The 57671-nt window shown below is 45.0% G+C and carries 44 protein-coding genes (2 of these 44 cut by a window edge); 20 read left to right on the forward strand and 24 right to left on the reverse strand.

Going from position 1 to position 57671, the window contains the following annotated elements; genetic code table 11:
- From QZW82_RS02630 to QZW82_RS02650, 5 genes are all read left to right on the forward strand, one after another.
- A protein-coding gene (locus QZW82_RS02630) for a GNAT family N-acetyltransferase (protein WP_293144158.1) crosses the window boundary here: on the forward strand, window positions 1-141 show its 3' end. 1959 nt of this gene lie to the left of the window's left edge; the window shows 141 of its 2100 coding nt (coding positions 1960-2100); its start codon lies off the left edge, out of view; its stop codon occupies window positions 139-141.
- A gap of 16 nt (window positions 142-157) precedes the next feature.
- Window positions 158-595 carry an ASCH domain-containing protein gene (locus QZW82_RS02635; protein ID WP_293144160.1) on the forward strand — a complete coding sequence of 146 codons (438 nt, stop codon included), beginning with the start codon at window positions 158-160 and terminating at the stop codon, window positions 593-595.
- 45 nt (window positions 596-640) lie between these two features.
- A complete protein-coding gene (locus tag QZW82_RS02640; RefSeq protein WP_293144163.1) occupies window positions 641-2017 on the forward strand; it encodes an AAA family ATPase in 1377 nt (458 codons plus the stop codon).
- 161 nt (window positions 2018-2178) lie between these two features.
- Window positions 2179-3381 carry a restriction endonuclease gene (locus QZW82_RS02645; protein WP_293144166.1) on the forward strand — a complete coding sequence of 401 codons (1203 nt, stop codon included), beginning with the start codon at window positions 2179-2181 and terminating at the stop codon, window positions 3379-3381.
- 509 nt (window positions 3382-3890) lie between these two features.
- Window positions 3891-6578 (forward strand): non-ribosomal peptide synthetase, encoded by a 2688-nt coding sequence (locus tag QZW82_RS02650; protein WP_293144168.1) that lies wholly within the window; start codon window positions 3891-3893, stop codon window positions 6576-6578.
- A 564-nt stretch (window positions 6579-7142) separates the two neighbouring features.
- On the opposite strand, the gene QZW82_RS02655 is transcribed toward QZW82_RS02650, so the two are convergent.
- Both QZW82_RS02655 and QZW82_RS02660 read right to left on the reverse strand, forming a co-directional pair.
- Window positions 7143-8147: a phosphoribulokinase gene (locus QZW82_RS02655; protein ID WP_293144172.1), complete on the reverse strand. Its 1005-nt coding sequence runs from the start codon at window positions 8145-8147 to the stop codon at window positions 7143-7145.
- A 369-nt stretch (window positions 8148-8516) separates the two neighbouring features.
- Entirely contained in the window at window positions 8517-8669 is a 153-nt protein-coding gene (locus QZW82_RS02660; protein ID WP_293144175.1) for a hypothetical protein, read from the reverse strand.
- A 446-nt stretch (window positions 8670-9115) separates the two neighbouring features.
- Between QZW82_RS02660 and petH the strand changes: the two genes are divergently transcribed.
- Window positions 9116-10324, forward strand: coding sequence for a ferredoxin--NADP reductase (gene petH, locus QZW82_RS02665; RefSeq protein ID WP_293144178.1), 1209 nt, complete (start codon window positions 9116-9118; stop codon window positions 10322-10324).
- A gap of 657 nt (window positions 10325-10981) precedes the next feature.
- Here petH and QZW82_RS02670 read toward each other — a convergent pair.
- Both QZW82_RS02670 and QZW82_RS02675 read right to left on the reverse strand, forming a co-directional pair.
- The gene (locus QZW82_RS02670; RefSeq protein ID WP_293144181.1) at window positions 10982-14611 is read right to left on the reverse strand and encodes a CHAT domain-containing tetratricopeptide repeat protein; all 3630 of its coding nucleotides are present in this window, start codon (window positions 14609-14611) and stop codon (window positions 10982-10984) included.
- Window positions 14612-14697: 86 nt separating this feature from the next.
- Window positions 14698-16131 (reverse strand): transposase, encoded by a 1434-nt coding sequence (locus tag QZW82_RS02675; protein ID WP_293144184.1) that lies wholly within the window; start codon window positions 16129-16131, stop codon window positions 14698-14700.
- Between QZW82_RS02675 and QZW82_RS02680 the strand changes: the two genes are divergently transcribed.
- Both QZW82_RS02680 and QZW82_RS02685 read left to right on the forward strand, forming a co-directional pair.
- Complete coding sequence (locus QZW82_RS02680; protein WP_293144187.1) at window positions 16131-16337, forward strand: transposase; 207 nt, start codon at window positions 16131-16133, stop codon at window positions 16335-16337. The genes QZW82_RS02675 and QZW82_RS02680 overlap by 1 nt on opposite strands.
- A 162-nt stretch (window positions 16338-16499) precedes the next feature.
- On the forward strand, window positions 16500-16658 hold the full coding sequence (locus QZW82_RS02685; RefSeq protein ID WP_293144190.1) for a hypothetical protein: 159 nt from the start codon (window positions 16500-16502) through the stop codon (window positions 16656-16658).
- A gap of 61 nt (window positions 16659-16719) precedes the next feature.
- Here QZW82_RS02685 and QZW82_RS02690 read toward each other — a convergent pair whose 3' ends face one another.
- Window positions 16720-17991: an aspartate aminotransferase family protein gene (locus QZW82_RS02690; RefSeq protein ID WP_293144193.1), complete on the reverse strand. Its 1272-nt coding sequence runs from the start codon at window positions 17989-17991 to the stop codon at window positions 16720-16722.
- A gap of 127 nt (window positions 17992-18118) precedes the next feature.
- Here QZW82_RS02690 and QZW82_RS02695 point away from each other — a divergent pair, with 127 nt between their 5' ends.
- Entirely contained in the window at window positions 18119-19393 is a 1275-nt protein-coding gene (locus tag QZW82_RS02695) for a ribulose bisphosphate carboxylase small subunit (RefSeq protein WP_293144196.1), read from the forward strand.
- Between the two features lie 106 nt (window positions 19394-19499).
- Here QZW82_RS02695 and rbsK read toward each other — a convergent pair whose 3' ends face one another.
- A complete protein-coding gene (gene rbsK / locus QZW82_RS02700) occupies window positions 19500-20531 on the reverse strand; it encodes a ribokinase (protein WP_293144199.1) in 1032 nt (343 codons plus the stop codon).
- Window positions 20532-21063: 532 nt separating this feature from the next.
- Between rbsK and nblR the strand changes: the two genes are divergently transcribed.
- From nblR to QZW82_RS02715, 3 genes are all read left to right on the forward strand, one after another.
- On the forward strand, window positions 21064-21759 hold the full coding sequence (gene nblR, locus QZW82_RS02705; protein ID WP_293144204.1) for a response regulator transcription factor NblR: 696 nt from the start codon (window positions 21064-21066) through the stop codon (window positions 21757-21759).
- A gap of 114 nt (window positions 21760-21873) precedes the next feature.
- The gene (locus QZW82_RS02710; RefSeq protein ID WP_293144207.1) at window positions 21874-22380 is read left to right on the forward strand and encodes a DUF192 domain-containing protein; all 507 of its coding nucleotides are present in this window, start codon (window positions 21874-21876) and stop codon (window positions 22378-22380) included.
- A gap of 1018 nt (window positions 22381-23398) precedes the next feature.
- Entirely contained in the window at window positions 23399-23614 is a 216-nt protein-coding gene (locus tag QZW82_RS02715; protein ID WP_293144219.1) for a DUF2949 domain-containing protein, read from the forward strand.
- Window positions 23615-23669: 55 nt separating this feature from the next.
- Here the strand turns inward: QZW82_RS02715 and QZW82_RS02720 are convergent, their stop codons facing one another.
- Together QZW82_RS02720 and QZW82_RS02725 are read right to left on the reverse strand one after the other, a co-directional pair.
- Window positions 23670-24827 carry an alanine--glyoxylate aminotransferase family protein gene (locus tag QZW82_RS02720; protein WP_293144222.1) on the reverse strand — a complete coding sequence of 386 codons (1158 nt, stop codon included), beginning with the start codon at window positions 24825-24827 and terminating at the stop codon, window positions 23670-23672.
- Between the two features lie 73 nt (window positions 24828-24900).
- On the reverse strand, window positions 24901-25146 hold the full coding sequence (locus QZW82_RS02725) for a DUF5340 domain-containing protein (RefSeq protein ID WP_293144225.1): 246 nt from the start codon (window positions 25144-25146) through the stop codon (window positions 24901-24903).
- Between QZW82_RS02725 and QZW82_RS02730 the strand changes: the two genes are divergently transcribed.
- Window positions 25145-25411, forward strand: coding sequence for a hypothetical protein (locus tag QZW82_RS02730; protein ID WP_293144228.1), 267 nt, complete (start codon window positions 25145-25147; stop codon window positions 25409-25411). The genes QZW82_RS02725 and QZW82_RS02730 overlap by 2 nt on opposite strands.
- A gap of 70 nt (window positions 25412-25481) precedes the next feature.
- On the opposite strand, the gene trpC is transcribed toward QZW82_RS02730, so the two are convergent.
- From trpC to QZW82_RS02755, 5 genes are all read right to left on the reverse strand, one after another.
- Window positions 25482-26399: an indole-3-glycerol phosphate synthase TrpC gene (gene trpC, locus QZW82_RS02735; protein WP_293144231.1), complete on the reverse strand. Its 918-nt coding sequence runs from the start codon at window positions 26397-26399 to the stop codon at window positions 25482-25484.
- A 129-nt stretch (window positions 26400-26528) separates the two neighbouring features.
- Window positions 26529-26924: a transcriptional regulator gene (locus QZW82_RS02740; protein WP_293144233.1), complete on the reverse strand. Its 396-nt coding sequence runs from the start codon at window positions 26922-26924 to the stop codon at window positions 26529-26531.
- Window positions 26925-27022: 98 nt separating this feature from the next.
- The gene (locus QZW82_RS02745; RefSeq protein ID WP_293144235.1) at window positions 27023-27307 is read right to left on the reverse strand and encodes a hypothetical protein; all 285 of its coding nucleotides are present in this window, start codon (window positions 27305-27307) and stop codon (window positions 27023-27025) included.
- 225 nt (window positions 27308-27532) lie between these two features.
- Complete coding sequence (locus QZW82_RS02750; protein ID WP_293144237.1) at window positions 27533-28507, reverse strand: hypothetical protein; 975 nt, start codon at window positions 28505-28507, stop codon at window positions 27533-27535.
- Window positions 28507-30279: a DUF3696 domain-containing protein gene (locus tag QZW82_RS02755; RefSeq protein WP_293144239.1), complete on the reverse strand. Its 1773-nt coding sequence runs from the start codon at window positions 30277-30279 to the stop codon at window positions 28507-28509. The genes QZW82_RS02750 and QZW82_RS02755 overlap by 1 nt, the downstream gene beginning before the upstream one ends.
- Window positions 30280-30463: 184 nt before the next feature.
- Here QZW82_RS02755 and QZW82_RS02760 point away from each other — a divergent pair, with 184 nt between their 5' ends.
- Together QZW82_RS02760 and QZW82_RS02765 are read left to right on the forward strand one after the other, a co-directional pair.
- Entirely contained in the window at window positions 30464-30799 is a 336-nt protein-coding gene (locus QZW82_RS02760; RefSeq protein ID WP_293144241.1) for a nucleotidyltransferase domain-containing protein, read from the forward strand.
- On the forward strand, window positions 30796-31185 hold the full coding sequence (locus tag QZW82_RS02765) for a HEPN domain-containing protein (protein ID WP_293144243.1): 390 nt from the start codon (window positions 30796-30798) through the stop codon (window positions 31183-31185). The genes QZW82_RS02760 and QZW82_RS02765 overlap by 4 nt, the downstream gene beginning before the upstream one ends.
- Before the next feature lie 32 nt (window positions 31186-31217).
- On the opposite strand, the gene QZW82_RS02770 is transcribed toward QZW82_RS02765, so the two are convergent.
- From QZW82_RS02770 to lpdA, 3 genes are all read right to left on the reverse strand, one after another.
- The gene (locus QZW82_RS02770; RefSeq protein WP_293144245.1) at window positions 31218-31781 is read right to left on the reverse strand and encodes a hypothetical protein; all 564 of its coding nucleotides are present in this window, start codon (window positions 31779-31781) and stop codon (window positions 31218-31220) included.
- Window positions 31778-32269 carry a DUF4365 domain-containing protein gene (locus QZW82_RS02775; protein ID WP_293144247.1) on the reverse strand — a complete coding sequence of 164 codons (492 nt, stop codon included), beginning with the start codon at window positions 32267-32269 and terminating at the stop codon, window positions 31778-31780. Before QZW82_RS02775 ends, QZW82_RS02770 begins: the two co-directional genes overlap by 4 nt.
- Window positions 32270-32547: 278 nt before the next feature.
- Window positions 32548-33987, reverse strand: a complete 1440-nt coding sequence (gene lpdA, locus QZW82_RS02780) for a dihydrolipoyl dehydrogenase (RefSeq protein ID WP_293144249.1) — start codon at window positions 33985-33987, stop codon at window positions 32548-32550.
- 677 nt (window positions 33988-34664) lie between these two features.
- Between lpdA and QZW82_RS02785 the strand changes: the two genes are divergently transcribed.
- The gene (locus tag QZW82_RS02785) at window positions 34665-34955 is read left to right on the forward strand and encodes a hypothetical protein (protein ID WP_293144251.1); all 291 of its coding nucleotides are present in this window, start codon (window positions 34665-34667) and stop codon (window positions 34953-34955) included.
- A gap of 115 nt (window positions 34956-35070) precedes the next feature.
- Here the strand turns inward: QZW82_RS02785 and QZW82_RS02790 are convergent, their stop codons facing one another.
- Complete coding sequence (locus QZW82_RS02790; RefSeq protein WP_293144253.1) at window positions 35071-35379, reverse strand: hypothetical protein; 309 nt, start codon at window positions 35377-35379, stop codon at window positions 35071-35073.
- A gap of 56 nt (window positions 35380-35435) precedes the next feature.
- Between QZW82_RS02790 and QZW82_RS02795 the strand changes: the two genes are divergently transcribed.
- The 3 genes from QZW82_RS02795 (at window position 35436) to QZW82_RS02805 (ending at window position 44239) form a co-directional block, all read left to right on the forward strand.
- A complete protein-coding gene (locus QZW82_RS02795) occupies window positions 35436-36545 on the forward strand; it encodes an ATP-binding protein (RefSeq protein ID WP_293144255.1) in 1110 nt (369 codons plus the stop codon).
- A 767-nt stretch (window positions 36546-37312) separates the two neighbouring features.
- Window positions 37313-38839: an AAA family ATPase gene (locus tag QZW82_RS02800; protein WP_293144258.1), complete on the forward strand. Its 1527-nt coding sequence runs from the start codon at window positions 37313-37315 to the stop codon at window positions 38837-38839.
- 582 nt (window positions 38840-39421) lie between these two features.
- Entirely contained in the window at window positions 39422-44239 is a 4818-nt protein-coding gene (locus tag QZW82_RS02805) for a Calx-beta domain-containing protein (RefSeq protein ID WP_293144261.1), read from the forward strand.
- 537 nt (window positions 44240-44776) lie between these two features.
- Here the strand turns inward: QZW82_RS02805 and QZW82_RS02810 are convergent.
- The 6 genes from QZW82_RS02810 to QZW82_RS02835 form a co-directional block, all read right to left on the reverse strand.
- A complete protein-coding gene (locus QZW82_RS02810) occupies window positions 44777-47077 on the reverse strand; it encodes a tyrosine-protein kinase domain-containing protein (protein WP_293144264.1) in 2301 nt (766 codons plus the stop codon).
- A 105-nt stretch (window positions 47078-47182) separates the two neighbouring features.
- Entirely contained in the window at window positions 47183-48670 is a 1488-nt protein-coding gene (locus QZW82_RS02815; RefSeq protein WP_293144267.1) for a transposase, read from the reverse strand.
- Window positions 48671-49204: 534 nt separating this feature from the next.
- Complete coding sequence (locus QZW82_RS02820; RefSeq protein ID WP_293144270.1) at window positions 49205-50737, reverse strand: polysaccharide biosynthesis/export family protein; 1533 nt, start codon at window positions 50735-50737, stop codon at window positions 49205-49207.
- Window positions 50738-51035: 298 nt separating this feature from the next.
- The gene (locus tag QZW82_RS02825) at window positions 51036-51746 is read right to left on the reverse strand and encodes a cyanoexosortase B system-associated protein (RefSeq protein ID WP_293144273.1); all 711 of its coding nucleotides are present in this window, start codon (window positions 51744-51746) and stop codon (window positions 51036-51038) included.
- A complete protein-coding gene (gene crtB / locus QZW82_RS02830) occupies window positions 51746-52621 on the reverse strand; it encodes a cyanoexosortase B (RefSeq protein WP_293144276.1) in 876 nt (291 codons plus the stop codon). The genes QZW82_RS02825 and crtB overlap by 1 nt, the downstream gene beginning before the upstream one ends.
- A 328-nt stretch (window positions 52622-52949) precedes the next feature.
- Window positions 52950-54110: a DegT/DnrJ/EryC1/StrS aminotransferase family protein gene (locus QZW82_RS02835; protein ID WP_293144279.1), complete on the reverse strand. Its 1161-nt coding sequence runs from the start codon at window positions 54108-54110 to the stop codon at window positions 52950-52952.
- Between the two features lie 193 nt (window positions 54111-54303).
- Here QZW82_RS02835 and QZW82_RS02840 point away from each other — a divergent pair, with 193 nt between their 5' ends.
- Window positions 54304-55341, forward strand: a complete 1038-nt coding sequence (locus QZW82_RS02840) for an NADP(H)-dependent aldo-keto reductase (protein WP_293144584.1) — start codon at window positions 54304-54306, stop codon at window positions 55339-55341.
- A gap of 1207 nt (window positions 55342-56548) precedes the next feature.
- On the opposite strand, the gene QZW82_RS02845 is transcribed toward QZW82_RS02840, so the two are convergent.
- Window positions 56549-57671: the 3' portion of an ATP-binding protein gene (locus tag QZW82_RS02845; RefSeq protein WP_293144282.1), read on the reverse strand. The gene runs 809 nt beyond the window's last position; 1123 of the gene's 1932 nt are visible here — the last part of the coding sequence; the start codon falls outside the window, past its right edge; its stop codon occupies window positions 56549-56551.

Below are 57671 nucleotides of genomic sequence, written 5' to 3' on the forward strand. Positions count from 1 at the left end.
AGCTATACCAATATTTTCACTAAACGACTGACGTTAAATAGGCTTCGGGAAATACTTGGAAATAAAACAACTGTTCAAAGTTTATTTAAGATTTCAAAGGAACAATTCGCAATCATATATAATGAAGGAACTGTGACCTAAATAAAGGATTGTAACGATGTCAAGTATCTTACTATTATCTATTCGACCGGAATACGCAAACAAAATATTCGATAGTAATAAGACTGTTGAATTGCGGCGCGTCCGCCCTCGATTATTGAACGAAGGCGATTTAGTATTAATTTATGTTTCCTCACCGATCAAAGCTGTATTTGGTTCATTTAAAGTGGATTCTATTATGGAAAAACCACCTAGAGAACTTTGGGAGGAAGTTAAAGACAAAGCAGGCATCTCAAAGGGGCAATTTAATGATTATTATCAAGGTACATCAAAAGGAATAGGAATTTTTTTTAAAGATATTCATAGGTTTAGGGAACCAGTAGAATTACACCGTTTAAGAAAAAATTTACCTGAGCTTAAACCACCACAGAGTTATCGTTATATGACCGATAAACAGTTGAGAATAGTCAAGTCTTTAGGAGAATGTTCAAGATAAATATTTGGTAGAATAATGTAGTAATTAATAGTTGGCAAGAGCAGTATGCTTGCGAAAAAAAAAGCTGAATTCGTCAGGTTATTTCAAGAATTTGTTAGTTCATATCCATACACTCCTGATGGGTTGCATCATAAAGCTACTTACGAGGATCGGCGTCAGCAGGGACGTAGAAAATTTGAAGCGATAGCCACTGCCACTAACTCAGAAGAAGATGTGATAGAAGCCGTACTGCTTGAAATTTTTCCTTATGTCAATACAGGAATGCTGACTACTATCCTTCATTATTTACGACCTCATCAATTTTTATGTCTTAACAACAAGTCTATATCAGTTATCAACTATTTTACCGATACTTTATACTCCCAAGAACTGATAGACTATCCGAGCATTAACATTATAGGACACAACCTTATTCAAGAATTGGCTAAAGATATGCACCAGACTGGTGCTCCATCCCTTCGAGACGAAGATTTATTTGATATGTTTTGTCATTGGCTTGTAGCCGTTAAAAAGTATGATTTTGGTCTTAAAGAAACCTCATCATCTGAAGCGATAGAGTTTAATACCGCTTTTAAAACACTAGAACTCCAGCCGGAATATTCCATGACTCAATGTGTCGAAGAAACTGGCTTCACCGAAACCCAACTAACCCAATGGATACACAACATTAACCGCAAAGGCCAAGCCATCATCCAAGGCCCGCCCGGAACCGGAAAAACCTTCCTTGCCCAAAAACTAGCAAAACACTTAATCGGCGGCGGTGACGGCTTTTCAGACACGATCCAATTTCATCCAGCTTATACTTATGAAGACTTTATTCAAGGCATCCGCCCGCAAAGTCAAGATGGGGAATTAACTTATCCCATAGTTCCCGGTAGATTCCTACAATTCTGCGAAAAAGCCGAAGCCTGTGAAGACACTTGTGTTCTCATTATTGATGAAATTAATCGTGCAAATTTATCTCAGGTATTTGGAGAGTTAATGTATTTGCTTGACGATCGCGATCGCACTGTTAAACTAGCCAGCGGCCAACTATTCAGAATCCCGACAAATGTCCGCATTATCGGCACAATGAACACCGCAGACCGTTCTATTGCCTTAGTCGATAACGCACTCCGCCGCCGTTTCGCATTCATTCCCGTCTATCCCAACTATGAAGTGCTGCGACAATATCACCAGAGAGAGAAAACAGGTTTCCCAGTTGATAAATTAACTAGCATTCTCGAAAATGTCAATCGGGCAATTAACAACAAACACTATGAACTAGGCATCTCCTTCTTTTTGACAAAAACTTTAGCTGAAGATATCCAAGATATTTGGCAAATGGAAATTGAGCCATACCTCGAAGAATACTTCTTTGACAACCAGGAAAAAATGGATGAATTTTGCTGGTATAAAATCAAGGACAAATTTAGCAAGTGATAATCTAATGCTAAATACATGGACAAAAATAAACAATGTCATTGTTCACTGCGCTCCGCAATCTCAAGGCTTTGCGATTGCTTCGTGCCTCGCAATGACATGATGGTGTTTGCGATTGCTTCGTTCCTCGCAATGACAACCACTAACTAAACCGTATTTCTATGAAACGAGAATCACCCCAAATCATCGAACTTACAGAATATCAATTAGCAACTTTTCAACGAAATTTAATCCCCGAATTAGTAGGAGAAAAAATACTCCAGAATTATGACAAGGAAATCGACATAGAATTTCCCAACCCTAAAACAAAATATCAATGGCACTTAAAATCTAAAGGTAGAGTTGGCAATATTCCAATTACTCCCGAATTTCATATTGCCATCCGCCCAAAGGTTCCCATAAACAATATCTTTGGAATGCTTGACTATGCCTACGAACTTAATATAAATTTTCCTAAGGGACAGATTGAGTGCGAATCTTTGGAACAAGTATATGAACGATTAGCTAACATCCTTGCCCATAAAATCTTAGAACGCTGTCGGAAAGGATTGTATCGCGATTACTTACCCAAAACAGAAAAACTTTCCTATATTCGCGGCCGCATTGATGTGCGGGAAGCTGTGCAAAAACCTTGGGAAGTTAAACTAAAATGTCACTATAACGAACAAACAGGCGATATCGAAGACAATCAAATTCTGGCTTGGACACTTTTTATCATTGGGCGCAGCGGTTTGTGCAGCGAATCTGTCTCATCAAGGGTGCGAAAAGCCTTTCATGCACTTCAAGGATTTGTTACTCTAACATCTTTTAAACCTGAAGCTTGTCTCGATCGCACTTATCACCGTCTCAATCAAGATTATCAAATATTACACGCCCTCTGTCGCTTCTTTCTGGAGAATACTGGGCCGAGTCACGAAACTGGCGATCGCCAAATGCTACCTTTTCTCATAGACATGGCGAAGTTATACGAACAATTTGTCGCCCAATGGCTCACAGCAAATACACCAAAAGGCTTTTTTGTCAAGCAACAACACCTAGTTACACATGACCAAAACTATTTCGATCGCATTGACTTACTCCTGTGCGACATAGCAACAGGTACAGTCCAATACGTCCTCGATACCAAATACAAAGCTCCCGATCGGGTAGACAGTGGAGATCGCCATCAAATAGTTGCCTACGCCAATGCAGTAAAGTGTAACAATGCAATTCTCATCTACCCGCAAGACCTCAAACAGCCACTAGACATAAAAAATGGCTATCTGCGAGTTCGCAGTCTAAACTTTTCCCTAAATGACGATCTCAATGAAGCCGGAAAAATATTCTTAACCTCTCTACTTCCCAGCACCGTCTCCTATTGGTGACAACTTAAGTAAAGGTACAAATTTTTAAGGCATACAAAAAAATGTAAATAGCTGAAATACTTACAGGCAAAGCAGTTTAGCTCTACTGAAGGAGTAAGGTAGCTAAAGTGCTTTGCTTGTTTACTGCGATCGCCCCCGATCGCTCATGAGATGATTTCCAAAACAGTCTCGATATACACCAAATCAATTAATAAGCCGTATAATTAAAACAAGACAAAAAGTAATTATCCAGAAACAACTTCCGTTCCCCAAAACCGCATTGATTCGCGCCGTAATATACGTATTATTACTGCAATGTGACAGTTTCGAGACTGCTAAATAAGCAATCCACAAAAAGCTGTGATCTGGATCAATGGGCGACAAGGAATTTTCCCTAGGGTGCCTCTCTTAACCTCCCTCGCTCTACTTAAATCAAAAATATGATCAATTCTCAAGATGTTTTGACGAGTCGTGATGGGTACTTACCCAACAAGGAAACTGATTCACTAAAAACTACTGACGATGTTTGTATGGATCTTCCATTACACAGTCAGGATATTTCCTCTGTCGAGGACTCTCAACTCGATCTAACTCCATCTGACTATGTGACTATTCATCAATGGTTTGAAGCACAGGTTAAGCAGACTCCTGATGCGATCGCCCTGTCATTTCAAGGGCAAGAATTAACCTATGATGCCTTAAATCAACGCGCCAACCAGCTCGCCCATTACCTTCAAGCACTAGGAGTGCAACCGGATGAACTGATTGCTATCTGTATGAATCGGTGCATGGAAATGGTGATTTGCTTTTTAGGGGTGATGAAGGCTGGGGCGGCCTATGTGCCGATCGACCCAGCCTATCCCCACGAACGTCGAGCGTACAAGTTACGAGACGCCGCTGTGCGATTCATTTTGATTCAACAGGATCTGGTTGAATTTTTGCCCGAACACGATGCTCGCGTGATTTGTCCAGATACAGGCTGGCACGATATCGCGCCCTACAGCACTGAAAATTTGTCTCTGCTGAGAACGCCCGAGGATTTGGCTTACGTTATTTATACCTCTGGTTCGACCGGAAATCCCAAGGGTGTAATGATTGCTCACCGAGGCATGGTTCACCACAGCAAGGCGATCGCACAGGCATTTAATCTTGGATCGGGCGATCGGGTACTTCAATTCTCTAGCATGAGCTTTGACATCATCATTGAGGAAGTTTTTCCATCCTTGGTAAGTGGTGCAACAATCGTGCTGCGAACTGAAGAGTGTATTAGCTCTACCCGCAAATTTCTCGAATTTATTGAGCAAGAACGCATTACTATTCTGGACTTGCCAACTGCTTTTTGGCACGGCCTCGTCAGCGGACTCTCATTGCTAAATGTTCCCATGCCTCCAGATGTGAGATTGGTGATTGTGGGCGGAGAAAAAGCCTCTCGCGCTCTGTATGGTGAATGGCGACAATTGGTTGGGGAATATCCTCGTTGGCTCAATACCTATGGGCCGACTGAAACTACGGTGACTGCCACCATTTTTGACCCGATCGCTGAAGGTTACGATCTCAGTAGTGAAGCAGACATTCCGATCGGTCGCCCTCTTCCCAACAGCCAAATTTACATTCTGGATGAAAACCTAAATCCTGTACCAGATGGCGATGTTGGAGAACTGTATATTGGCGGCCCAGGGCTTGCAAGGGGATATCTCAATTTGGCAGAACGCACTGCAAGTAAGTTTATTCCTAATCCATTGAGCGATCGACCTGGAGCCAAACTTTACACAACAGGGGATACTGCCCGCTATTTACCCAATGGAACGTTGGAGTTTATTGGTCGCATCGATTTTCAAGTAAAAATTCGAGGTTTTCGGATTGAGTTACTAGAGATTGAAACCTATTTGGAACAGTACCCATCTGTGGAGCAAGGTATAGTTTTGGCACGGGAAGATGTACCCGGTGAAAAGCGCTTAGTGGCATATATCATTCCGAAGCACGGACAACCAACTCAGGTATCTGCATTGCGTAGTTTTCTACAAACAAAGCTACCGGCATACATGATTCCGGCAGCGGTTGTAGTGATGGAGAGCTTCCCCATGACCCCCAATGGTAAAGTCGATCGTCGTGCATTCCCAGAACCGCAGATTGCTGATATGCTTCAGCAGGGTGAAATTGTGTTGCCTATTGATGGGCTAGAATCTCAACTTGTCAAAATTTGGGAGCAGGTACTCAGTATTAAGCCGATCGGTACTACCGATAATTTCATGGATTTAGGCGGTACATCCCTGTTAGCAGCTCGCTTAGCTGACAAAATTGATGAAAAGTTCCAGCAGAGTTGGCCACTATCGATTATCTTCCAAGCCCCAACCATCAAACAATTAGCCAACATTCTACGTCAAGGCAATATCCCCAACCAAAGCCTTTCCTTAGTTGAGATTCAACCGAAGGGTTCTCAGACACCACTATTTCTGTTTGAAGGAGTGTCTATTTATCATCCGTTAATTCCATATTTGGGCCTAGATCGGCCGATATATGGCTTAATTGCCATTGCTAAAGATGGCGTGAATGGGCCAGTCAATCAAGTTGAGGCGATCGCAGACTATTACATCAATGAACTTGTGAAGGTACAACCAGAAGGCCCCTATTATTTGGGTGGTTTGTCATTTGGAGGTATTGTTGCTTTTGAGGTAGCTCAAAAATTGGCAGCTAAAGGACAGGAAACAGCGTTAGTTGTGATGTTTGATTCGATGTTGCCCTCTGCCTACAAGCCATTACCCATTCAGCAGCGGCTGCGCTTCCATGCCCAAAAAATTGCTAAGCAGGGTATAGGTTACATCCTCAGTAGTGTCGTCGATAAAATAACGACAGTTACAGACAAAATGACAATGCTGGCCCGCAAGACGATCGGGCAAAACATTAAGGTGAAAGAACCTACAGAGTCAATGTCTTACACCACAGACTATTTGATGACAGAGAAGATAATTGAGCAAGCAGAACGAGCTTACCTGCCAAAACCCTATGCTGGCAAAGTCGTTATGTTTAGAGCGCTCGATTCTCAAGATGGCCTAAGTGTCAGTCTCGATCCGGATCTAGGCTGGAAACCTTATCTCAAAGACGGTATGACCATTTACGATGTACCTGGAGACCATCTAAGTATTTTACAGGAACCCAATGTCGGGGCGATCGGCAACCAAATCAAGCTATTGCTGGAAGAGGGAATGGTGCACCACTAAAGTTTTTGGCATTCTTAATCTATATTCAGTCAGGGTGACATCGAACTTATTGCGGCGATCGGAAAGATGAGGTACAACTTAGATTTTAGATTTGAGATTAAGGGATTCGAGGATTCGGGGATTGTCGGATTGGGGAATAGTTAATAAATTCGTGAAGACCTCATCTTTGGGAAAACCGCTATAGATAAATCAAGAACGTAGAACTTCCCTCGATCGAGCCTGCAAAACATTTTTAAACTCTCTATTTCTAAACACTCTACCCTAACTCAATATGCTTCGGTTAACGCTTTTTTGCGAATCTCATCTAAAGATTTCATACGCAATACAAGCATTTTTTGAAATTCCGGTATTTCTGAAATGAATTGTACAGCAACCTCCACATCGGTTAGGACAGAAATAAACTCATGAATAGATTTCTGACCCCTCCAGCATAAGCGGTTTAATTTCGTTGCTACAACAGTCAACAGTCAACAGTCAACAGTCAACACAAGCGCGGTTTACCGTTCATTTCACTCACAAAAAAAGAGGCGCACTCGCGCCTCTCAAATCTTTCATGCCAGAGTTCTAAACACTAACAGCAACTTTTGATTCTTTTGCAGTCAACTTCTCGTAAGTCGCCCGCATCTTCAATCCGACCAATACTTGGAACAAACCTGTGCCATTGTTGGAACCAGGATATTCGCGGTGTTGGAGTAACAGGTGAGTCAACTCGCCTTCGTATTTCGCAGAAGTCTTGCTCAAGTGGCTTTCGATGTAAATCACTTCTTCGAGATTCTCGAACTGACCGTCTACTTCCAAAATCGAGACTTCGTGGCCGTAGAAAGCATCTGGGCCGTAGTACATCTTAATTCCGGGATAGGAACAAGTCAGTTTGCGACCGCAAGGAATCCAGTTAATTGTTGAACCTTCGTCAAACAAATACGCAGGTTCAAAGTTAGCGATACCTTCGCGCTGGATCATTTGGACGCGCAGAACCTTCCGTTCTTTGTCATCTTTGATCAAGTTGGTCGGCAATACTTGAATTACCACGTCAGCATATTGCTTTTGTGGGTCGATGTAGGCTGTGAAATCCGGTTTGCGAGCATTGATTGCAAACAACACGTCTTCGTAACGGTGGCCCCGTTCCGCCATGTCGCGCTGGATTTTCCAAGCAATTTTTACTTCGTCGCTGATGTCGAGGTAGACGCTGAAGTCGAGGAGATTTCTGACTCGCTCATCGTAAAGGGGGTGTAACCCCTCAATCACAATCACGTGATTCGGCTCTACCCGCTCAGGAGGATCGAGCAGACCGGTTTCGTGGTTGTAAATCGGCTTGTCTATTCCCCGACCTTCTTTGAGCGCTTTCATTTGCTCGGCCATCAGGTCAAAATTGTTCGCTCTGGGGTCAAGGGCGGTAATCCCTGTTTCCTTGCGTTGCTTGCGATCGAGACAATGATAGTCGTCAAGGCAGATTACAGTCACGAAATCTTCCCCGAACAAATCTGTCAATCGGCGCAAAAAAGTAGATTTTCCGCATCCGGAGTCTCCGGCAACGCCAATTAAAACCACGCGATCCGGCTTACTGGTCATAGTTTCCCTCTAACAAAATCACTGTTTACTAAGTAACTGAAGTCTAGATTCCAAAAAATTTCAGCCCGCAGGTAGCTACAAGCAGGCTTTCTGCGGGTTTGCTACCCCGAGAGGATCGAGCACTCACCAGCATACAGCAGTCAGTTGACTGCCTGCCCGGGAAGACCCAAGAAATCTTCAAGGCAAGAAATTAATAGTGACGCTCCCACACCAACCGCAAGCGGTATGTTGTAGGCATCTGAGTCCGGTCAAGGATATCAAGATCTTCCTTCGAGGTACTCCAATTGTTTCCCTCTACGGCATTTTATAGTGAGGAACACGTCCAGCCCCACTTGTCACATGAAATATTTTCTATCTAGACCTAGATTGTTATTCTGCGATCGAAGATGCCAGCATTTTACCAGAATTATTACTGCGGAGTGCTTGTCTCGTTGCCATCTTTAAGAATGCTAGTTGGCTGTGCCCAACATCGCGGTGAGAGGATCGCTCCTCACTATCCGCGCGGCTGCCATCCCAGCCCATAATCTTTGATTATGGGCTGGGGATTCCCGCCTGTACAGCTAAATCTTGCTTTCAGCAAGACAGCATTTAAGTTGTATATTTCTTGAGCCGTATTCCCCTCTCCCTCTCCTCATCTCCGCCTCTCTCCCTCTCTCCTCCTCTCCCCCTCTCCTCAAATCAGAACGAGTTATCGGGGCAGATCCCCCGATCGGGTAAAATATTGGCAGTACGCAGACAACAATAGCTATAGGTCATCACCTGAATGCAGCCGGGCGAGGCCAAGGGCGGCGATCGGCTAATCGGGAATTAGAGGCAGAGCGATCTCAACTTGACACTCCCGCCTGCGCGGCGAGGCCCAAAGATTCGCGCGGGCAAATTAGTCCAGGTGGCCTTAAGAAAAAAGTAAATTGAGTCTAACGTCACATTCTCTTTCTTTATAACTCTGTATCGTGAAGGACAAGCAACAAATGTACAGCCCAAGCATATCTGGTGTAGCGGCCAACTCAGAATCAGGCAGCCGCATCTTTGTTTACGAAGTGGAGGGTATGCGTCAGAGTACAGCAACTGACGAAACAAATCACCCGATTCGCCGTAGTGGCAGCGTCTTTATCTCCGTGCCTTACGATCGCATGAATCAGGAAATGCGGAGAATTGCTCGCATGGGTGGCAAAATCGTCAGCATCCGCCCCTCAAACGGCGCTCCCGAAACTACTAATGGCAAAGTCGCACCAGAAGCAGGGCTACAGAGTCAGAAATCTGGAGAAAAAACTAAGCCCATGACTCAAGCAAAGGAAAAAGTTCAGGTTCCTGTTAACCTCTACAAGCCGGCCAATCCCTATATTGGCAAGTGTATTTCTACAGAAGAATTGGTCAGAGAAGGCGGCGATGGTACAGTCCGTCACGTCAAATTTGACATTTCTGGAGGCAAGTTGCACTATCTAGAAGGTCAAAGTATCGGGATTATTCCCGATGGGACTGATAAAAACGGTAAACCTCACAAAATTCGGCTTTACTCGATCGCCTCCACCCGTCACGGCGACGATGTAGATGACAAAACTATATCTCTGTGCGTCCGCCGACTAGAGTACAACGATCCGAACAGTGGCGAAAAAGTGTTCGGCGTTTGTTCGACTTTTCTCACCGGTTTGGAACCAGGGGCTGATGTCAAAATCACCGGGCCGGTAGGCAAGGAAATGCTCTTGCCCGATGACGAAGATGCCACCGTGATTATGATGGCTACTGGTACGGGTATTGCTCCTTTCCGCGCTTATTTGTGGCGGATGTTTAAAGAAAACAATCCCGATTACAAATTCAAAGGTTTAGCTTGGCTGTTCTTTGGAGTTGCTTATACTCCCAACATTCTTTATAAAGAAGAGTTGGAGCAATTGCAGCGCGAATTCCCCGATAATTTCCGATTGACTTATGCCATCAGCCGCGAGCAAAAGAGTGCAGAAGGCGGCAAGATGTATATTCAAAACCGGATTCAAGAGAACGCAGACCAACTGTGGGAATTGGTTCAAAAGCCGAAAACTCACACTTACATCTGCGGTTTGAAGGGCATGGAAGGCGGCATCGATCAGGGAATGTCTGCTGCATCTAGCAAGCACGGCATTGACTGGGCTGGCTATCAAAAACAGTTGAAGAAAGAGCATCGCTGGCACGTTGAAACTTATTAATGTGTAGCTTGATTTAATCTGATTTGTAGGGCGAGCTTAGGCTTGCCCTATTTTTTTATGAAACAGTTTTTAGCCCGCATTCCGCAGTTATGGCTTTGATGAGTAAGGTTTTTCATGTATTCACTTTATAAAAAACATCTGCGCCTGTCTTTTCTAATTTTGGTATTATTATTGTCTGATTTTTGCGACGACATAAAAAAAAATGAATTCACAGATATTTCCTAATATATTCCCTTGTGGAATCCTTGAGCTAATACCATTTTTTTAAAGTTATGACAGACTTTAGCAAACAGGGAAAGTGGATACATTACAATGTCTTGTCGTCCTCGATCTCTATCGGATATTTAGAAAAATGGTATAACTCAAAAAAGCCTAAAGTGCTTGCTGGGCAAACACTTCAGGTTTGAATTTTTTAATTTCATAACCATCAATTCTATTTAAATATCTGCGGAATCTGGGCTATAATTCAATACGGTTTACTTAAGATAGTCCGAAGAGAGGAACGAAGCAATCTCCGTATCTATTTCTCATCGGATTTTACCCCCAGGGCGCTATACCAGTAAAGGGTATTGGGCTATAATTAATGACAACAGTCAACAGTCAACAGTCAGCAGTCAACAGTCAGCAGTCAACAGTCAACAGTCAACAGTCAACTCACTAAATTCCAGCAGCAGTAAAAGCTGCCCAGTGATAAGGATTGGCAAAAGGACAGGGTTTGCGGTTGCGAATTTGCTGTAAAGATGCTTCAGCAATCAGGCGAGAACTTTGTGAAAGCCGATCGAACATTTGCGAAATTTGAGGCTGAAAATCCGCCAGCAACACCTCCAATTCCTCGCCTGTCAAATCCCGCAGCCACCTTTGAGCCTCCGCAAGCGATCGCGCCACATCTCCCACTTGCAATCGAGGAAAACGCCCGAGATTTTCATAAAACTTGCTCGTCAGCAGCAGCGTTGAAACATCATTCACTTTCCACAGGCTGCTGACAACACTAGATGTGCCAGCATACAACAAACCCGCGGACAAACCGACAAAATCTTCTGTACCGCTGACTGAGCCTGCTGCAATTTCGCAAGCCGATAAAGTAACTAAAAAGTATTGCCGACAATCGAAATTAAAAATTTCCTCCAAAGTCATAGTATCATTTCTCACAAATACGCCTGATTTGAGCGGGAAAGCGAAATCAAGCACGCTCAAACAAGCAAAGTGAGCGCATTTTTTCTGCTGCACTTGTCCTATTTTCGCGGATGAATCCCCATCATTTACAGATATCGATCGAGAAAAAGCCTCTTTAATTGCTGGCTTCTGGCGCAAAATTTCTGCACTGGAAAAACCTTGAGAAATACTGCCGATTTCCAGGTTGCTGTAAAGCGCATCTCTGCTGAAAGTGGGAACTGCCAACAGGTGCTGCAAATTCGGTCTGTAGCGGCCGATAGCTGCGCTGCGCGCGATTTGTCTCAACCGCAATAGCTGGCAGCTAGGAGCATAGCGAATTCCTCCGGCAAATCGATCGATCAAATAAGCAGGAGGAGGTGAAATTTCCCCAAAGGACGAACTGTGAGAAAAATCCGAACTGTTGTGCGTATCCAAAAGATCGAAACCGCTGCGATCGCCGCCATGAGATCTGAAAATTGCCCCGGTGTCCTCCAACCCGTCTCTCACCCCCAAAGGCAAAGCATGGAGCGGCAAAGCGTGCAAAAATCGGTGCGGCACCACAATTAGCCGATCGCAATTTTCCGGAATCAGCGCCACCACTCGATCGATTTCCAACAGCGCGGCCAAGCGTTTGAGGCGAGCCGGGAGATGATTGATCCAGCGACCTTTTTGCTCGGAATAAGCGCTGAGGTACTCTCCGGCCCAAGTTTCGGCAGCTAAAGCATTTCCCGCCGCACAGAGGTGAACGGCGGGATATTCTGCACTCTTCACCACCACAAAAGCCACTACCAAATCCTCCAAACTCGCCCACACCACAGCAGCGCAATTGGCATCAGGCAACAATTGGCGAATTTGCTCGAAAGTAATGGGTTCAACTTTGCGAGCTAAGCTGAAGAAAGGGTCGTTTGCCTGCACCTCGCGCGCAATCAACCCATCAAACTGCCGCCACAATTGATTTAAGTGCATAAAATCGGTGTTCGGCATCAGAGAACCGCTGTTCAAACCAGAGGTGTCGCCCTCAGAAATCAAGCTAGTGCTGGGTTCGGGTTGTCGGTGTTGTTGCTGCCGCTGTTCCCTGGCTATTTCCAGTTGCAATGACTCCAACTCGCTGCGTACCGCTGCCGGAATGTCGCCTTTTGGGGTCAGGGGGGATTTAACCAGGAGTTCTACCAAATTCCGATTTTTGTGGCGTTCAGCGTATTCCAGGGCTTTAGCGTAATATTCCGGCTGGCCCGGAGCGAGTTCTAGGCAAACTTGTACGAGGGATTTATAGAGTCCTCTCCAGGTGCTGACTAATTTGGCTTTTGAGTTACTTCCCCGATCGCCCAAATCTGCCGCATCAACCCCAACTTCGCTCCGCAAGAATTCCACAGTATCGACAGCAGTAGTAAAAACGCCGTAGGCGCGCAGCAACTCGCCTCGCCTTCGGTAAGCTTCACCCAAATAAAATAAAATTTGTGCCCAACGGTGGGGATAGGTTTCGCGAGTGTAGATTTGGCCGGCACTGTGATAGCAGGCGATCGCGCTTTCGATGCGAGACGAGTTTTCCGTCTCCGTCAGTTCCGAAAAAGCTCGGCCCAGATAAATTTGCAGCATGGCCCAGCGGTGGGGAGCAGCCTGCTTGGTGTAGACTTGGGCTGCATTTTGATAACAGGCGATCGCGCTTTTGAGATTGCGGTTTTTTTCGCCTTTGACGTGTTGGCTGAAAGCGCGGCCGAGGTAGGCACAGAGCATTGCCCAGCGTTCGGGAGTTTTTTGGCGGTTGCAAAAGAGCAAAGCATTTTGATAGCAGGCGATCGCCATTTCCAGATTTTCCGCTTTTTCCCCTTTCACCCGGAGACTGTAGATCCTGCCGAGGTAAGTTTGGATCGAACCCCAGGCTTCGGGAAATTTGATGCGAGTGTAGACTTGCAAAGAATTTTGAAAGCAGGTGAGTGCCATTTCCAGATTTTCCACTCCTTCGCCCTTAATTCGATCGATAAACACTCTGCCCAAATTCCTTTGAGTCGTCGCCCATTGCAGCGGAAAAGCTTCCTTAGTCCGCACTTGTAAAGCTCTCTGGTAGCAGTTGACAGCGTATTCGAGATTTTCTGCCCGATTCCCCCGCAGGAACTCATAGTAAGCATTTGCTAAATTATTTTGAGTCGTCGCCCAGCGTCGGGGAAACATCTTGCGGTTGTAGACTTGCAAGGCATTGTGGTAGCAAATGACTGCCTGTTCGAGATTTTGGGCTTTGTCACCGCGCAGTCGGCGGCTGTAAGCGCGGCCGAGATTGTTTTGAGTGCTTGCCCAATCTCCCCCAAAACCTTCGCGGTTGCGAACTTGTAGGGCGTTTTGATAGCAGGCGATCGCAATTTCGAGATTTTCGGCCGCATCTCCCCTGAGGCGCTCGCTATAAGCGTTTCCCAGATTGTTTTGCAGCGTCGCCCACTGTTCCGGGTACTGTTCGCGAGTTCGCACTTCCAGGGCATTGACAAAGCAAGCAATGGCTTGTTCGATATTTTGAGCCTTATCGCCTTTGGGGCGATCGGTATAAGCATTGCCCAGATTATTTTGCATGACTGCCCACTCTTGGGGAAAGTCTTTGCGGGTAAACACCTTAGCCACGGTTTCGTAACCGGCGATTTCAATTTCCAAGTTATTCGCCTTGCTACCGAGGGGAAACCGCCCTATTTTGTTGCTCAGATTGCCAATTAGGGCCGCAATGCGCCTCGCCTCTGATTCTTGGGCAGTAGGGAGTACCAAATTTGCCCAACGGCGCAGCAGATCCGCAAAATTCTGGTCGAGTTTGTCTAAATTGTTTCTCAGCAGCGCGTACACGTGCTGCGAATCAGGGTTGCGCGCCACTGCTTGCAATACTTCTGCTAAAAAAGCCAGATATGCTGCGCCGGTTCCGGGCAATTTAGCATTGCTTTTGGCAGATTCTAAGGGTGCGATCGTCCTTTGAAAGAATTTTGCAGCTTTGAGCAAGCTGTCTCGTGTCAGTGCCGGCTCTTCCAAGTACAGCATTTGCACAAACCCAAAGTCGATCGACTTTGAGTCAGTCCTCAAAATCAAATCTATTCCTGAGTCCACAGGATTTTCCAGCAGCGCTCGGAGCATATTAACATCAGTTTCGCGACGCTGTTCGTCCATCGTGCATTCCGCCGAACTATTAACGATAGGATTGCTGCTTCCGTGCAGCCATATGAAATCAGGAACTGTGTGAACGAACCTGACGGTCAACGGAGTACCGTTAGACCGCAGGCTTCTTTTTCCTTTTTTGCAAAGGCTTTTTTGAGTGACGGAGTTCCCCCGCCACTTTGATAATTCAGAGCAATCTTTTTGATAAGCTTAGCCGAATTTTCATCTCGATCTAAAGACTCGCCACATTGACAAGAATGCCACCGTTGGGACAACTCTTTCGGCACTTTGCTGAGGCAATTCCAGCAATACTGAGAAGTCCCCTTTGGATCGACGAACAAAACATTTTTACCCAACTTCCAGGCCACATACTTGAGGACACTAGCAAATTGACCGTGAGCAGCATCAAGCATTGATTTATTCAAACCGCTTTTAGCTGATTGACCATTTGGGAGATAAATCAAGCTATCACCTTCAATTTCACTCTTGACTTTGGCAAGTCTGGTCAGATTCTTGATACTCAAATCTTCAACCACCAAAACAGCGCATTTGCGAAACAGCTCATGTGCTGTTTTGAATTGAAAATCAAGTCTCGCTAAAGCTACAAACTGATGCAGTCTAGAAATCTTGTTTTTGATAACTTGCCAAGGCTTAGAACCTTTGACTCTACTAGCTAGTTTTGCCTGAAGCCTTGCTAATTTCTCGGCATATTTCCTTAAAAATCTAGGGTTCTCTACTTTTTCGCCATTAGAAAGGTAAACATAGTTAGTAATCCCCAAGTCAATACCAAGAGTGTTTTCATCAGTCGGTTGAATCTCTACAACCGTCACAGGAACCGTCTTATCTTCTAGCGTCAGGGCAATATACCACCCATCTGCTTCTCTAACAACTGTCCCCATCTTAACCACGAATCCTGTTGGTATTGGGCGATGGAATACCATCGGTACTTGACCTATCTTCGCTAAATTCACACAAATTCTACTTTGCTCATCCTTGATAATATCTAAATTATATAGTTGAGGATAAGTAAAAGATTTGTAGTAGTGAAATCCCTTGAATTTAGGTCTACCTCTGCGATTGCCATTTTTGTCGGGTGTGGTGAAATTTGAAAAGGCAGTTTCCACTCGGTTAACCACATCCTGCAAAACTTGAGAATTTAAAGCTTTGTAATCAGGAAACAGTTTTTTAGTGTTTTTTAGATCGGCTAACTGGATGGTTTGCCACTGCACGTAACCGCCTTCAATATTTGAGAAAACATCACCTTTCCTGCTCAAAGGATTGCCTGATTCATCTTTCTTTCTGCCATCCCTAGTTTGCACTCTAGTCAGGGGAATGTTTTGGTAAATTTCCTTAACGGGAACTATGCAGGCAGTTAAGGGGCAAGCGTTAACTGGCGTTCTCGTCGATTCCCACCATCTAAATCTTTCACTCAATCGGTAGTTGTATTGACGGCGACAGAACTCTAGGTGAGTCGTGATTGTTCGCAATTGGGCTTTTGTGGGTTTGAGGCGGTATTTGTACGTGAGTTGCATTGGAAACCTCCTTTTTTTCGACCTGCTCACAGTATAGATGGAGGAGTTCGTATTTCATTGCTTCCTGTGGAGGCGTCACTGTTTCTGCGCTTAGGAAGTATATTGAGAATCAGGACGCCCCCGAAAGTCGATCGGTGATAGCTGAACTCAATTGTCGGGCTGGTGTTCCTCCGACCGACGAGCCTTTCATCCCTGCGGTAATTTAGTCGGGGTACTGAGCGCTGCAATTGAGATTCATCCCTCTAAATATACCCTTAGACTTCCCGGCAGTTAGTTAACTTGAAGACTTAGGTAGAAGAATTAAAGCAACCGGGTTTTTCCAGCATACACATCCGCACAATGCAGTCTATCTGGCCCAAAAAACCTGTTTGTGCGCCACCCCTAAACCAGATAAACCCGCCCCGACAGACTTGCAGCGGGGCGGGTTTACATTTACCATCATAGGACTTGGCTACAGAAACCGGGTTTCCGAGAAACGATCGGATTTAGCCATCAGAAATCTCGAAAGCAACGCGGTTTCTGTATAGTGCGCCTGCATATTTGCGCCAGTTGCAGCGCTACAGATCGCAAAAATTAACCCAGTTGATTTTAGTGTACCGCTTGAGAGCGCAACGCTTCCTCAACTGCAAGCAAAGCCCGATCGACTTCAGCAGCAGAAACAATTAGAGGCGGGACAAACCTCAACACCTTCGGCCCGGCGGGAACCAACAGCACACCAGCGGCGATCGCAGATTTAACAATATCAGCCGATGTCAGTGCAATATCAGCCTGCAATTCCAGCCCGACAATCAAGCCCCAGCCCCGCACCTCAGCAATCAAATTCGGATATGCAGCCGCCAGCTTGTTGAGGCCAGCTTTTAACTGTGCCCCGCGCTGCTGGACGTTTTCCAGCAGGTTTTCCCGTTCTAAAGTTTGGCACACGCACAAAGCGACAGCGCAAGCAAAAGGATTGCCGCCAAAAGTGCTAGCGTGACTTCCCGGTTCAAATACATCGCAGTGAGACTTGCACAGCATAGCGCCGATCGGAATACCGCCGCCCAATCCCTTCGCAGAGGTAAAGATATCCGGTTCAATCCCGAGATTTTCGTAACCCCAATATTTACCGCTGCGTCCCATCCCGACTTGCACTTCGTCGAGAATCAGCAAAATGCCTTTTTCGTCGCAAATTTCCCGAATCCGTTGGAAGTAGGCGATATCTCCGGGACGAACTCCCCCTTCACCTTGCAGCGCTTCCAGCATAATTGCAGCGACTTGGCGTTCGTCTTTGTCGAGTTGCTCGATCGCGCCTTCGATCGCGCTAATATCATTGTAAGGAACATAGTGAAATCCAGGAACCAACGGACTAAAACCCTTCTGATATTTAGGTTGTCCCGTCGCCGTAATCGTCGCCAAAGTCCGCCCGTGGAAACTAGCAACAGCAGTAATTATGGTCGGATTCGAGATATTTAATTGTTCGTGGGCGTACTTGCGCGCCAGCTTAATCGCCGCTTCATTAGCTTCCGCACCCGAGTTGCAAAAGAAAGCTCTGTCCGCGCAAGAATGATCTACAAGCCACTTCGCTAGCTCGCCCTGTACGGGGATGTAGTAAAGATTAGAAACGTGGTGCAGCGTCTGAATTTGCTGAGTTACCGCTGCCACCATCGCCGGGTGCGCGTGTCCCAGAGTGCAGGTAGCAATACCCGCCACAAAATCGAGATATTCGCGGCCCTCGGTATCCCAAACGCGACAGCCGAGGCCCCGTTCCAGGGCGATCGCAAAACGCCCGTAAGTAGTCATTACATAACTGTCGAAGCTCTCAGAACTGAACAAACTGGCTTCGGCTTGCACGCTTGGTTCTTTTAGTAAGGTTTCTGGACTCACGAATTGCTCCTTAACACAGAATATCTAGACCTCGATTGTACGGTAAAAATCCAGCTTCGCGTTGCAGGCTGTTAATTTTGTCATAAAATTGTAACAGTAACAGCAATTAATCCTCACAAATCTACTGATGAGTTATTACATTTCTCCTAATTTTCTCGATAAAGTTGCCGTGCACGTCACAAAGAACTTTTTAAATTTACCAGGGGTAAGAGTTCCCCTAATTTTGGGAATTCACGGCCGCAAAGGAGAAGGTAAAACTTTTCAAACCGAACTGGTTTTTCGGCGAATGGGCTTTGAGCCGGTGATGATATCTGGTGGAGAATTAGAAAGTCCCGATGCCGGAGATCCGGCGCGTTTAATTCGCTTGCGCTACCGCGAAGCTGCGGAGCAAATTCGAGTGCGGGGCGAGATGTGTGCAATTTTTATTAACGATTTGGATGCCGGTGCTGGCAGGTTCGATACTACTACTCAATATACTGTAAATACTCAGATGGTTAATGCCACTCTGATGAATATTGCGGACAATCCCACCAACGTGCAGTTACCGGGAAGTTATGACAGCACGCCACTGCACCGAGTACCAATTATTGTCACCGGAAATGACTTTGCTACGCTGTACGCGCCGCTGATTCGCGACGGGCGGATGGAAAAGTTTTATTGGGAACCCAGCCGGGATGATAAAATTGGGATTGTCGGCGGAATTTTTGAGTCTGACAATTTGTCACAAACCGAGATAGTGGGTTTGGTAGATAATTTTGCAGATCAGGCGATCGACTTTTTTAGCGCTTTGCGATCGCGAATTTACGACGAACAAATCCGAGAATTCATTCACAAGATAGGAATCGAGCAAGTTTCCAAGCGTTTAGTCAACACTCTGGAAGCACCGCCAGATTTCCCGAACCCTAATTTCAGCCTCGCTCATTTATTAGAAATGGGTAATTCAATGGTAGGTCAACAAAAGCGGGTTCAGGAAATGCGCTTAGTAGATGAATACAACCAATCACGGCTATTTAACGTTCCTGGAACTGTCAATGTCCCGGCTGCGGCGCCAACGCAAAATCAACAAAACGACCCATCCTCGAAATATTATAAAGCTTATGCCGAACCCAGTTCGACTATTAGTAACGGTCAAGCTGTGCGGCTGAGTAGCGAGGTATTGGAACAAGTGCAGCAGTTGTTAGCAAGGGGCTGCAAAATTGGCATAGAATATGCAGACAATCGCCGATTTAAAACAGGTTCCTGGCAAAGTTGTGCGACAATTAAAACTGCACAGGAAAAAGATGTGGTTGCATCGTTAGAAACTTGCTTGGCGGAACACGGCGGGGAATACGTGCGGCTGATTGGTATCGATCCAAAAGTCAAGCGCCGGGTAGTTGAAACAATTATTCAGCGGCCACAGTAGGCTGTGTTTTACCACACCTTACAAATTCAAGAAGACGCTCGCGGTTGAAACCGCGTCTATACAAGCAAAACCCGCAGACGCGGGTTGAAGACAAAGACGGTTAAAATTATGTTATCGTCTTCAGTCGGCGTCCGGCTGACATCGTTTGTGTAGATGCGGTTTCAACCGCCGTCCAATCTAAATTATGCTGCAAAAAATTATCAAAGGTTTCCCGATCGGGCATAGCAACCTGAGCACCCACCTTAGTTGCACACAGAGCACCCGCTGCACAGCCCCACACCACCGCCTCTGGCAAGGACAGACCGCCATCTAGCGCCGCAGCCAACCCGCCGTTAAAAGCGTCGCCAGCAGCCACAGTGTCGATCGCCCTCACAGCAAAAGCAGGCACAACAAAAGTTTCATCCGCAGTCACAGCAACCGCCCCGCGATCGCCCAATTTGACAATAACATTCTCGACACCGCGCTGCTGCAACTGTTTGGCTGCCCGAATCGCCGTTTCTGTGTCATTCACTCCAAAACCGACTAACTGGCCCGCTTCCACTTCATTCGGCGTGAGGATGTCGATTAAGGGATAAAGTTCGATCCTCTTCGTTGGCGTAGCCCCCGTAGGGGCGGGCTCCGCTAACGACAAATCCGCCACAGCCGGCGCCGGATCGAGAATCACTCGCACCCCCGCTTCACGAGCAACTTTCGCCGCTTTCAGGACAATTTCTATCGGGATTTCTAACTGTAACAGCAACGATGTAGCTTCAGGCAACACTTTTTTAAGACGTTCTATATCTGCATCGCCAACATTATTATTTGCACCCGGAATCACAATAATATTATTTTGACCGCTATCGTCTACGGCAATAATTGCCACACCTGAATGAGTGCTTTTATCTATTAATATATTTTCCGTACTCAAACCATAGGATTGTAAACTTGTCAATAATTGTTCAGCAAATTGATCGTTACCAACGCGGCCGATGATGTGGGTAAAAATGCCGAGACGCGCCGCTGCTACCGCTTGATTTGCTCCTTTACCGCCGCCGGCCGTGAAAAAATTGCTACCGATGATAGTTTCTCCTGGCTGTGGCAATCTGGGAGTTTTTGCTGCTAGATCGATATTGATACTACCAAATACAATAATGCTCATGGATGGTTAAATTTGCTAAGTGGTAATTAGGTTTGTAGTGAGGACTTCAGTCCTCTAATTTTAATATTGAATTTGGTAATTGATAATTAGGTTTGTAGTGAGGACTTCAGTCCTCTGATTTTAATATTGAATTTGGTAATTAGGTTTGTAGTGAGGACTTCAGTCCTCTGATTTTAATATTGAATTTAGTAATTGGTAATTAGGTTTGTAGTGAGGACTTCAGTCCTCTGATTTTAATATTGAATTTGGTAATTGGTAATTAGGTTTGTAGTGAAGACTTCAGTCCTCTGATTTTAATATTGAATTGGCTAATTGGCAATTGGTAACTGTGATTGGTAATTTGTCATTGGTAATTGGCTTATCTTGCTTATTTCTTGATTTTTCCATCTAACTAATGACTGACAACTGACAACTGTCAACTGTCAACTGACAACTGTCAACTGTCAACTGTCAACTGTCAACTGTCAACTGTCAACTGTCAACTGTCCCCTGAGACGTGCTAGAACTGGTATGGTCTACATCGGTCAATGCAATGGCTGCACTCACTCTCGATCGCAATCCCTGTGTCCTGCTAGTAGAAACAGACGAAGTTCTCGCCGGACACTTAAGTCTAGACTTAAAATCCTCCGGCTACGAACCAGTAATAGCTTCTAGTATCGCCACAGGCCAACATTTAGCCCATAAATTGCAGCCAGCTTTGATTGTAATCGATCGCATACTTGGCCCTGAATCGGGGCTGTCGCTGTGTTCTCACCTCCGAAGTGGTGGCAATCGGGCGCCAGTGCTATTATTGATCGGTCGCGATACAGTGGACGATCGCGTGGCTTGTCTGGAAGCTGGCGCAGATGATTATTTTCTCAAACCTTACCGCACTGAGGAGTTTATGCAGTTGGTGCGCTTGTATTTGCAGCCGGATAACACCAGCAGCGAACAACTGAGATTTGGTGATTTAGTTTTGGATTTGGCGTCTAGGCGAGCTCTACGCAACGGACGGGCGATCGACCTGACGATGAAAGAATTTGAACTGCTAAAGTATTTGATGGAACATCCCCGCGATGTTTTGACTCGCGAACAAATTCTAGAGAATGTTTGGGGTTACGATTTTCTGGGCGAGTCGAATGTGATTGAGGTTTACATCCGCTATCTGCGTCTCAAAATTGAAGATGATGGCGAGAAGCGCTTGATTCAGACTGTGCGCGGTGTTGGTTACGTGATGCGCGAAGCTTGAAGTCAGTTGACAGTTGACAGTTGTCAGTTGACAGTTGACAGTTGACAGTTGACAGTTGGTTATTTGTTATTTGTTATTTGTGAGTGGTTACCAATGCCCGATGCCCGATGCCCAATGCCCAATGCCCTATTAGCAATTGGGGTAATTCTATTTCTGCTGGGATGTTCGCCGGCTTTACCTGTCGCAAATTCTGGTGTTAATGGTACTTTGGCGGATCAGTCTCCGACGGCGACAACATCCGGTCAAGTTTTGCCTGTTTCTGCTAGAGCTCGGATAGCCGATCGCCAGATCGAACTTGAAGTCGCCAAAACATCCGAACAACAGGCTATGGGTTTAATGTACAGAACTTCTTTGGCCGATGACAGAGGAATGCTGTTTGAGTTTAAACCGGCGCGCTGGGTCAATTTTTGGATGAAAAATTGCAAGATTTCTCTGGATATGATTTTTCTGCGGGATGGAGTCGTGACAGCCATCGCAGCAGAGGCACCTCCTTGTACAGCCGATCCTTGTCCCACCTACGGGCCCGATACTCCTGTCGATCGAGTAATCGAGCTCCGGGGCGGCCTGGCTGCTGAACTTGGTGTCAAAGTGGGCGATCGGATTGAAATCGAGTTTTTATAGTAACACTTCGGGCATTTTCAGCGCTTGCACATGGGGCTAGAAACCCCGTTTCTTCCTTCTATTTCCGGTTCCCAGTCGCAAAATTTAGTAGAAACCATGTTTCTGAACTCACTCCCCCTCTCCCTCTCCCCCTCTCCCAATCTCCCCCAATCTCCCCCAATCTCCCCCAATCTCCCCCAATCTCCCCCAATCTTCTCCTCTCCCCCAACTGTCAACTGTCAACTGTCAACTGTCAACTGTTGAACCCCTCTCCCCTGTTCACTTCCGGCTGAGCTCGGCTTCGAGAAACCTCAAAAAATTAATAAACTTTACAAAACTTGATAATATCTGTTAAAGTATTAATGTAAGATACAGCACAAAGACCAAAAGATTTGCTACGATGTCAATCTCAGTTCGTCTGGGCTTGAGCTTGTTTGCAGAAGCTGTAGATTGTTGGTTGCAGGTATGAGAGGAGTAAGCGACTCGTTACCAATCCTGAGAGACGATGCTCAGCCGATCGGATTCCTGGCACGAAAAGAAATTCTCTGGAACTTCTGGCGCTAAACCTGAATCTACTAAACCTGTCGGAAGTAAGATGCTACAAGCCAAATTAAGTGGCAAAGTTAACTTAAGGTAGCAAGGTCGGCTGCGATCGACATATCTGACAAATATTGCCCAAGTAGATTTGCGGATTCTGCACTTTCGCAGATGAAGTTAAACTCTGAACAACAGTGCAATTAGTTTAGGTAGCAGAATTTCTTCAGATTCGCGTTGCACAATACCGAGGTATTCAGTTTAAGTTCGATCGCGCTCAACAGGCGATCGGGCAGACAGCAGCAAAAGTGCAAAACCTTTCACTTCTTGGGAAAGGTTGGCTTTAGAGTCGCACTCAACAGTCAAGTTGGGATTTTCCACAACCGCTAATACTGTTTTAACAGCTATCGACGGTCAAGAGACAGATTTAAAACTGGCTTATTACTAATTAAAAACATCAGGTTCGCATCAGAAAATGGTGTCCTATACATGGAGACAAAATCACATGGCACCCGCTACATACACTAGATTAATTCGATTTTTACAAGAAGATTTGGCAATCTCTCCCGCGTCCATCGCTGTCGCCGAACGGGTTGGCGGTGACGAAAAACGGCAGCGAGATCGAGACCCTAATTCCTTGCCGATGGTTCTGTGGCAGTACGGTTTAGTCACTCTGGAACAATTGGATAAAATCTTTGATTGGTTGTCCCAAGCATATTAAAAGGATTTTAGATTTGAGATAAAACCCAAAATCCAAAATCCTTTAATAACTGAGATTAAGATACAGCTAACTCTTTCGCAGCAGCGGCGATACCGGCACCAGGAAGGCAGCCTTCATGACCCAATTCTTGCAACACGACTTCCAAAGCGGAAATTGCTGCTAGAATATCGCGATCGCACACAAAGCCCAAATGACCGATACGGAAGATTTTACCTTTCAAATGGTCTTGTCCGTCGGCGAGAGCAATATCAAACTTCTTTCTCATCAAAGTTCGTACTTTTTGAGCATCTACAGACGCGGGTGGCATAACTGCGGTAATGGCAGGACTGGCGGCATCATCAGCAGCAAATAATGGCAAACCCAAAGCTTTTACAGCGGCGCGAGTAGTTGTCATCAAGCGCTTGTGTCTGGCGAAAACGTTTTCCAATCCTTCGCCTTTCATCATCTGCAACGATGCTTGCAGGGCAAAAAACATATTGACTGGCGGAGTAAAAGGAGTCGTATTCTTGGCAGCGTCTTTGCTATATTTACCCAAATCTAAATAATAGCGGGGCAGTGTGGCAGTTTTGTAAGCTTTCCAAGCCTTAGGACTAACGGCTACAAAACCCAAACCCGGGGGAATCATGTAAGCTTTCTGAGAACCAGAAGCAATCACATCTAGCCCCCAAGCTTCCATTGGCACGCTGACAGCACCTAAACTGGTGACAGCATCAACCATAATTAAAGCTTCGCCGTGGGCTTTCACGTGGCGGTTGATGGTTTCGAGGTCATTCAGGACACCGGTAGAGGTTTCTGAGTGAGTGACGATGACTGCTTTGATTTGCTTCTCGGTATCTGCTTCGAGTTTTTCGCGGAAGTCTTCGGGGTTTAAAGGTTGGCCCCATTCAGCTTTGACGATTTCGGCATTTAAACCGTAAGCTTGTGCGACTTCAGCCCAGCGTTCGCCAAATTTACCGTTGCATCCGACTAAAACTCGATCGCCCGCACTCAAGAAATTAATTATCCCAGCTTCCATCGCGCCGGTACCGGAAACCGTCAAACTCAGTACGTCGCCGCTGGTTTGGTGCAGCCATTTGAGATTTTCGGTACATTCAGCAAAAATCGCGTCAAATTCCTTGCTGCGGTGGCCCATCGGGTGTTTTGCCATTGCTAGCAAAGCCGCTTCCGGCACCGGTGTCGGGCCGGGAATCATCAGCATTAACTTGTTGTCCATTATGTCGTCCTAACTTTTTCGATGGGAGTTCTACAGAATAAATCAAATACGATCGGTTGGTACTCTAAGTTTTTTAACTTTTAATGCCAGTATGGTTAGTTTCATTTAAAGACCAACGGTATTCTACTGCTAAGTTCGATCGCTCGCAGCTTTGTTCTAATTGCTTTTGAATGGCAAGGGCTTTACGCAGGGTAATAATAAGTTGGTGAACTTGTTGCTGTTGGGGCGATTGTGGACTGACAGCAAACATCGTTTTGCGTTCTAACAATTGAAGTAACAATTCATAATGAATGTACGAAGGAAGGGGAATTGGCTCCATGAAAGCTAACATACCTCAGCGAACCGATACCCCATTGCAAGTGCATGGGGCATCACAGGTGAACATTAGATGCCCGACTTCTTATTTGTTTTCTAACCTTACAAAAACCCCTGCTTTGCCGATCGAATATTCGGGGCTGGGTGCGTTGGTAACGCTAAATTTTGCGATCGACTGGCGAGAGCGAATAGATTTAATTGCTTTCTGGCAAAATATTTCTACGCAATATAGCTTTGAGTGCTATTTTTTTTTTCAGTTAGGCGCTTGAGTCGATGCAGGCTCGAATTTCTGATTATTTACCTACTCAATCATTTTTTATCAGAATTCGGGGGTGTTTGTCAAGCAGTCTCGCCTTTGGTGATGTGCGGGTGCGCCTCGGCAAGGGCGGCTAGAGCAGCGCCCGGATCTGGCTGCTTGACTAGGGATTCGCCGATGAGGACGGCTTGGACTCCGGCGCTGGCGACTTGGCTGAGGTCGTCGGCTGTATGGATTCCTGACTCGCTGACAGTGAGGATGCTTTTTGCTTGAATTTCCGTTTGGCGCGAGGCTAATAGTTGGCTGGTGGTTTCTAGAGTGACAGAAAAGTCTTCTAGGTTGCGGTTATTGATGCCGATCAGGTTGACTCCTTCTAGGGTTAATACTCGATCGAGTTCTTCGAGAGTGTGAACTTCTATTAAGGCCGTCATGCCCAAAGTCTTGACAATTTTCACAAAGTATTGTAAGTCTTTATCAGATAAGATAGCTGCGATTAACAATACAGCATCGGCGCCGCTAATCCGGGCGAGATAGATTTGGTAAGGATAGATAATAAATTCTTTGCAAAGTAGGGGCAAATCGACGGCGGCACGGATTTTAGAGAGGTTGTCGAAACTGCCTTGAAAGAACTTTTCATCAGTGAGTACGGAGATGCAGCTAGCGCCGTTTTCTTGGTAGGATTTGGCGATCGCAACTGGATCGAAATCTTCGCGAATTACGCCTTTGCTGGGGGAAGCTTTTTTAACTTCGGCGATGATTGCTGGTGTGGTTTTACCGTTTTTGAGTGCGCCGAGGAAGTCGCGGATCGGGGGTGCAAAGGGGAGTCTTTTGTGAAGTTCGGCTAAGGGCGTGCGATCGCGCTTTTGGGCAACTTCCGCTTCTTTTTGCCAGACAATTTCTTCGAGGATGTGCCGGGGTTTGGAGTCTGGTACGGCGATTTCGTAGCTGAGGTAGAGTACGGAGACTGAGGTGCTGGGCGGACGGCGACGGATTTGGAGCATAGTAGGGGGGATAAACAGTTGACAGTTGACAGTTGACAGTTGACAGCGAGGTTTTTACGCTGGGGATTTATACCTTACCGCGATCGCCACAAGTTTCAACCTATTATATAATAGAAGTCTCTATTACGATTAATTGAACAGAAACAAACTCGGATTGACCTGAAAAAACTTTCCCAAAGCCTCAGCTTGTTTTTTGGTAATTTCTAGCTGGTTATTAATGATTTGAGTTACTATCTCAATTGTATCCATAATTCCCACTAAATCTGCGGCTTCTAAATTTCTAGCATCCATCAAATGAAGAAGTCTTGAGTGGGGAGTTGAAGCATTTATTTGATAAATTTTTTGTTCAAAATCTTCAATTAATTTGACTAATAGTTCGAGGAGAGTATCTTCTTCGGGAGTTGGATTTTCCCGAGACAGCAAGCTTTCAACAATTTCCAAAAATATCTCGTTTTCATCTTCATTTTTGATGATTCGCGGTTGATATTGAGATAGGAAGCTGCTGTACTTGTCAAAGTCAAACATTTTGCGATCGTTCAGATGTTGTGCAGATACCTAATATTATCAAATTTAAGGGCGATCGGTCAAAACCCAAAATCTAAGAAACCGGGTTTTTTGCTAAATCACCGACTGTAACGAAAGATTCTCGAAAAAACCCGGTTTCTGGCCACCCGCGCGTCCGTGACTACGGCATAAACCAAAGAAACCGGGTTTTTCGTAGTTTTTAGGCGGTGTAACGATATTCTCGGAAAAAACCCGGTTTCTGACCACAACAAACAAAGGTCGATCGCACATTTCCAAATTCCCGATAATTCACTGTAGGGAAACGGCATTGCCGTGTCCTGACCTGGATTTGCTATATAATTTTTATAACTCACTGTTGGGGCGGGAATAGTTAGTTTTGACATACTCTTTTAGTACGGGTCCAAGGGTGAAAAATGTGCGATCGCCCTCCTGGATTTTTTCAACTAACGAACGCCGTCCCAAGGATTGCATAACTTTCAAAAAGTGCGATCGAGATAATTGCATATTCTCTGGCACTTTTGCGAGGTAAACTGGCGCTGTTTCACTTGCTAGCCATGACATCACCTGTTTTTATGATGATCGTTCGTTAACGATTTGCTGATTTAAATCTATTCACCTGCATGGCGATCGGGTTCAAATTCGTAAAAATGAATTTTCTGGCTAACTTTACAGTAAAATATTCGGGAACATCTTTTATCACTACTACTTTGTCCCATTTTGAAAACATCAGCGCTATATTTAGTGTATTTTTTATTGCCAATTGTTATTTTTTCACCTTGATACTTGTGCTTGCGAATATCTATATCTAAATCGTAGACAATTTGAGTCATGGATTTGATAAATCGTTTTTGATAGGAACGATTTTGATTTAAAAAATTAGCTCGTTGTATACTCAGCCAAAATTTTTCATTTAATTCATAATCTTGCCGTGTCAAATTAGACAACCATCCATCTTGTAAAACTGATTGACTGTAGCAAATTTCAATAGCTTGCCGAATCTGATTTTCTCGGTGTCTTTCGTCAACTATAATTTTTGATAAAAAATCAGTTACATCAAATAGCTGTTTTACATCCTCAGCCACCAAAAATTTTTGAGCAATTGAAATATTATCAGATTCTACCATTACTGTCTGACAAGCGGTAGGACTTACCAAGTACAGCAAGTCAGTATAATTACAAGACAAGCATTTCTCAATCAATAAATTCCATTCATTTAAGACAGCTTCAGGAAGTAATTCATTACCAAATTTACACGCGGGGTTATTTTCGGCTAATGCGGCGCACTCCCCAGGACAAAATTCAAATCTTCTAAACAATTCAGGGATAATTTTATCCTTAAAAAATCTTGTGTAATGCTCTTCAACTTCTGGCTGATTTTTGAAAGGATTATTATTGTATATTTCTGCCAGCAGTCCCTCACTAAATTTAAACTTAATTAACTGATATAAACTGTCTGTATCTCTTTCAATATTTTCAATATCGGTTAGTAATGAGTTAAGGGACTGAAAAATTTCAAAATAGCGTCGCGATTGCCATGCTTTTTCACTGACAGCTAAATAGATAGGATCTAAATATTTTCTCATTATCTAAACTTTGTCATCCTTTTCTTCAAAGTTGCTTCCATTAAATCCCGCGCGTCATTTTCATCAAAGAAGCCAACTGGCCAATTTTGGATCTCGCCAAACTCATTAATTTGAATCTGTTTTACAACCGAAGTTTTCTGCTTTTCATCAAAACTTACAAAAAGAGTATTTAAAAGCTCTTTAACTTCACCAGACTCTTCTTGGGCAATTCGCAGACACAATCGGTTGATTAAATGTTCGCTATGAGTTTCGATTACTAATTTTTTTCCAGACTTAGCCATGCAAATAAAAAAATCAGCAAGCTTTGACTGTAGTGAAGGATGTAAATGAATTTCAGGCTGTTCTAAAACAATAGTTTCTTCTGGTTTTGTCCGCAAGCATTCTACTAAAATTGGCAAAATTTGACTGACACCAAATCCAACATCTGGTAAATGTACTTCTATTCCCGATGAGTTTAATTTAACTTGGCCTGGAATGCCACCTAAACCAACTACAGAAGTGATATTAGGTAATTTCATACATTCGGACAACCACCAGTTGACTGCTTCTAGCATTTTATCTGACTCTCGCAGTTCGTATTCTTGGATCTGTTTTCCTTGATAAATACATCTGTAATATTTAGGAATCTTCTGATCTTGTTCGACAGCAAGAACTAAAGGAGTATATTCACCATTAATCCCAATATCAATTTTTCTGAGATCGTCAAACAAGTAAAATCGCTTGGGTGCTTCACGTAGAGGCCCTATATATCTAATATTAGACCATAATTGTCTTAAATAAGTAGCTGTGACTTGGTAATCACCATAATAATACATAAGTTCAATTTCTTTTTCTTGCTTAGACAAAGAGAATTCCTCTCTGATCAAAGCTAAAGTATTTTTCTGAATGTCGGTCTTTTTTTCGGGTGTAGATTGTTTTTGAATGTTGTTTAAGTCGCCTAGAATTGTATCAATAAATTTAGCTAAGTGTTTTGGGACTCTGATTTTGCTGAAATCGCTCTTGACCTTATTTAGATTTGTATAGCTTTGTCTGGCAAAGTCATTAACTTTTAAAATCGTTGGTAATATTCCCTCAAACCTAACTCGGACATTATCAAATACTATTTCATCTATTAATGTTTCTTGAAAAAACTTGGTTTCAGTAAATTTTTTTGTATCTAAACGATCGATAAAGTATGAAAAAGGAGATATATCATATAGTCCATACAATCCATAATGTATCCACCTAGACAAGAAATCTCTAAGTTTGATATGGTTTAATTTTAGTGAATATTTGTTTGTAGCAACCCGCTTAATTGTCAATAGTAAATTACTATTTAAGTCTCGAAATACAAAACTGCTAACTAATAAATTACCTTTTCTATCGACTGAATTTAATGTTTCGTTTTCCTGACTAGAAAGCTTTACTTCTACTTCTACATCAATTCGCTCAAAATTTCTTGAATTCCAATATCTTGTGTTGTCTGTAAATTCAAACTCCCCTGATATTTTCCAGGAAAAACCGATTTCTTTTTCGGTTGCATGATTGTTAATTACATCTGCCCAATCACCCAGACGGACGTAGAGTCCATTAAAAACGACAGGTTCTTGAGTGTAAGGCTCGATCGAGAGTTGGCTGCTATCAATATTTGATTGTTTCATCAAAAGTAAACTCTGGATGATTGAACTTTTGCCAGAACTGTTGATGCCACAAAGCACTGTTAGTGGCTTCAGTTCGATCGCATCAAGCTCTTTAAATCCTTTGAAGTTTGATAAAGCAAATTTTGTTTTCATAAAATTATGACTCTCCAAATGGTTAGAATTATATTTGGCTCAGACGATCTGAGTAATTGGGATGCGAAACTTAACGATCGTAAATTTTAGCGAGGCAATATTAGATTTTTAATTTTCCTTGTTGTTTGATATCTACTAAAGTAACATATAATGTAGAATCGAGTATATTTTAGCGACAAATAATATGCAATTACTAGCGCTCGACGATAAACTCAAGAACATCCTAACGCAACTTCGATCGCACTTCGAGCAAATCTACGACACTCGCCTTGTCACAATGGTACTCTACGGTTCCCAAGCGCGAGGCGATGCACGCCCCGACTCTGACATTGATATTTTAGTCGTCCTCAAAGGACAAGTCAATCCCGGCGAAGAAATTAAAAGAACCAGTCACATTCGAGCCGATTTGTCGCTTCAAAATGATGAAGTGATTAGCTGTCTGTTTATGGACGAACAGCGATTCATGCACTACAACGGGCCTTTATTGAGGAATATTCGTAAAGAGGGAATCGCTTTATGAAACCAGAACAATTAGACTTACTACTGAAAGCTCGTCAAAGTTTATCGGCGGCAAAGCTATTACTAAATAATGGTTTCCCAGACTATGCAGCATCTCGCGCTTATTATGCCATGTTTTACATTGCTGAGGCATTTTTAGATGGGGAAGGAATGTCATTTTCGAGTCATGCCGCAGTGATTGGAGCTTTCGGCCGAGAATTTGCCCGTACAGGAAGAGTTCCTGTTGAGTTTCACAGATTTTTAATCGATGCTCAAGATTTGCGAAATAGCGGGGATTATGGGGGACTTGATACTGTCACTGTCGAGCAAGCTGCGGAGCAAATTAACTGCGGTGAGCAATTTCTAGAATTAGCCCAAAATGCGATCGGCACTTTACCGCCACTCTAAATAAGTGCGATTCCCTACGGGATAGCTACGCTTCACGCAATTTCATCTCCTTTAGCTTCCTCCACCATCAAAACAAACTCCCGCAGATTTTTTACAGCAAAATATCCGCCCTCTTTGACAAAATCCCCGCCGCAAATGACAGGAATTCTTTCCTGATAAGCTTTTACTGCCAAATTGAAATCATTTTCTTTCAATTCGAGATAGATTTTCTGCAACTTACCCACAACGAACCCCATCATCACTACCTTAGCAATTTTTTCCCCTTCTTCGCGATCGCATTTAACGACAAATCCTTGAATCTCAGTATTGTCTAACGAAGTAATTAAATCGCTTAAAATCTCTAACTGAGAACGATTTTCTGACAATTCCAACTTCTTGACAGCATCTCCCATTCGAGCTGGATAATCGGCAAAATCCCTTGTCAAGGGTAGCCCAATATCAAATACATCTCCCGCATCATTTTTCTTAACCCAAATCGCTCCTTTATTGTCATAAATTCGGCTATGTTCGTGCCAGCCATTTCTTTGTAAATATGCTATAATCACATTCACATCTAAACTCTTGAAAACTTCAAAATCCTTTACAGTTACTTTCATGGGACGCCTCCTTTGCTAATACGCTGCATAATTGACTCAAGAGCATCTGGTGTAAACTGATTCCGGCGGGGCAATTCAACAGTAATGCGATTTGTATTTCTAGTTTCAGGCATTCCCCGCAGCGATACCCAATAGGCACAATGTCTAAGCAATATTTCCTGTTCTGACTGTTGTATCCATTCCCCGATATTTTCGGGTACTAAAACCACAATTAGCAGGCGGGGAATAAAGGTGGTGACTCTTAAGTCGTTATAATTTTTGACGTTGAGCGGATATCGCACAGATTGAGCATCGAGTACATCTCTTGAAGTACATTTTAACTGCAATTCGAGGCGGTGCGGTTGCATTGGATCGTAGCCGACAGCCTTGATACAGAGATCCACGCTATCATAATCATTCTCTGGTTGATCTACAGAACAGCCGGCCACTGTCGCCACAGCACGCACGTAAGCCTTGCTAAATAATTCTTTTCGCTGATTCAGTTCCATTTAAAGACGGTTTCGAGAAAGGGGCGATCGCACTTTGGTGTCAACAAACACGTCAAACATAGTACCAGTCTTTCGTCGATCCGATAGGCTCTAGATCCCCCCTAACCCCCCTTAACAAGGGGGGGACAAGAGCATTCAAAGCCCTTCTTAAGTGGGGAACCGGATTTCAAAGTCCCCCTTCTTAAGGGGGATTTAGGGGGATCTAGACTCGGCTACAAACGAGTTTTTTCGAGGGTTTAGACTTGAGTTGACACTAATCGGAACTCCGCCCCTACCAATTAATGACCGCCCGCCGCCCCAGCCGCCCGTTTAAACGCTTCATCCAGCACTTCTGAAAGCGTCGGGTGAGTGTGCACTCGGAATGCTAAAGAGTTCACTGAATCCCGCTGGGCGATCGCATTTGCCGCCTCCTGAATCAAATCCGAAGCGTGCAAACCGAAAATGTGCACGCCCAACAATTCCCCAGTATCTTTCCGGTAAATCACCTTAGCCATACCGTCGGTTTCACCCTCCGCAATAGCTTTAGAATTTCCCTTAAAATAACTCTTGACAGAAGCGACCTCAAACCCTTCGGTTTTTCCTAACTCCTTCGCCGCAGGTTCATTCATTCCCACATAGCTAATTTCTGGGTGAGTAAAAGCTGCCGCTGGGATACTCAAATAGTCTACTTCGCGAGTGCGGCCGCAAATATTTTCGACTGCGGCAATTCCTTGAGCAGATGCAGCGTGGGCTAACATCATTTTGCCATTAACATCGCCGATCGCCCACAAATTTGCGATCGGTTCTCCCGCCGCCAAAACCTGCATCTTATCGTTAACTGGAATATAGCCGCGCATCGTTTCGACGCCAACGGTTTCTAATCCCAGATTCTTGCTGACGGGAACTCGGCCAGTTGCTACCAAACAAGCATCAACTTCCAAAATCTCGACAACTTCCTTAGTTTTGAAATCAGCTAATTCAATAATTACTGGGGAACCAGGGATAATTTTCTTGGCTAACAAACCAACTTTTGTTTCAATATCGCGCGGTGCAATTAACACTCGTTCTGCTAATTTAGCAATATCCGGGTCAAAAGTTGGCATCAATTGATCTAGAGCTTCAATCATCGTAATTTCGCAGCCGAGGGCTGTGTAAATATCCGAAAACTCCAAACCAATATAACCGCTGCCAATAATTGCGATCCACTTCGGTAGCGATTCCAATCTGACAGCATCATCGCTAGTAAATACAGTTTTGCCGTCAATTTCTATCCCTGGAGGGACGAAGGGAATTGAACCGGGAGCGAGAATAATATCCTTGGCGGTAATAGTTTTCTCGCCTTTGTCGGTTTCGATCGCAATTTTTTGAGCAGCCGCAATTTTGCCCCAACCTTGGATGACATCGACGTTCAAACGTTTGAGGCTGTTTGTCAAGTCGCCGCGAAGTTTGCTAACAATAGTGTTAGCGTGATTGGCGATCGCCCCGCGATCGAAATCCACACTTCCCAACTGAATTCCCAAAGTCTTGAGGTGGTGTGCATTCCGCATATCCCGCACCCGCCCCGAAGCCGCCAGCAGCGCCTTTGAGGGAATGCAGCCGCGGTTGACACAAGTCCCGCCCATGTCGCCTGCTTCGATAATTGCCACTTTCAGCCCGCAGCTAACCGCGTGTATAGCGGCCCCGTGTCCGCCCACGCCGGCGCCGATAATTGCTAAATCGTAATCAAATCCTTGAGTCACCTTAAAATCTCCTAATGCCTTTGAAATCTTAGGACTCAAGCAAAAAACACCGTCTGTCCGTCCTTTCGAGGTGGTGCGTTGCGATCGCAACCCTTGAACAGTGGCAATAGTTGCATAAGTCCTGTGTCCTTATTCTCGACTAGACTAGGGTTAATTAGACAGTAACTGAGATTTTTTTAGGGTCGATTATGTTGAGCTGGGTGTGCGCCAAGTCTCAAATCACCCTGTCGGCGGGTGTAAAGTTAAGTACAGATTGATGGCTGACAATGCCCATTCGTGTCAACAATCAAGTCAAATGCAGTGCCGGTGTAGTGTTTGATGCTATAGCCTGGATCCCCCCTAACCCCCCTTGTGAAGGGGGGGACAAGAGGTGGTCAAAGTTAACCCCTACTTCTTAAAGCTTGCCCCCTACTCCCCCTTAAGAAGGGGGGAACCGGAAGTGGTCAAAGTCAACGCCTACTTCTTAAGTCTGATCCCCCCCCCTTAGCTTGCCCCCTACTCCCCCGGATAGTCGGGGGGAACAAGAGGCGCTCAAAGTCCCCCTTCTTAAGGGGGATTTAGGGGGATCGGGCCTCGGATAAAAGCCAAATTTCTCAAGGGTTTTAGTTGATTGAGGTTTTGATGTCTAATATCTGCACGTGCCGGCGGGCAGAGTTTATCGGCAAGTTTTGAAGTCTATGGAGTGGCTTATGATGGAAGACGATGACCTGAAAGATTCACGCCGGGCCTCGGCTCAAGCTTTTTTTCAGTCCCTGGATGAATTGTTTGATTATATAGAAGCTTCCAACCCTGATGCGGCAAAGCCTCAGTCTCCGTCGCCTCAACCTAAGCCTGCTAGTGAGTCTGCGAGTCGGCCGAAGAAGGCTAAAGCTAAGAAAATTAATTTGTCGGATTTTGAAGATGCGATCGCAGATTTGGAACAGTTTATCCAGAATAAGCGCCAGAATCGCCCGGAATCTAATCAATAGTGCGACACGTTTTAATTAATTATGTCCGCCAAATGACGGATAGTATAAGCTGGCGGACGATCGCCCTGGCTGGATTTTGCTGGAGTTTGCGATCGCGCCAGCGGTTATACTGTGGTTAGTCTTGGTCTGTGAATTGTTTGGATAGGCGATTTAGGCGATCGGTGTTTTGTCGATCGAGCTTGACGAGCACAAACAGGATCTTGAGTGTTAACTCGCTGGCGGTGTTAATTGTTTTTTCTGGAACTTTGCCAGCAACAAAGGAACCGATACCTACAAGATAGAACAAAACACTCGTGATGATGAATCCACGTATTGCCAGAGCATAGGAATGAGCTTGATGCAAAAGTTCTTGTTGAGGAGTGCGATCGATTGTGCTATTATCACAGAACAATTGTTGGTTAATATTTAAATGATTATTAGACATTTATCTTGCTGGAAATCTACAAACATATTGCAGATTAACGATAGAATAAATATTATTTGCTGATAATAATTATGGGGCGATCGCTTAGAGTTTCTCCAGGGTGCATTGAACAAGTCCAATCGGCTGTAGTGATGAGGGGCTTTGCGAGTAAGGGGGATTTGGCTGAAACATTGAGATTATCCCGATCTACTGTCACGAAATTTCTGGCGGGACAACCTGTTGATTATCGAAATTTTGTTGAAATTAGCGAGAAATTGGGGTTTAAGTGGAACACCATTGCCACTCTAGAAATAACAAATCCTCAGTCACCTCAACTTAATTCACAACAAATCTTTGAGGAAACTTCTTCGTTTATAACTGGGAATCCCATCACCCATCCGCGCTGCTTCTTTGGACGCGAGAAAGAACTCAAACGCCTATTCAATTTGCTCAAACGCCTTCCATTGCAAAATGCTGCCATTATCGGCAAAAAGCGCAGTGGCAAGACTTCTCTGCTGCAATATTTGAAAAACATTACCACCACCCCAACAGAACAGTTACGTCCCAATCAAAAATCTGACTGGTTGCCCAATCCAGAAAACTATCGCTGGATATTCGTAGATTTTCAAGATTCGCGACTTCAGAATCGGGAAGGGCTGCTGCGCTACATTTTGGAATCCCTAAAAATGGAAGTGCCTAACCCTTGCGACTTGGATAGATTTATGGATGTAGTTAGCCGTAATTTACATCAACCCACAGTCATCTTACTAGACGAAATTGGTGTCGGTTTACAACGCTGTCCCGAATTAGATGATGGATTTTGGGAAAGTTTGCGATCTTTGGCAACAAACCAAACAAATGGGAATCTAGGGTTTGTTTTAGCAGCTCCTGAATCACCGATTGAATTAGCGACTAGCACCGGACATAGTTCGCCTTTTTTCAATATTTTTGGATATACTACAACTCTGGGAGCTATGACTGAATCTGAGGCGCGGGAGTTGATAGGCAGTTCGCCCATACCTTTTCCTGATGAGGATGTCGAGTGGATTTTGGCTCACAGTCAATGCTGGCCTCTGCTGCTCCAAATCTTGTGTAGAGAACGATTATTTAGTCTGGAAGAGGGGGAAACTGGGGATAATTGGCATGAAGAAGGTTTGCAACAAATAAAGCTATTCGCTCATTTTTAAAAGTAAATGCCGTGAGAACTAATTTGCCTCTAAAGCTGAATCATTTACTCACCTTTTGCTACTAGATGGTGCTAGAAATAAGCTAAGCTATCGCGCAGTTAAGTTGGATAATTTTGAGGCTGAAACCGCCTCTTGCTTCTAGGGGGCTGGCAATCGGTATTGCGGAGCCAATTTATGCAATAATTTCATTGTCAACAATAAGTCAGTCACAAGTCAGCCACAAGTCAGTCACAAGTCAGTTACAAGTCAACTTCATAAACTTTTAAGTCAGTCACGTCTAAATGTATAATACAAATACGTATTAACGAAAACAGACTGTATTCGTTTAAAGCGATGTGGTCGTGTAAAACAAAAAAGCCAAGTAAGGTGACAACTTACTTAGCTGGTCTTGATTAAAAAAAGTAGTTCAACGATTCACACTGTTGCTATTCATGCTTGTCGTCATCCTTGCCCTTGCTCCTATCCTCCATAGGCATGAGTAATTGGATGATAACGGGAAACACGACTGGATCATTAAAAGGTACGTCATTCAATATGGCGCAGGCCACCAAAGCAACAGCCAAGAGTAGTCGATAAAAAATACTCATCGAGTTTTCCTTCAAAAGTTTGATCAAAGCTTCTGAACGGTAGCTCAAGGGTAATGTTCAGGGGGAGCGTGGGTGTCCAGAGTCTAAAGGTACTGGGCACTCTATTCTCTTTTTCCCTAACGCAAATCTAACACAGCAATTTTAGCGAGCTGCATTAATTTATTGCTAGCTCATATTTTAATGTTTTATGTATTTGCACTCATTTGTGCATTTTTACTTATATTTTTCGGATATACTAGCTATCGCCGATCGTCCGATCGGCAAACAAAGATTAAACAGGATGTACAAAGGCTAGAAATCTGTGCAGACGTAACAGCCATAAGTAACGCTCACCACAGTATATCGATCGGCGAACTAAACAGTCAAGCCAGCGCCTTACTCAGTAGCTTCAGTCATATCAGCCAAGACGTAGATGCAGCCATCAACCAGGGAAGCGCTTACAACCAGCGTTTCGCCCTCAGTGCTGTAGCAGAAAAATTAAACAGTTTAATACGAGAACTCACCCGCAGTAGCGATAAATATTCTGTTCGTTTTCGCCCTATTGCTACCAATTGGTCTGAAATAGTCACCAACCATATACGAGAACTAGCAGAAGCAGTCGAACTTCGACAAGAAATCGACAACCCTTATATCCTCGGCGTACCCCTTACAGAACAGCAAGAAATCTTCGCCGGACGTACTGATATCGGCACGCGCATCGAGCAATTAATTCTAGACCGTCGCCGCCCTCCTTTGCTACTCTACGGTCAGCGACGAATGGGCAAAACTTCCTTACTCCATAACCTGAGACGCTTGCTACCCAGCAGCATTATTCCCATGTTTGTAGATTTACAAGGCCCAGTTTCATCAGCGAGTGATTATGCTGGTTTGCTCTACAATATCGCTAGGAGTATGACAAACTCAGCGAAGCGCCAAAGTGCGTTAACTCTCCCATCTCTCGATCGCGAAACACTGCAAGATGACCCATTCACCCGCTTTGATGAATGGCTGGACAAAGTAGAAGACGCACTACAAGAAAATATTGCCCTGCTTGCCTTAGATGAATTCGAGGCGCTAGATGATGCCATCAGAAAAGGACGTTTCGACGAGCAAGATGTTCTGGGAATGTTGCGTCACCTGATTCAACATCGCACTCGCTTCAAAGTGATGCTAGCTGGCTCTCATACGATCGAAGAATTTCAGCGTTGGGCTAGCTATTTAATCAATGTCCAAGTCGTTCATATCAGCTACCTGAAACAACCGGAAGCGCGTCAACTAATTGAGCAACCCGTCGAAGATTTTACCCTGCGTTACGAAGCGGATGCGAGCGATCGAGTTTTGCAACTCACCCGCTGTCACCCTTTCCTCATACAACTCCTCTGCGCTGAAATTGTCGCCCTTAAAAACGAGCAAGATCCATCTATCCGCCGACTGGCAAATTTAGCTGATGTGGAAGCAGCAATATCAGCAGCTTTGAGTGTGGGCAGTTTCTTCTTTGCAGATATTCAAAAAAATCAAGTAGATGGAGCAGGATTAGCTATTTTGCAGTTTTTGGCAGCACAAGGGGAAGGGAAAATCGTGAGCCGGGAAACTATTTTGCAAGAGTTTACTGATGATTTTGATGCTGTCGGTTTGCTTCTGCAACGGGAGTTGATTGAGGAAGTTGGTGATGGTTATTGTTTCCAGGTTGAGTTGATGCGGCGCTGGTTTGCACGGGGTGTTAGATAGTACGCTATTTTAGGGATTAGTAACCTATAGCCTTTCTCAAAAAGATGAGGTATAACTGACAGCTTATATCACCTCTTAAGCCAAGAAGGGCTGAAGCCCAACAACGTACCTCATATTTTAATAGCAATTTTTAAAAGTATTGCTACTAAACAATTTTTGGGTTTGTTGGCTCAAATATTGTCGCCGGTGTGCGTCGCTGTGAGAGTTTCGATATTTTTTGGGTACGATCTTTACTTTGACGCACCCTACAAATAATTTGTTCCTCGCAATGATAAAAAACTTTAATCCAACGGTATTCACCTTGAGAGTGCAGAGAGAACACCGCTGCCATCTAACTACGACTTCACATATTTTGATAATTATTATACGTAAATTTACGTATCTTGACAATTATTTAAACTCTACCCTACGTATGTGGAAAACCCATTATTTGCATGGCTGAAAAATTTATCTGACATTTATCCGGATCGCAGTAATTGACGATGAAACACTGCTTAGCATGACCGATAACTATCAAAAAAGCTTAAGCCTCTGGTTGTTTTCTGTCACTTCTAATCGTTAATTACTATCAAAAGAGAAGCTATGCCTACTCCATTGAATGGTTCTTTGGGTCAAACCACTAATTTCACCAGCGTCAATGACCTCATTACAAAATGGCCGACTGCTGCCCAGAATCAAGGTATCAAACTGTCTGGGTTAGCTTTTGATGGCGTGGAAACTGATTACCTCAATCCTCAAGCGATCGCCAATCTCACCTTACCAACTAATGAAAATCCTAAAAGCTGGTTGAGTTATGGCAGTAGCCCTGGTATTGGTGTTTCATCGTCCTATGATGGTTGGTTCACCGACATCACTAAAATTAGAGCGGAAATCAACTATAATCCCAACACAAATCAATCTCAGGCGCTGAAGCTGAAATGGGCAGATAACCAAGATATCACTAGCGCCACGATCGACCTTAGCACCTTGGGTATCAAAACTAGCCCAGGAGTTGGCGATCAAGGTAATGAAGTTGGTTTGCTACAAATCTTTAATAATGGGACTCTGGTACCAGCCAGCAATTTTACGATCACTCGTCTCAACGCTCCGATCGCTCCAAAAGCGATTACTGCGGGTGCAGATGGAGTGACTTTCACTGGCGATCGCACCGATGGCAGTTTCCAATTCAAGATAGAAGCCAAGCCTCTCACCAACACTGCTTTTGACGAACTGCGGTTCTCCGCCAAACCCTACGATAGCCCCACCGCTGCCTACACCGCCAGCTCTTTCAAAGACGATAGTTCCGACTACCTGGTGCGGAAGATTGACTATCAAGGCACGGCAAATCAGCCTAGCCTTCAGTTTAGTGCCCCAACCTTCAGCGTCAACGAAAACGGGACAGCGGTTGCAGCCGTAACCGTGACGCGCACGGGTGGCAGCGAGGGCGCAGTTTCAGCTACAGTCAACTTGACCAATGGTACTGCTACGGCCCCTGGTGACTACAACAATACTGCCATCCCTGTCAATTTTGCCGCTGGGGACTCTACACCCAAGACTATCACCGTTCCCATTGTCGATGACACCTTGGTGGAGTCTACCGAAACTGTCAACTTAACTTTGGCAAACCCGACAGGTGGTGCAACGATTGGGACGCAAGGCACTGCCAGTTTGAGAATCATAGACAATGACACTCTCCCTGCGAGCACCCTGCAATTTAGTGCTCCTACCTTTAGTGTCAACGAAAATGGCACGGCCGTTGCAGCCGTAACCGTCACTCGTACTGGCAGCAGTACCGCCGCAGTCTCCGCCACAGTCAACTTGACCAATGGTACTGCTACGGCCCCTGGTGACTACAACAATACTGCCATCCCTGTCAATTTTGCCGCTGGGGAGACAGCACCCAAGACTATCACCATTCCCATTGTCGATGACACTTTGGTGGAAGGTACCGAAACTGTCAACTTAACTTTGGCAAACCCCACAGGTGGTGCAACGATTGGGACGCAAGGCACTGCCACTTTGAGCATAGTGGACAATGACACTCTCCCTGCGAGCAGCCTGCAATTTAGTGCTCCTACCTTTAGGGTTAGAGAAGATGGCGTACCGATCGCAGCCGTGACAGTCACTCGCACTGGTAGCAGTACCGCAGCAGTTTCAGCCAGCCTCAACTTGACTAATGGCACTGCTACAGCCCCTGCTGACTACAACAATAGTCCCATCCCTGTCAATTTTGCTGCTGGCGACTCCACACCCAAAGTCGTCAATATTCCGATCGTCAACGATACTTTGGTAGAGAGTACCGAAACAATCAATTTAACTTTGGCAAACCCGACAGGTGGTGCGGCGATTGGAACGCAAGGTACCGCCCGTTTGGACATCGCAGACAATGATAGCAGCCTGCAATTTAGTGCTCCTACCTTCAGCACCAACGAAAATGGAACACCCATTGCAGCAGTGACAGTCACTCGCACAGGTGTAGCCTCTGGTGCAGTCTCAGCCACTGTCAGCTTGGCCGATGGAACTGCTACAGCCCCTGGTGACTACGCCAATACTCCGATCTCGGTCAATTTTGCTGCTGGCGATTCTGCACCCAAAGTCGTCAATATTCCGATCGTCGATGACACCTTGGTAGAGGGTACCGAAAATATCCGCTTAACTTTGGGCAGCCCGACAGGCAATGCAACAATCGGGACGCAAAGTACAGCCACTTTCGACATCATAGACAATGACACTCTCCCTGCGAGCAGCCTGCAATTTAGTGCTCCTACCTTTAGTGTCAACGAAGATGGCGTACCGAGCGCAGCCGTGACAGTCACTCGTACTGGCAGCAGTACCGCCGCAGTTTCAGCTACTGTGAACCTAGCCAACGGTAGTGCTACAGCCCCTGCTGATTACAACAATAGTCCCATCCTGGTCAATTTTGGTGCTGGCGATTCTGCACCCAAGACGATCAATATTCCGATCGTCAACGACACCTTGGTAGAGGGTACCGAAACTGTCAACTTAAGTTTGGTTAACCCGACAGGCGGTGCGACGATTGGAACGCAAGGTACCGCCAGTTTGAACATTCTAGACAATGACAGCAGCCTGCAATTCAGTGGCTCCAGCTTCAGTGTCAACGAAGATGGAACCCCCATCACAACCGTAACCGTAACTCGTACTGGCAGTAGTGCTGGTGCTGTGTCAGCCACCGTCAGCTTGGCCGATGGAACTGCTACAGCCCCTGGTGACTACGCCAATACTCCGATCGCTGTCAATTTTGCCGCTGGGGACAACACGCCCAAAACGGTCAATATTCCGATCGTCAACGACACTCTGGTAGAAGGTAACGAAACTGTCCGTTTAACTTTGGGTAGCCCGACAGGCAATACCACCATTGGCACCCAAAGCACAGCCACTGTCAACATCGTAGACAATGACAGCAGCCTGCAATTTAGTTCCCCTACCTTTGGCGTCAACGAAGATGGAACGCCCGTTGCAGCCGTGACAGTTACTCGAACTGGCAGCAGCGCCGGTGCAGTCTCAGCCAACGTGAACTTGACTAACGGTACTGCGATCGCCCCTGGTGATTACACCGGTACTCCGATTCCTGTCAATTTTGCCGCTGGGGATACGACACCCAAAGTCATCAATATTCCGATTATCAACGACGCTTTGGTAGAGGGTACCGAAACAGTCAATTTAAGTTTGGTTGGCCCGACAGGCAATGCCACCATTGGCACCCAAAGTACCGCCACTTTGAACATCTTAGACAATGACAGCACCCTGCAATTTAGCGCTCCTACCTTCAGGGTTCGAGAAGATGGCGTACCGATCGCAGCCGTGACAGTCACTCGCACTGGCAGCAATGTCGGTGCAGTCTCAGCCAGCGTCAACTTGGCCGATGGTACTGCTACAACCCCTGCTGACTACACCGGTACTCCGATCGTTGTCAATTTTGCTGATGGGGACAACACACCCAAGACAGTGGATATTCCGATCGTCAACGACACCTTGGTAGAGGGTAACGAAACAGTCAATTTAAGTTTGGTTAGCCCGACAGGCAACGCCACCATTGGCACCCAAGGAACCGCCATTTTGGACATTGCAGACAATGACAGCACTCTGCAATTTAGTTCCCCTACCTTTAGCGCCAATGAAGATGGAACACCCGTTGCAGTCGTGACAGTTACTCGCACTGGTATTAATACTGGTGCAGTCTCAGCCACCGTCAGCTTGACTGATGGAACTGCTACAGCCCCTGGCGACTACGGCAACACTCCCATCTTGGTCAATTTTGGCGCTGGGGACAGCATACCCAAAACACTCACCATTCCTATTGTCAACGACACCTTGGTAGAGCCTACCGAAAATCTCACCTTAACTTTGGGTAGCCCGACAGGCAATGCCACCATTGGCACGCAAGGTACCGCTACTTTCGACATCATTGACAACGACAGCACCCTGCAATTTAGCGCCCCTACCTTCAGGATCAGAGAAGATGGCGTACCGGTTGCAGCCGTGACAGTCACTCGCACTGGCAGTAATGTTGACGCAGTTTCAGCTACTGTGAACCTCAGTAATGGAACTGCGATCGCCCCTGGTGACTACACCAATACTCCGATCTCTGTCAATTTTGCCGCTGGGGATTCTGCACCCAAAGTCGTGAATCTTCCTATTATCGATGACACTTTGGTGGAGCCAAACGAAACTCTCAATTTAAGTTTGGTTAACCCGACAGGCAATGCCGCCATTGGCACCCAAAGTACAGCCGTTACGACGATCGTAGACAATGACAGCACCCTGCAATTTAGCGCCCCCTTCTTCAGTGTCAACGAAGATGGAACGCCCGTGGCAGAAGTGACAGTCACCCGTACAGGCAGTAGTGCTGGTGCAGCGTCAGCTTTCATCAACTTGACCGATGGTACTGCTACAGCCGGCATTGATTACACCAATGGTTTGATCGCTGTCAATTTTGCCACTGGGGATTTAGCACCCAAAACGATCGCCATTCCCATTATCGATGACCTTTTCCCGGATGGTCTTTTCTTTCCGCTTGACGAAACTGTCAATTTAAGTTTGGTTAACCCGACAGGCGCCACGATTGGAACCCAAAGTACGGCCGTTATGACGATCGTAGACAATGACGTTGTATTTGGGAATAGAACGGCAAGCAGTCTGACTTTGACAAACGACGAGCTACTCAACGGTGGCCTGCGAAAGACTTCCAGCTTGTCTGGGGTTCCGGCGCAGGGAACAGCAGATTTGGTGAACAAATCTATCGCCGACGAGCTACTGAGTGGCGGAATCGGAGCCTCTAATGTCGGGATTAATTCCAACTCAGTCTCCAACTTCGGTGTCGCCGCTAGCTGGTTGAATTCACTCACAGATCCGAAGCTTAATCCTGGTTTGGTCGCCTTGAACAACCAATTTGCTAAGTAGGTCTTTTGACTAGCAATTGGCGTTAGTGGGTTTTAATCAAGGGTATGTAGTTGGGCTTTAGCCCTCTAGCTAACTCAACTACATAGCTCTTGTTTAAAGAGCGCTCATAGGGTATGTAGTTGGGCTTTAGCCCTCTAGCTAACTCAACTACATAGCTCTTTTTTAAAGAGCGCCCAAGCCCAACTACGTGCCTCTACGGTATGTAGTTGGGCTTTAGCCCTCTAGCTAACTCAACTACGTACCTGCCGGCCAAGAGCGCCCAAGCGCAACTACGTACCTGCCGGCCAAGATCGCCCAAGCGCAACTACGTACCTGCCGGCCAAGAGCGCCCAAGCGCAACTACGTACCTCTTTTTTAAAGAGCGATCGAGCGCAACTACGTGCCTCTCTCGATCGCAATTTCAAACTGCAAAAAACTTTTTTTTTACAATGCTGTCATCGCTCGGGAGCTGTATAATACTCGCGATCGGGGACAGCACAACAAATGCAAAACTGAGATGCTCCCGAATGCAATTCAAGTCTAATCCAGTGGCGTACATTAGTTGAATTTACTATTATTAATAGCTTTGTTTTTTGACTTAGACTGCTGCGGTAATTGCCTCGATCGCACTTCTATTGCTCCATCGCTCACAGCACTCAAAGGCAACTCGAATTCCTCAATATCATTGCGGTACTTCACCGCAATATCAGCACCATTAATAATCGCCCCCAACAGCCGCGGCCCCGATTTGTGCGAATCATCATCATCAGATTCCACCAACTGATCCGCAGCCTCAGACAACATACTAGCGAGAGTATAACCAGCCCGCGCCACCAAAATTATACCGTCCGTATAGGGTTCCAGCGTCAGTGCGTCGTTGCACTCGCTCAACGCCGGAGAATCCACCACCACAAAATCAAAGCGATTGCGAACATCCTCAAACAACCTCCGCATTTCGCTCGATTCCAGTACCGCCGAAGCCTGCCGCAAACTGCCCGGACTCGGTACGACATATAGGTTCTCTACCTCTGGAACCAACAAAACGCACTCGCTCATATTGCCGTAATAGTGCAAAGGTTCCACCGCCGCCAGGGGATCCGCAGCTATTTTCAAAGATTCCACATTAGAACCCGATCGCAAATCTGCTTCAATTAACAAAGTCCGTTTACCCGATCGAGCCGACGCAATTGCCAAATTGTAAGCACTAAAACTCTTTCCCTCCAAAGGCGCCGCCGAAGTCAACAACACCACCTTCACAGGTTTTTCGCCAATTCGGCGCAAATTAGTCCGCAACCGCTCGTAAAACTCCAAATAAGGCGAATTGGGTTCCAAAGCCAGCGGCATCTCCTCCCCATAGGAATCAAACACCGTCACTTCAGGCAAAACTGCCAGTATTGGCACCTCTTTTTCCACCAAAGCCGCCCGCACTTCTTCCCAACTGTAAAACTTCCCGTTGAGCATTCCCAACAAAAATATCAACCCGCCGCCCAGCAGCAATCCCACAAATCCGCCCACCGCCAGCATCACCGGCAAACCTTTCTTGTTTGGCGGAACGTCATCAATTTTGGGACGCTGGGCGATTGTCAAACTCCCCGTTGTCTCAGCTTTCGCCGCCTCAGCATCTACCAAAGCCGCCTGCATCTTATCGTAGAGAGCTTTTTTCAGCGCCACTTGCTGGGCTAACCGCGCTTGTTCTAACTGCTTGTTGGGGATTTTCGCGTATTCCTGGCGCAATTGTCGTTCAGTGTTCTCTACTCCTTTGAGTTGTTCTTGCACCACATCCCGCTGCGTTTGTAAAGCAATCAAACTTTGAGCTAGCTGCTGTCTCGCCGGGTCTAAAGAAGAGTCTATCCGAATTCGATCGGCACTTCTGAGCGGAGCAGCCACCCCGTTACCCCCGAGCACCTCCGATTGTCGCTGCTGTAACTGCTGCTCAAAAGCTTGTTTTTGTTTGAGCAATTCCACAATTTTCGGGTGTTCCTCCTGTAAGTCGCTGCGTAGAATTTTGAGCTGAGATTCGATCGAAAACAGTTGCACTCGCAGTTGTGCAATAATTGGATCGGCAGACAGTGCTTGAGCCACGTAAGCTTGCTCTCCATTCAATCCCAAGCGTTCCTGCAAGCTTTTAATTTGAGCTACTATTGCTCCCAACTGCACCCGGAGTTGCCGCTGCTGCTGTTCGGTGGCGATAATCGCTTGCGGCAATGTACCGCTCTGAACTGCTAAAATAGAAGTTTCTTCTCGTTTTTCGTAGGATTCAAGTTTTGCTTCCACCTCTCTGAGTTCCTGAGTTACTTTCGGCAAGCGTTGGTTAATTTGAGCGATCGTTTTTCGGACGCTGGAAGTATTGGAATTTTCGCTGTAAATCACCATTTCTTTCATCAAAGCCTCTGCTCGCTTTTCAGCTTTTAGGGGATCGGCATTTTTGTACGATACTTGAATCAAAGCACTGGGGTCATTACTCTTAGTCGGCATCTTGAGTTCCACGCCGTCTTTCAGCTTTTTAGTCAATATTTTTACTTTTTCGTTCCATTCTTCTGAATTTATTTTTGCTGCTTGTTTATTTAATTTGTTTTCTGCTTTAATGAGTTCTGTTGCGGCTGCTTCGATGACCTCTTGATTGAGCAACTGATCTTTAGTTATTTCTTGTCCTTCCTGTTGAATCTTGGTAGTGGTTGATGAAAAAATCACGCTCGGTTTGCCGTAGGCCAGCGCACCTTTAGCAACGTAAACCGGCGCCTGAGTTGGCTGCACGGCAACTACTCCGGACACGCCCACAGTCACCGCGAGAGTGGCTAGTCCCACCCACTTGTATTGGTCAAAAGCAATCAAATAACGTTTGACAACTGATAAAGTCATAACTATTTTAGATTGAAGAATTGAATAATTGCTAACGATAAATCCTAACTAAGTAGTTGAAACTCTCAGGGCTAAAGCCGCTGAGATTCTTAAGAAATTACTTTCTCAACCATCCCAAAGAGACAATTGCTTGTACTGTGGGTTCCCGGTCACAAGCCGTTTGCCTTTTTGGGGCGGCTTATTATCTACCAGGCGTTCATACAAGTTCACATCAAAGATGCTTAGTTGTACTGGTTTCGACGAGTCCCGCCGTACCGTTTTCGCTCTAATTCTAGTTTTTCTCACAATAGTTAACCCGTAGGACTCTATTGCTTTGGTTCTGACGTTTCTCGCAGCTTGAATGTTGGCATCGTCGATATGTCCACAGTTGGTGCAAATAAACTTTTCACCATTGCGACTTACTTTATCGATGTGCTTGCACTTGCTGCAAGTTTGGCTGGTGTATTGGGGATTGACTCTATATAATTTCTTGCCTGACTTTACAGCCACATATTCAAGCTTTTGAGTTAATCCATACCAGCTTGCATCAGCGATTGAACGATTTAAACCTCGTTTAGCTGATTGATTATTTGGTAAAAATCTACCAGTTTCAGAAGAGACGGGTTTACACCGCTTCATCATATTTTTAACTTGCAAGTCTTCAACTGCAACACCATCAGCTAGACCTACAATCTTGTGTGCAACCCACCACTGATAAGCTTCGCGTTTTTGTTGAATCTTATGATGTAAGGTAGTTACTTTGTTTTGTGCTTTTCTGCGGTTCTTACTCCCCTTTTGCTTCCTATTAACTCGTCTTTGCCTAACTTTCATTAAGCGTTTTATATGCTTGTTAGTAGAAAACCTTGGGTTGTCGATTGTTTCACCATTAGACAAGTAAACCAGTTTAGTTAATCCCATATCGCAGCCAATGATTGATTTAATTTCACTGTCAGGAATTATTGAAAAATCTGGTATAGCTTTGTCTTCTATTCTCACAGAAACATACCAACCATCTGCTTTTTGCCTAATTGTCACCGTTCTAATATCAAACCCATTCGGGATATTACGGGAGTTAAAAAACCGCATCCATCCGATTTTAGGTAAGTAAATTTTACTTCCCTTAATTTTCACCCTTCCTGGCTTATATGCGAAGGATTTAAAATAATGGCTACGCTTGAATTTAGGGAAGCCCGCACCTTTGAAGAATTTGTTAAATGCCTCGTTAACTCTAGCTGGAATTGATTGTAAAACATCACAATCAATGTCTTGATACCAAGGGCGACTGGTTTTGAGATTGATTAAGTTAGCGTCTTGCATTAACGATGCTGACCTTTTTGGCGACTTGTCTTTTTCGCCTTCTTTCTTGGCTTTACCACCGCCATCTTTCCAGGGGTTTTCAAGCTGAGTTCCTTTAACTAAACTACAAGTTAAAGGCATAATTTCTGTTTGGGTTTTTAAATCACAGTAAGTACCGCAAAGAAATTGCTGATACCAACCATCCATACGGTCACGCAAGCACCAGTTATACGTCGCTCGCAACATATTCAACCAACCAGATAATTTCTCTGATTGTTGATTGTTTGGGCGTAACTTGTACTTGTAACTTAACAACATTTATTTTTTACCTCCTATCTTAATAATTTTACACTGCTTCTACCATGTCAATTGTTAAAAATCAAGAAAGATTCATTGGGGATTAAAATCCCCCGCGTCGCTTTCCTCTCATCTCTTTCATAGACTGAGCTTCCCCCTTCCCGTTAATTTTTTGTGATAGCAAAAAACCTATAGCCTTTGTCAAAAAGATGGCATCGGGCATGGGGCAAAGAGGGCATCGGGCATCGCTCATTTTTTTGAGAACCGCTCTAGTATGTTGTATGGGCGGGTTTAGCTAACAATCTTTTTAGATATAAGCGAGTTTGCGAGTACAAAACTGCTGGGAGCATCTCAGTTTTGCAAAAAGCATTTTTTTATTATAGTGCTGTCCCCGCTCGCGAGTTGTAGAATACGCGAGTTCTTAAGCTCGCACTGTAAATGCAAAACAGAAATGCTCCTAAACTGCCTATCCATAACAGTTAACTAATGACTAATAACGTTCGCTCGGGGGGGGACAGCACTAATGACTAATAACTAATAACTAATAACCAATGACTACCTATTGTTATTGTTATTGTTATTGGATGGCCCAAACAAATTGTTTACCCCATTTCTCAACTGATCGAAAAACAGAATAAATCCCAAAGTATCCCGGAATGGTCGAGTAAAAGTATTGAGAACATAACCAATACGCTCTACCAGATTCCGACCAATCACAATCACATCATTATCTTCCAGCATCGGGTTCTGAGAAACATTGCCCTCCAAAGCAGCTTTTGCATCTATCTTGCGGTTGATTGCTCTACCTTGCTTTTGGTCGAACCGAATCAAGGCCATTTTCCGCAAATCAGCCAGATTCACAGGCAAGTTGTTGATAGCATCCAAAAACTTGCTGCCATTTTCTAGGTAAAACGAGGTCAAACTACCACTAGCGTAACTCAAAACTCGAACGTAGATCCTGGGCTTAATTAGCGTAGAGCGCGCCACCAAAGCTTTGTCGTAGTCTAGGTTTTTGATACTAGCGTCCAATTCTGGGATGACAATCACATCTCCCGAGGCCAAGGGAAAATCGAACAAATCGTTAGCCTTTGCTAAGGGGGTGTAGAGGTCGAGGGGTTGCTCTACCGAGGAGCCATCCACCAGAGTCCGTCGCACTCGCACCGCTCGTAAATCCGCTTTTCCCGTGACTCCCCCCGCAATCGTCAAAGCGGCGGAAATTCGACCTGAACCCGCCGGAAGCGTGTAAAAACCAGGTTTGCTGACTTCTCCGGTGACAGTGATTTGAACGGGGACAGCGGCGGCGGCTAGGCTGTATCTGGATGCTAAATCTCGATCGGACTTGCGATCGGGTGTAACCTGTTTATACGGTACGACGATCGCATCTCCATCTTCCAAACGCAAATCCGGCGGAGCAATACCAGTTTGCAGCGGCGTCAAAATATCAACAACTTGCTCAGCCACAGCACCACCCGGCAAAGTCCGCCGCACCCTCACCGCCCGCAATTGGGCCGTTGGAGTCGTCCCAGCAGCAGCAGCCAAGGCCGCCGGAAGCTGCGGAGTTTGCAGCGGATAAAAACCAGGCCTAGCAACTTCCCCCGTCACCGTCACCACTACCGGGCGCTGAACGAGCAAAGCAGCCGAGACTTGAGGATTTTTGATAAATTGCGTGAACCGCTCGCGGAGGCGCTGCTGTGCTTCTTCGACGGTAAGGCCGCGCACATTTACTGTGCCGATTAGCGGCAGTACAATTACCCCTTCAGGGCTGATTGCACCCGTAAAATTTAGCTCTGGGAAGCGCTGAACTTGAACGGAAATCTGGTCTCCCGGGCCCAGGCGATACGGTCGATTCCGAAAAGCTGGGTTAATTTCCCGGTTGAAATTAGCAGGTGGCGGTGGCGGTACGCGCAGTGGCTGTGGCGGCACAAGTCGCTCAGAACTAGGAACAACAGATTGGGCTAAAGCCGTTTCTGAAAAAACTTTGCCGTTAAAGCCCCACAATACAGCAGCGAAAGATAGAGTCCAAGCACTAGAATACAGGCCAGCCAAGGAAAAAGCGACGCGATTTCTAATTGTGAATTTATTCGGCATTTTGAGATAAAAAAGGGTAATATATTGCAATAGGGTTAACTTAACGCTTTTTGACGAATTTCACCTCGCCATTTTCTCGGCAATACAGGCATTATTTGCCAGTCAGATTGTTCTTAAGTTAACTGTATTGTAATATATTGAATATTTCGCTGTTTTTCAAGTTTCATCTCCGCAATTCTCAACTAAAAATATCTACTCTTGATACCAAATCCGTTTAATTTTTCCTCTTGATTCTTCTAGCCCGCGGAGGCGGTCTTTGTTTGTATAGAAGCGATTTCAATCGCCCTCTTGATTAAACTCAGAAAACTTCTGCCATTAATTGAGTCTGAACACTTTGGCCCAGAGATTCCAGCAGCGGTTCAACTATCTTAATATCGCCCTGCGGTTGGATGGGAACGATGATAGTGACAGCAACCCAAGAGGCGCGGCGGTTCGACAGCCTCGCAATGCTATCTTCCCAAAACCAGCGGCTGGTTGCTGGAGAACCCCCATTAGGCCAAGCGTACCACTGCACGACAGCAAAAGTTTGTTGAGAAGTCCAGCTTCGGAAAAACCTCGTCTCGATAGTAGGTGAGGGCTTTTCGGATGTTGGCGCTAATTTAACTGTAAACCTCAAAGTGCGATGAGAATCTGTTTGCCACCGGTGAAATCCATCGATATCTAGCCATTCTACTTGCGGCTGGCTTTTGGAGGAATTTTGAGGCATTAGCAATAAAATGGCAATTGTTTCATGATTTTTAATTTCTTCAAATAACCATCTGTGCCCGCCAATTTGAAGGTTATTCTGGATGCGGATCACCTCCCAGTCAGGAAGTGTCATCCCCTGTTGGCGCAAACTTTTTAACTGCTTGAGGTTTGTAACTGTTGGCGGATTTGTCCAAGGCCACCTTCCCGTCGCGTAGCCGGGAATTGCTACTCCTGCAACCAGTACCAGCAAAAACACCAGTACCACAATTTTAGATACTTGGTAGCGCCGCAGTAGTTTCCGTGCTGAAATCATTTGTTTCATTAATCGGCAGGCTGGCTTGGGAAATACTTTTCCATCCCGTTGATGAGAAGTACCAATAAGCCTAGTATACAAGCAGAATACAAGTCTCCGCCCCATCCGGCGTGCAACCAAGCAAAAAGTCTCTCTCTGTCGGTTCCGTGAAAGTAAGTCAGCAAAGTGTTGCGGAGAATGTTGGAAGTGATGCTAATGATAGATGTGGCTACTAAAAACAAAATACTTCTTTTTTGGGAACTCCAAACTCCCGTCCAATCCATCAAAATTAAGCTGACATAAAGACTGGTAAACAGCATTTTTAAGCCTGCACAGTGGGGGGCAACTTCGACAATGCGATCGTTTACGTACAGATAAATTTCTTCGATTCTCACGTTCAGACCGACCTTAATTAAGATCCAGCCTGATACTTGAGCAATGAAGTGCTGTAACGGCAAGGCGTAGGGTTCTATGAGGTAAGGAATGTGATTTGGCGAGGCAAAAAATACGAACAACAGCGGCATTGCTTGCAATTTTAAGCCGGAAAATCCTTTTAAAGACAAGCAAATACTGGCTAGCATTAGTGGTAGAGATAAATTCACCAAATCGCTTAAGCGACTCAGATAAAAAAGCGTTGCTATTAACAGCAAAAAGCTTCCCAAAGGATGTGGCGAGTCACCTAAGCGCCGCCAGCAGTTTCGGTTTGTCCAAGCAATATAAGCGGCGTAGGGTAAACCAATTATTCCGTGGCTGAAATATTCGTGTTCGATGCTGATGCTTTTGTTGAACCAGCCGTCGTACCAGTGTACTAGCAGGGGGGCGTAAAGCAGCACTAGGAGTACCGTGATACCTTCTCCCATGAGGTATCGCTTGAGAACAATGCGAATTCGGCGCTGGATTTGCATGGTTTGAGAAGTTTTGACATGGCCGCGCTGGATTCGCAACGCGAAAGCGATTGTGAACGGTGAGTTAAAGATTTGTTAATTCCCAACTCCAACGCTTTGATATCTCTACCTTATGGCTTGCAATATCCTCACCATAACTTTTATAAACAATTAAGTAAATTAACTTAATTAAAGGTAAATTACCGATCGCGAAACAGTTTACTGTGTATGTCTTCTTCCATCTAGAGTATTGCGTCTTTCTTCAGTATTGCCTATTTCTTCTGTCAACTCTTCCTTCTGTCAACTGTCAACTGTCAACTGTCAACTGTCAACTGTCAACTGTCAACTGTCAACTGTCAACTCTTCGTTCGATCGCCCTTACAACTTGCTCAATCTGAGTATGGCTCAATCCGGGATACATTGGCAAGGATAAAATTTGTTCGCACAGGGTTTCTGTGTGGGGGAAGTCGCCCGGATTGCCTAAGTTTTGGTAGGCTGGTTGCAGGTGGCAAGGTACGGGATAGTGGATGCCTGTTTGGATTCCTTCTCGGGTAAGATATTCCTGAAGGGTGTTGCGGGCGATCCTCTTTGAGGGCTTCGCTAACGGGCTTTTGTCAGTAATCTGGATTACGTAGAGGTGATAAATGTGACCTGTGCCGCTGTGATTGGCGATCGGTACAATGCCTTTGGGTTTCAGGGGTTCTAGTAGAGTATTGTAGTATTGAGCGGCGTCGGTGCGATCGCGATTCCATTTTTCCAAGTAAGGCAATTTCAGGTTGAGCACGGCGGCTTGCAAATTATCGAGGCGGCTGTTGGTGCCGATTTCCGCGTGCAAATATTTGCTGGGTGCTCCGTAATTGCGGAGAGTTCGCATTTTTTGTGCGATTTCTGCATCGTTAGTAATTAACATCCCACCATCGCCAAAACAGCCGAGGTTTTTGCTGGGATAAAAGCTGAATGCTGCTGCTTTCCCAAAGGAACCTGCACGGTATCCTTCTCTTTCTGCTAAATGGGCTTGTGCTGCATCTTCAAATATCATTAAATTGTGGCGGCTAGCAAAATCTAAAACTTCCCTAGGCGATACCATTTGACCGTAGAGGTGTACCGGGATAATTGCTTTAGTTTTTGAGCCGATCGCTGTTTCGGCTGCTGTGAGGTCAATCAGGGCGGTTTCCGGGTCACAATCTACCAGAATAGGTACTGCTTTGGCTTGAATCACACCAATTATGGTAGCGATAAATGTGTTGGCTGGGAGGATGATTTCGTCGCCCGCATTAATGCCACAAGCTTGGAGTCCGAGGGCGATCGCATCAGTTCCACAGGCCACTCCTACGCCGTATTGTACTCCAGAAGCTGCTGCAAATGCTGTTTCAAATTCTGCCAGTGCTTCACCTAAAATAAAGTCTCCGTGCTGGATAATTTTTCCTAGTGTTGCTGCTATTTGAGATTCGATTGGTTGGTGTTGCAGGTAAAGGTTTACAAATGGAACTTTTGGCTGGCGACTGCTCATACATTTGAGGAATACGAATTATTTATATTAACATTTAAGTGCAGATATTTTTTAATTTTTTTTTAACCGCAGAGGGCGCAGAGAGCGCAGAGGAATTAAGAGAGAAAGGCGATCGCACTTTTTTGCTGTCTTGTAAATCGAGTCATCTTTTTTGGGTAAGATAGAATTAGATAATTTTTCGGCAATTGAGATCGTGGAATACAAAAAACTAGGCGACAGCGATTTATTAGTATCTGAAATTTGTTTGGGTACGATGACTTACGGCCAGCAGAATACGGTTGCAGAAGCGGCTCAACAGCTCGATTTTGCCATTGATAGAGGCATCAACTTTATCGATACCGCAGAAATGTATCCGGTGCCGGGAAAACCCGAAACTCAGGGCAAAACCGAGGAATATATCGGCGAATGGTTGGCGCGACAGCAGCGGGATAAAGTCATTATAGCGACTAAAGTGGCGGGGAGAAGCACTCGATTGAAGTGGATTCGGGAAGGGAAAAATCAGATCGATCGCCCAAATGTCGAAAAAGCCCTGAACGACAGCCTGAAACGCCTGCAAACAGACTACATCGACCTCTATCAGATCCACTGGCCAGATCGCTATGTACCGCTATTTGGTGCGCCGGATTACGACATCGCCCAAGAACACGAAACTGTACCAATTTTGGAACAGTTAGAGGTATTTGCTGGCTTGATTAAAGCTGGCAAAATCCGCTATTTGGGTTTGAGTAACGAAACGCCTTGGGGAGTTGGCGAGTTTTGCGAATTAGCCGAAAAACACGATTTGCCGAAGGTTGTTTCGATTCAGAATGCTTTTAGTTTGAGCAATCGGACTTTTCATATAAATTTGGCGGAAACTTGCAGATTCAAAAATGTGGGATTGATGGCTTACAGTCCTTTGGGTTTCGGACTTTTAACGGGTAAGTATCTAAATGGAATCCCGGAAAATTCCCGACTGTCTTTATTCGCAGGATTCGGTCAACGTTACGATAAAACTAATCTTAACGATGCCGTGAAAGCCTATGTTGAGATTGCTCAAAAGCACGGTTTGAGTCCGGCGCAAATGGCTTTGGCTTATGTGCGATCGCGTTGGTTCGTAACTAGCACAATTATCGGTGCAACGTCGATCGCACAACTTGAGGAAAATCTTAGCAGTTTGGAGGTGACTCTCGATCGAGATATCTTAGCAGAAATCAATTCGGTACACGCGAATTATCCCAATCCCACGCCGTAATCGTTATTAGTAGGTTGGGTTGAGCGGATATGGCGGGTTTTGCACTAATCAACTGGTTTCGATCGGAGATTTTTAGCTAAATCCGCCCCAACAAGATACGATACAAGTAAGGTTCGTAGTGCGGACTTCAGTCCGCAGCCAGAACACAAAATGAATGGCAATACGAACCGTTTTTGTTAAGGTTAACTCATATCATTTTTGCTGTAATCACGATACTAAGATTGGTTCGATCGTTCGGATTTAAGTCAACCCTAATGGATGCGGACTAAAGTCCTCACTACAAACCTAAATTTTTGTTTGTCTAACTTAGCTTGATTTGATGCGGACTAAAGTCCTCACTACAAACCTAAATCTTTAGTTTTATAACTTAGCTTGATTGATGCGGACTAAAGTTCTCACTACGAACCTAAATCTTTAGTTTTATAACTTAGCTTGATTGATCCGGACTAAAGTCCTCACTACGAACCTAAATTTTTGTTTGTCTAACTTAGCTTGATTGATGCGGACTAAAGTCCTCACTACGAACCTAAATCTTTAGTTGTCTAACTTAGCTTGATTGATGCGGACTAAAGTCCTCACTACGAACCTAAATTTTTAGTTGTCTAACTTAGCTTGATTGATGCGGACTAAAGTCCTCACTACAAACCTAAATTTTTGTTTGTCTAACTTAGCTTGATTGATGCGGACTAAAGTTCTCACTACGAACCTAACTCTTTAGTTGTCTAACTTAGCTTGATTGATGCGGACTAAAGTCCTCACTACGAACCTAACTCTTTAGTTGTCTAACTTAGCTTGATTGATGCGGACTAAAGTCCTCACTACGAACCTAAATTTTTGTTTGTCTAACTTAGCTTGATTGATGCGGACTAAAGTTCTCACTACGAACCTAACTCTTTAGTTGTCTAACTTAGCTTGATTGATGCGGACTAAAGTCCTCACTACGAACCTAACTCTTTAGTTGTCTAACTTAGCTTGATTGATGCGGACTAAAGTCCTCACTACGAACCTAAATTTTTGTTTGTCTAACTTAGCTTGATTGATGCGGACTAAAGTTCTCACTACGAACCTAACTCTTTAGTTGTCTAACTTAGCTTGATTGATGCGGACTAAAGTCCTCACTACGAACCTAACTCTTTAGTTGTCTAACTTAGCTTGATTGATGCGGACTAAAGTCCTCACTACGAACCTAAATCTTTAGTTTTATAACTTAATGATGACCAGATATTGGCAGCTCTATGATAAATTTTGTGCCTTGGTTTGGTGCAGCATCGCACCATAATTTTCCGCCATGCTTTTCAGCAATTATCTGATAGCTGATAGATAAGCCTAACCCGGTTCCCTTTCCCACTGGCTTGGTGGTGAAGAAAGGGTCAAATAGCCGCGATCGCACATTCTCTGGAATACCTGCACCATTATCGGCAAACACTATCTGCACTTGGTTGGGTTCAGGCTGAGAAGTAGTAATGCAGATAGTGTTTGGGTTGGTGGCAATCCGATCGAAACTGCACCCTCGATTGCTCTCCTCCAAGGCGTCAATCGCATTTACTAGCAGATTCATAAATACTTGGTTGAGTTGTCCTGCATAGCATTCTACCTGCGGCAAATCGCCATATTGTTTTACGATCTCAATGGTTGGGTGTTGTGCTGTCGCTTTGATGCGGTGTTGCAAAATCATTAATGTGTTATCAATCCCTTCATGCAGATTGACAAACTTTAATTCTGCTTGATCCAGGCGAGCAAAATTGCGGAGCGAAATTACAATTTCCCGAATGCGATCGGAGCCTACTTGCATCGAATGCAGTACCTTGGTGAGATCTTCACTCAGAAAATTTAGATCCACATCATCTAGTTCTGTTTGCAGCGATTGGGGAGGGTTCGGATAGTGCTGTTGATATGAATTGAGCAATCGCAGCAGTTCTTGTGTATATTGATTGACGTATGTGATGTTGCCGTGAATAAAGCTAACTGGATTGTTGATTTCATGGGCTACGCCTGCTACCATTTGTCCTAGTGCTGACATTTTTTCACTCTGCACCATCTGACTCTGGGTACGATGCAATTCTTTCAGGGTGCTTTCTAATTGCTGCATTTGTTGGCTTAGTTGTCGATCGCGATTTGTAAGTTCTTCTGCCATGATGTTAAATGATTCTGCCAGAATCCCTACTTCATCTTCGTTGTTTACCCGAATGCGAGTGGTTAAGTCGCCTTGGGCTAACTGCTGAGTTGCTTGAGTCAGGCTTTGAATCCGGCGACTGAGAGATTGCGTGATGCGAAACCCCCAAACTGTTACCCCCGTCACCAGGAAACTTCCTAGCAGCCCAAAGCCACCC

This window comes from Microcoleus sp. bin48.metabat.b7b8b9.023, assembly GCF_013299185.1.
GTDB lineage: Bacteria > Cyanobacteriota > Cyanobacteriia > Cyanobacteriales > Microcoleaceae > Microcoleus.

Coding starts and splice junctions, on each gene's coding strand:
- QZW82_RS02640 (WP_293144163.1), top strand. CDS start 641: ATGCTTGCGAAAAAAAAAGCTGAATTCGTCAGGTTATTTCAAGAATTT.
- QZW82_RS02715 (WP_293144219.1), top strand. CDS start 23,399: ATGGCACCCGCTACATACACTAGATTAATTCGATTTTTACAAGAAGAT.
- QZW82_RS02770 (WP_293144245.1), bottom strand. CDS start 31,781: ATGAAAGTAACTGTAAAGGATTTTGAAGTTTTCAAGAGTTTAGATGTG.
- QZW82_RS02790 (WP_293144253.1), bottom strand. CDS start 35,379: ATGTCTAATAATCATTTAAATATTAACCAACAATTGTTCTGTGATAAT.
- QZW82_RS02775 (WP_293144247.1), bottom strand. CDS start 32,269: ATGGAACTGAATCAGCGAAAAGAATTATTTAGCAAGGCTTACGTGCGT.
- QZW82_RS02660 (WP_293144175.1), bottom strand. CDS start 8,669: ATGGGCTGGGATGGCAGCCGCGCGGATAGTGAGGAGCGATCCTCTCAC.
- QZW82_RS02750 (WP_293144237.1), bottom strand. CDS start 28,507: ATGAGAAAATATTTAGATCCTATCTATTTAGCTGTCAGTGAAAAAGCA.
- QZW82_RS02725 (WP_293144225.1), bottom strand. CDS start 25,146: ATGGAGCCAATTCCCCTTCCTTCGTACATTCATTATGAATTGTTACTT.
- QZW82_RS02695 (WP_293144196.1), top strand. CDS start 18,119: ATGAGTTATTACATTTCTCCTAATTTTCTCGATAAAGTTGCCGTGCAC.
- QZW82_RS02740 (WP_293144233.1), bottom strand. CDS start 26,924: ATGTTTGACTTTGACAAGTACAGCAGCTTCCTATCTCAATATCAACCG.
- QZW82_RS02675 (WP_293144184.1), bottom strand. CDS start 16,131: ATGCAACTCACGTACAAATACCGCCTCAAACCCACAAAAGCCCAATTG.
- QZW82_RS02810 (WP_293144264.1), bottom strand. CDS start 47,077: ATGACTTTATCAGTTGTCAAACGTTATTTGATTGCTTTTGACCAATAC.
- QZW82_RS02635 (WP_293144160.1), top strand. CDS start 158: ATGTCAAGTATCTTACTATTATCTATTCGACCGGAATACGCAAACAAA.
- QZW82_RS02655 (WP_293144172.1), bottom strand. CDS start 8,147: ATGACCAGTAAGCCGGATCGCGTGGTTTTAATTGGCGTTGCCGGAGAC.
- QZW82_RS02815 (WP_293144267.1), bottom strand. CDS start 48,670: ATGTTGTTAAGTTACAAGTACAAGTTACGCCCAAACAATCAACAATCA.
- QZW82_RS02745 (WP_293144235.1), bottom strand. CDS start 27,307: ATGTCAAAACTAACTATTCCCGCCCCAACAGTGAGTTATAAAAATTAT.
- trpC (WP_293144231.1), bottom strand. CDS start 26,399: ATGCTCCAAATCCGTCGCCGTCCGCCCAGCACCTCAGTCTCCGTACTC.
- rbsK (WP_293144199.1), bottom strand. CDS start 20,531: ATGAGCATTATTGTATTTGGTAGTATCAATATCGATCTAGCAGCAAAA.
- QZW82_RS02825 (WP_293144273.1), bottom strand. CDS start 51,746: ATGAAACAAATGATTTCAGCACGGAAACTACTGCGGCGCTACCAAGTA.
- petH (WP_293144178.1), top strand. CDS start 9,116: ATGTACAGCCCAAGCATATCTGGTGTAGCGGCCAACTCAGAATCAGGC.
- QZW82_RS02730 (WP_293144228.1), top strand. CDS start 25,145: ATGAAAGCTAACATACCTCAGCGAACCGATACCCCATTGCAAGTGCAT.
- QZW82_RS02650 (WP_293144168.1), top strand. CDS start 3,891: ATGGATCTTCCATTACACAGTCAGGATATTTCCTCTGTCGAGGACTCT.
- QZW82_RS02720 (WP_293144222.1), bottom strand. CDS start 24,827: ATGGACAACAAGTTAATGCTGATGATTCCCGGCCCGACACCGGTGCCG.
- crtB (WP_293144276.1), bottom strand. CDS start 52,621: ATGCAAATCCAGCGCCGAATTCGCATTGTTCTCAAGCGATACCTCATG.
- QZW82_RS02835 (WP_293144279.1), bottom strand. CDS start 54,110: ATGAGCAGTCGCCAGCCAAAAGTTCCATTTGTAAACCTTTACCTGCAA.
- QZW82_RS02805 (WP_293144261.1), top strand. CDS start 39,422: ATGCCTACTCCATTGAATGGTTCTTTGGGTCAAACCACTAATTTCACC.
- QZW82_RS02820 (WP_293144270.1), bottom strand. CDS start 50,737: ATGCCGAATAAATTCACAATTAGAAATCGCGTCGCTTTTTCCTTGGCT.
- QZW82_RS02785 (WP_293144251.1), top strand. CDS start 34,665: ATGGAGTGGCTTATGATGGAAGACGATGACCTGAAAGATTCACGCCGG.
- QZW82_RS02800 (WP_293144258.1), top strand. CDS start 37,313: ATGTTTTATGTATTTGCACTCATTTGTGCATTTTTACTTATATTTTTC.
- QZW82_RS02760 (WP_293144241.1), top strand. CDS start 30,464: ATGCAATTACTAGCGCTCGACGATAAACTCAAGAACATCCTAACGCAA.
- QZW82_RS02645 (WP_293144166.1), top strand. CDS start 2,179: ATGAAACGAGAATCACCCCAAATCATCGAACTTACAGAATATCAATTA.
- QZW82_RS02755 (WP_293144239.1), bottom strand. CDS start 30,279: ATGAAAACAAAATTTGCTTTATCAAACTTCAAAGGATTTAAAGAGCTT.
- QZW82_RS02670 (WP_293144181.1), bottom strand. CDS start 14,611: ATGGACGAACAGCGTCGCGAAACTGATGTTAATATGCTCCGAGCGCTG.
- QZW82_RS02710 (WP_293144207.1), top strand. CDS start 21,874: ATGCCCAATGCCCTATTAGCAATTGGGGTAATTCTATTTCTGCTGGGA.
- QZW82_RS02765 (WP_293144243.1), top strand. CDS start 30,796: ATGAAACCAGAACAATTAGACTTACTACTGAAAGCTCGTCAAAGTTTA.
- nblR (WP_293144204.1), top strand. CDS start 21,064: ATGGCTGCACTCACTCTCGATCGCAATCCCTGTGTCCTGCTAGTAGAA.